Below are 56,833 nucleotides of genomic sequence, written 5' to 3' on the forward strand. Positions count from 1 at the left end.
GTGGAGCCGTTCACGGTCTTCACCTTCTTGCCGAAGGTCACCTCGCAATTGCGGATGGTGATGTCGACATTGCCGCTGCGGCAAACGATCCGGTCCGCGGTCACCACGATGGCCTTCTTGTAGGGAATGTCGGCATTGGCGGCGAACAGCATCGCCACCGCCTTCTTCTCGGCTCCGGTCAGGTCCGGCGACAGCGGCGCGATTACACCTGCGAGCGCCAGCGCGGTCGCGCCTGAGACCTTTGCGGGCGTGGCTGCGGCGGCGCCGGACGATGCTCCGGCAAGGACGAAGGCGCAGGCGAGGATCGCTGGACCGGGTCTCATCCCTTTCTCCCGGAGCCTCAAGCCGCTTTCTTCCGCTTGACGGTCCTCTTCACGGTCTTCTTGACGGTTTTTTTGGCCTTCTTCGCAGCCTTCTGGGCCGCAAGATAGGCCTCGACCTTCCTGGAGGAATGTCCGGCCGCCCCGACCACGAGCCTCAGCTTGGCCGGGGTGATCTTGAATTTCTTCGACCAGTAGCGGACCTCGTAGGGCTCGCCGAGCGCGATCCGGCTCTTGTCGGACGCGCGGTGCTTCTGGAGCTTGATGTACGCCTCGACCTTCCTGGCGGAGTGGCCGACCTTCTTGACGGCGTATCTCAGCTTGGCCGGGGTCACCTTGAACTTCTTCGACCAGTAGGCGAGTTCGTATTTCTCGGTGAGCGCGATCAGGGCGCGATCGGCGCCGCCCCGCTTTGCCTTGTTGTCGGCCATGCTTCCCTCCTGCCGTGGATGGCATCCAGTCTAGCATGCAACCGGATTCGGAAGGCAAGGCGCGAGCCTCGCGCCCGGCCGCGCGGAACGGCGGTTTTGCACCGGTGTGTCAAACGGTTGCGCTGCGCCATCCCGGCTCAAGCGGGAAAGCGGTTTCTACTGTGCATGGGGTTGTTTTCGCAGTTTTTGTTTTGGAAGGCTCGCCTACCGCCGCTTCATTGTCCGGAAGGTGATGGAGTAGCGCTGTGCCTCGACCGGCGGGATGCTGTGCTCCCATTGCGAGCGCGCCTCGCCGTCCATCAGATAGAGCGAGCGGGGCAGGGCTTCGAGCGTGTGGCGCTCCCACTTGTTGCCGCTACGGCGGCGGAAGCGAAATTTGCATGGCGAGCCGAGCGACAGGCCGAGCACCTTGTCGAAATGCGGCTTGTCGCGATGCCAGCCGATGCCGACGCCGATGTCGTATTCTGTGCACAGTACCTGCTGCACGCTGCCCGCGGAAAGGCCCGCCCATGCCTCGACCAGCCGCGCGGTGGGCGCGACCCAATCCGGGATCGGATCGGCTTCGGTGAGCCGTTGCAGCGCGTAGTCATAGCGGTAGCCGAAGGAGGCCACGCGCCGGTTGCCCTCGAACGCGCCGAACTGGAAGCGCTGCAGCGGCAATGCTGCGATGCGGCCGATCAGCTCCTGCTCGGCGGCGCCATCGATGAAATCGTCCGCATAGCGAAGGCCGGTCGGGCCTCCATCAGGATCGGCGAACAAGCCTAGCTGCTGTTGTGTCATTCCTCGCATTTCCGTGATGGAACCTAATCGCGGCTGGTGCGACTTATCTAATGACACGGGGAAACACGTGCGAGGCTGTCATGGCAGAGAAGCATACCGCCGATCCGGCAGAGATCATGCGGGCCACTGGTCATCCCGAGCTGGAATATGCCGCCGGCTGGACCATCGCGGGTCTCGTCACCATCGGCACCATCGTCGTCGCATGGGTGTTCGCGATCTAGGCGACAGGAAATTGAAGCTCGAAGGCGGCCCCTTGGTCGGTGGGCTTGAGTCGGATCGAGCCGCCATGGCTCGCCATCACCGCACGTGCGATTGCCAGCCCCATCCCGGTCCCGCCCTGGTCGCGGCGGGTGGTGAAGAACGCATCGAAGATCCTGTCGCGGTTGGGCGCCGAGATTGGCTCGCCGTCATTGCTCACCGTCACAAGCAGGGTCGTCCGCGCGTCGACCGCCTCCAGCCTGATTGTCCCGGCTTTGTGCCGCACCGCGTTATCGGCGAGGTGTGACAGCACGATCAGCGCCTTCTCCGATGACATGCCGATCGCCCGGTCCAGGCTGCCGCTGGCGTCGATGGAGCTTGCCGGAAAGCGGCTTTTGAGATCGGCGACCACGGGCGCGAGCTCGGTGCGCTCGTTCTGCGGCAGGCTCTCGGCGCGGGCGAGCTCGCGTAGCCGCTGTACCATCGCCTCTAGCCGCTGCGTGTCGGACAGGATGTTGGCGATGAAGGTGTTCTGCTCCGCCGGGGTCAGGCTGCCGGCTTTGCCCTGAACCGAATCCTGCAGCAGCTCGGCCGCGCCCTTGATCGAGGTCAGCGGCGATTTAAGCTCGTGGGTGAGATGGGCTGAGAACGTCGCGATATAGTCGGAGCGCCTTGCGAGCTGCTCGGCCATGCCGAGGAAGCTGTGCGACAGCTGGGCGAACTCCCGCGTGCCGTAATGCTTCAGCGGGTGGAACGCGTCGCGGTCGCCGCGGCCGATTCTGGCGGCGCGGTCGATCAATTCGCGCATCGGCAGCGTGATGGTGCGCGAGAACACCAGGCCGATCAGGATCGTGCCGAGGATCACGGCAAGCCCGGCCAGCACGAACTTGGCCCGCTCCTGGTAGAGATGGTCGAAGATGTTGCTCGGCGTCCGCGTCGTGTAGATCACTCCGGCAACGCGGTTGTTGACGATGACCGGCATCGCCGAGAACACGTGGACGCCGAGGCCGCGGCTGAAGGAATAGATCGGCGGCGGCGGCTTGTCCGGCACGCGGTTGCGCAAGGTGGCCCGGTACTGCCCGCGGAGCGCGTCCGCGACTTCCTCGACATGGGCGAGCGACTGCCCGACCTCCTGCCGCCCGGCGATCACCACGCCTTGCGGATCGAGGATGCGAAAGCCCGCCAGCGTCACCTTCTGGGTCTCGCGGATGATCGGCGTCAGCCTGGCGCCGATGTCGACATAGGCTGCTTGCGCCGGCCGGGACGCGGGCAGCGCATCAGGCCGCCGCCGCAGCAGGTCGTTGGCCGTGAGGTCGAGCGCGGGGCGGATCGGCGTGACCTGGTCGCCGGGGTCGGGCAGCACGCCCGGCGGCACCTCGGCGCCGAGTGTGAGGCCACCGTCGAGCCGTGCCGCGACCTCCTGTGCATAGATCGTCGCGAGCACGCGGCTCTGTGCGATCAGCTCGGCCTGTGTCTGGCGGATCAGCTGGTTGTCGTAGAGGCGGAAGAAGAACAGGCCGACCAGCGGCAGCACCGCGACGGTCGCCAGCACCGCGAAGATCACCAGCCCCAGCGACGGCCGCCATTTGTCGGGCGCCGCGCTCATGCCTCTTTCTCGCAGCGGCCGAGCTTGAAGCCGACGCCGTGGATGGTCTCGATCACGTTGTCACAGGCGAGCGCCGCCAGCTTGGCGCGGATATTGCGGATGTGGCTGTCGATGGTCCGGTCGGAGACCTGGATGTTGAGCTGATAGGCCGCCCGCATCAGCTGCTCGCGGTTGAACACCGAGGTCGGCCGGGTCAGGAACGCGCGCAGGATGCCGAACTCGATCGCGGTGAGCTTCAGCGGCGTGCCGGCGAAGATCGCGACATGCTGCTCGGGATCGATCAGCAGGCCGCCTTGCACCAGGGCGGCCGGCCCGGCCTTGGCCTCGCCATTGCGCGGGCTGAGGCGGCGCAGGATGACGTTGACCCGTGCCACCAGCTCGCGCGGGCTGAACGGCTTGGTCACGTAGTCGTCGCCGCCGATCTCGAGGCCGAGGATGCGGTCGATCTCCTCGTCGCGCGCCGACAGGAACAGGATCGGTACGTCCGAGCCTTTGCGGATCTCGCGGCAGACGTCGAGTCCGTCGAATTCGGGCATGCCGATGTCGAGCACGATCAGATCGGGCCTGTCGGCGGCAAAGCGGGCGAGCGCCTCCTTGCCGTCGCGCGCCTCGATCACGTCCATGCCGGCCTTCTTCAGGGCGACGCGGATGACCTCGCGGATGTGGCCCTCGTCGTCGACGATGAGGATGCGATGTGCCAAGAGATTCTCCGCTCACCCCGCCGGCTGATTGCCGGGCTGGCCCTTGGCCTGCGCGTCGAGCCGGCGCTGCAGCCTCCAGCTCCGAAAGCCCCAGGCACGCCACGCCAGGTCCTGCCGCTGACTTTCTACTAGCCGATCTCGACGGCCCGCAAGACAGTAATCACCCCCGCGAAGCGCGATGACCTTGTCGATCGCAGGCAGCGCCTGTGGGCCCAACGTGAGGAGGTAATTGGCATCGATCTTCACGCCGTTCCCTCCCATTTCACTGCTGTGCTTCAGATTGTAGTCGGCAATGAACGCATCGAAGTTCACCAGCGAGGCACTGTACAGCACGATCGTTAATGCGATCAGGTTGGCGCAGACGAGCCACCCGTTGGACCGGTCGAGCGCGATGCGGGCGACGATCAGGATCAGTCCCAGCGCCACCAGTCCCATCCAGATGAAGGCCGCAATGCGCCAATAGGTCAGCATGTAGATGCCGACATAGAGATCCAGGCGAAGGATGGAGGAAGCGACAAGCAGCACGTTCTGCCCGACCCAGAGATAGACCAGCGGCCGGATCACCCGGGATTTTTCGGCGGGGCCACCGGGGCGCATCGCGACCAGCACGAAAGCGGCCGCGAGCAGGGCGGTCGCGATCAGCGGATAGACGCCGCGATGGGCGTAGGCCGCATAAGTCATGTTGTCGGGCAGCGCGACCTGACCCCAGAGATAGAGGCCGTCGAGAATGGACTGCGCTGCGAACAGCAGGTTGAACAGGATCAGAGAGCGCAGGATGGTGGAGGGCCCCAGAAACTCCGGCGACACGAAGGGCGGAAGCGGGGGTGGCTCCACGGCATTGGCCTCGGTGGCGACGGCAATCTTCCTGCGCCGCCAGCGCACATGGATGAACGGCCACACCAGCGCCAGCATCATGATCCAGAACAGCACCCGCGGAACGCTGACATAGTCGAGGATGATCTTCGGGTTGAGCAGCGCGACCCATTGCTCGATCACGGGATTGGCGGCAGCGAACAGCGCGACGAACACGGTGCCCAGCACCACCGGCATCAGCCACAGCGCCATGCTGCGGGTGAACGCCGACATGTTGAAGACCTGAAGCGCTTCGGGGAAGAGTCGGAAGGGGCCGAACAGGACGAAGTTGCGCAGCGCGCGGGCTCGGTCGGCAAGGCCAGTCGTTTCGGGATTGGTTGCCAGCAGCAGGGCGATCACCATTGCTGCAATGAGGATCAGGAACGAAAGCGTGTTGAGCTCTTCGCTGACAGGCACGAGACCAAGGACGATGACGGCGCCCCCGATCGCGGCGCGGCGGATGTCCAGGGATGCGTGGTTGGAGGACCGAGGCGCTGACGATCGCGACCGCAAAGATCACCAGCGATAGCCCGGCCCGCTGTCCATAGAACAGCCAGTCGGCGAGCGCGGCGAGCACCAGCGCCATCGCGAGCTTGACCGATATGGTCGAGGGCCCGATCGGTTCGATGTCCGTCGTCGGCGTCGTAGCCAGGCTCGCCATGCGCAAATGACCTTTCGTGAATATCGACATCGTGCACTCTGCACGGCGCTTGCGCAGAGGCCGGGGCCTTCGTCTGCATGGTTTCAGGAGTTTTTTGCAGTTTTCGTGCAGGCGCGCTTTTGCCTCTCGTACATCGCAAATCGCTTTGATAGGTGCGAAGCATTCGGCACTCCCTCCGCGTGACGCATCATGCAATTCCTCAATCGCCTCGGTCTCATCCTGCTCTGGCTTGCGGCGCCACTTGCCGCATTCGCGGCCGCGAACAAGAACGATCCTTATCTGCTCCCGCTGCGTGGCGGCGGAAACATCGCACTTGTCGCCGCAAGCATCCTGATCGTCATCGTCCTGCTGCGCAGGGGGCGATGGCGCGGCATCGCGGGCAAGCTGCTCGTCATGCTCTGGTGCCTGCCGCCGCTTCTGATGTCCACGGCACATCTGAAGTTCGAGCTGCGCAAGCGCGACGTCCTCGCCGCCAGCGCCGCCGAGGCGCACCAGCTCGGGCCGCACTTCATGGTCGGCTATTCCTCCTTTCCCGAGGTCGCGCGCCTTGCCGGGCAGGGCCTGATCGGCGGCATCTATGTCACCCGGCACAACATCGGCGGCCGGACCATCGAGGCGCTGCGTGCCGAGATCGCGGCGCTCCAGGACAAGCGCCGCGCCGCCGGCCTGCCGCCGCTCGTCGTTGCCGCCGATCAGGAGGGCGGCATCGTCGGGCATCTCGCCCCGCCGCTGACGAAGGTGCCGGCGCTGGCGACGCTCACGGGACTTGCTCCCGACGAGCAGCAGGCCAAGGCCGAAGAGTTCGGCCGCATCCACGGCCGCGAGCTCGCGGGTCTCGGCGTCAACCTCAACCTTGCGCCGGTGCTCGACCTCAGGCCGCCGCAGCGGCGCAACCGGCTCGATTTCCATACGCTGATCGGCCAGCGCGCGATCGCGACCAATCCCGTCGTCGTCAGCACGATCGCGAGTGCCTATGTGCGCGGACTGGAAGAGACGGGTGTCGGCGCGACGCTGAAGCATTTCCCCGGCATCGGCCGCGTGCGCACCGACACGCATCATTTCAGTGCCAGGCTCGACACGCCGGTGAAGGAGCTGGAGACAACCGACTGGCTTCCGTTCCGCGAAGTGCTGTCGCATTCGCGCAGCGCCCTCATGGTCGGCCATGTCACCCTCACGGCCGTCGATCCCGATCGCGCCGCGTCGCATTCCAGGCAGGTCGTGCAAGGAATCGTCCGCGGCAAGTTGGGCTACCAGGGCATGGTGATGACCGACGACCTCGTGATGGGCGCGATCTACCAGAACGACGTCTGCAAGGCCGTGGTCGAGGCGATCAATGCCGGCGTCGATCTGCTGCTGGTCGCCTACGACGGCGCGCAGTTCTACCGGGTCTTTGCCTGCGCTCTGGAGGGATCACGGCAGGGCAGCCTCGATGCGGCGATGCTGCATGCGAGTGCGGCGCGGCTGGAGCGCGGTTTTCCGATCGCGCAGGCACCCGCCTCTTCGGCAATCAGCATCGCGCGTCGCAACTAGCCCTTGGCAAATTGACGATAGTCCGGTTCGCGGTGAAACCAGAATTCGTAACCGCTGACGTTCTTCTGCATGGCGACGTCGTGGATCGGCTGATTGAGCGGAATGACGGGAACGTCGCGCATGCAGAGTGCGATGAAATCCTTCACGCATCTGTCGTATTCCGCGGCATCCGTGGTGAAGCGCGCCTTGTCGATCAGCGCGTCCATCGCCTTGTTCTGGTAGGAGGAGATGTTGAAGATCGAGTTGTTGCCGTGGAAATTCCAGTAGAAATAGTATTCGGGATAGTCGAGCCAGCCGCTGAAGCGGTTGAGCGCGAGCGGCAGCTCCTTCTTGTTCAGCGTCGTCCGCCAGTTCGCGCCGGGGATTTTTTCGATTCCCGCCTTGATGCCGATCTTGGCGAGGCTCTCCTGGATCAGGATCGCGGTCGGCTCGCCGACGGTGGCCGTGCCCGTGTCCAGCGACAGCGTGGTCTCCAGGCCGGCTTCGAATCCTGCTTCCTTCAGCAAAGCCTTCGCCTTGTCGAGATCGGTGACATAGGGAAACGGCTGCGGCCAGACCGGATTTGAGACCTCCGCCGAGCCGCCGTACATCGGAACGGCGCGGCCGAAGAAGGCGCTGGTCTGGATCTGCTCATAGGGCATCGCCCAGGCGATGGCCTGGCGCAGCTTGGCATTGTCGAACGGCGGCTTTGCCGTGTTGAGCGCGACATACCAAAGCGCGTTCGGGATCGGCACGCCCGAGACCTTGACCTTGCCCTCTTTGATGATCTGCTCGAAATCACGCGGCGCAAAGCCGCTGGAGATATCCGCATCGCCCCGCTCCAGCATGGCGCGGCGGGTGCCGGCGGAGGGGACGTCGCGCGCGATCACGCGCTTGACCTTCGGCAGCGGTCCGCTCCTCCAGTCATCGAAGCGCGTCAGCACGGTCTCGCTGCCGGGCTTCCAGCTCTCGATCCTGTAGGCGCCGCCGCCGGCCTCGTTGTTCTTCAGCCATGCGAGCGCCCAGGGATCTTCCGCCGTCGCATTCTTCTTCGCCAGCTCGGAATTGATGATGAAGGGCACGACGACGGCGACGTTGAACAGCAGCATCTTGTCCTTGCGGACATAGTCGATGCGGAAGGTGTGATCGTCGACCACCGCGAACTGCTCGGGCTTTTCCAGGGAGCCGGCCGACATCTGGAAGGTCGGAAAGCCGCCGACCTTCACGGCGCGGTCGAACGACCATTTGACGTCCTTGGCGGTAACAGGCGTGCCGTCGTGGAATTTTGCGTCCTTGCGCAGCTTGAAGGTGCAGGACATGCCGTCGGCGGCGACCTCCCAGCTCTCGGCCAGCTCGGGCGCGAGCTTCTCGCGATCGTACGAGACCGTGCCGTCGGGCAGCGTCTTGGAGGCGTAGGTCAGCAGGCGGTCGTAGCAATTCCAGGACAGGCCGTTGACCGTCTGGTTGGAGCCCACGCCCTGCATGTCCAGAGAGTTCGGCCCGAGCTCCTGCACCACCAGCAGTGTCTCAGCTCGCCCCTGCGCCCAGGCGAGACGTGGAGCAAATGCTGCCATACCAGCGGCGAGGCCGCCTAGCACCGCGTCGCGCCGGGTCACATTGTGGGGTGCATCACTCATCGCCGCCTCCGTCAGAGAATTGTCCGACATCGAGAGGCAAGGCGTGTGCCATCGGCGCGCTTCGAGGTGTCACATGCCTTGCGCCCGAACGCGCTAGGGCGTCACCGCACCGCGTGCGACCGCGCGCGGGGCGGTCAGCTCCTTCCAGGTGGAATTGGCAACATGCACCGGCGAAAATGCCGGCCGCGCGACGTAATGGCCGTCCCCGGCTTCGGCTCGCAAATCGCCGTCCTTCCAGACGACGCGGCCGCGCGACAGTGTCACGGCCGGCCCGCCGGTGCAGGCAAAGCCTTCGAAAACATTGTAATCGATCTTGCTCATCTGCCGCCTGGCAGTGATGGTCTTCGTCGCCTTGGGGTCCCACACGACGACATCGGCATCCGAGCCGACGGTGACCGCGCCCTTGCGTGGATAGATGTTGAGGATGCGGGCGATGTTTGCGGAGGTCACCGCGACGAATTCTTCCTTGGTGAGCCGCCCCGTGACGACGCCCGTGGTCCAGAGCAACGCAAGGCGATCTTCGAGGCCGCCGGTGCCGTTGGGGATCTTCCTGAAATCGCCGAGCCCGAACCGCTTCTGTTCGGTGGTGAAGGCGCAGTGATCGGTCGCGACCACCTGCAGCGAGCCGGACTGCAGGCCGGCCCAGAGGCTGTCCTGATGCTGCTTGTCGCGGAACGGCGGCGACATCACGCGCTGCGCGGAATGATCCCAATCCTTGTTCTGATACTCGCGCTCGTCGAGCAGCAGATGCTGGATCAACGGCTCGCCGTAGACGCGCTTGCCGGCGGCGCGTGCCCGCGCGATCGCCTCATGCGCCTCGCGGCAGCTGGTGTGCACGATATAGACCGGCGTGCCCGTCATGTCGGCGATCATGATGGCGCGGTTGGTGGCTTCGCCCTCGACCTCGGGCGGCCGCGAATAGGCGTGTCCCTCCGGACCGGTGACGCCGCGCGCGATCAGCGCCTCCTGCATCAAGGCGACGACGTCGCCGTTCTCGGCATGGACGACGGGCATCGCGCCGAGATGGGCGCAGCGCGCGAACGAGTTGTAGAGCTCGTCGTCGTTCACCATCAGCGCGCCCTTGTAGGCCATGAAATGCTTGAAGGTGTTAATGCCGTAGGTTTTGACCACGGTCTCCATCTCGTCGTGGATCTGCCTCGACCACGACGTCACCGCCATGTGGAAGCCGTAGTCGCTGGCGGCCTTCTCGGATTTGTGCCGCCACTCCTGATAGGCCGCGAGCATCGACTGGCCCGGATCGGGCAGGCAGAAATCCACCACCATGGTGGTGCCGCCGCTCAGTGCCGCCTTGGTTCCCGATTCGAAATCGTCGGCGGTCACCGTGCCCATGAACGGCATTTCGAGATGGGTATGCGGATCGATCCCGCCCGGGATGACGTAGGCGCCGCCGGCATCGACGATCTCGGTGCCAGCGGGCGCCTCGATCGACGGGCCTACCGCGACAATGATCTCGCCGTCGATCAGCACGTCCGCGCGGCGCGAATGATCGTGATTGATGACGGTGCCGCCGCGGATGAGGAGGGGCATGAGAGGCTCCGGGAGAGGTGAGGGACGGCCGAAGGCTAAGCGCGCCACCTGCGATGCGACAGGCGAAATTTTAGTCAGCCGCCGCCATCCTTTTCACTCTGCGCGCGCGACCAGCCCGTCGATCATCGCGCGGACGAGGCCCGCGATCTCCTTGCGCAGCGCCGGCAGGGGAACGGCGACCAGCTTCTGCTCCAGCCCGAGCGCCACCATGCCATGCACGGCCGAGAACAGGCTGCGCGCGGTGACGCTCAGCTCATCCGGACTGCGCTTTGGAAGCAGCGCCCCCAGCGGCTGGTAGATGTGGCGGAACGGCTGCAACTGGTCGTCGATCGACCAGTCAGGAAGCACCTTGTCGGTCTCCATGCGGTGCTCGAACAGCGCGCGCCAGAGCTCGAGGTTTTCGGCGGCGAAGTCGCAATAGGCAAGGGCGATGCGGACCAGCGTCTCATGCGGCGACGGATCGTTCGTGCGTACCGCCGCGCTGAGCGCCTCGTCCAGCCGGCGCAGCGTGCGCGAGCCGACGCGCAGGACCAACTCGTCCACGTCGGTGACGAGATTGTAGACCGCGCCATTGGCGCAGCCGATCTCGCGGGCCAAATCGCGGGTTTTCAGGCCCGCCAATCCCCGCTTAGCGATCATCCGCTCGGCCGCCTGGATCAGGTCGACCCGCAACTTCTCTCGACGTTCCAGTGCTTTAGACATTATTAATCAAATTCCTGAGCGTCGCTCAAACATTCGTTGAACGATGTTCAAGTTTTCTGCTACAAATCCTCTGTGAGCAACGCTCATAAATAGGGAGCTGCAGATGTTCAAGACCGTCGTGACACTATTCCGCGGCAGCGTGGCCGCCGCGGGCGAGGAGCGGGAGGACCGAACGGCCCTGCTGATCCTGGATCAGCAGATGCGCGATGCCGCCGCCGCGGTGGAGCGCAGCAAACGGACGCTGGCGCTTGCGATTGCACAGGACCAGCAGGAGGGCCGCAAGCTCGAGGCGACCCTCGCGCGCATCGCTGACCTCGAGACCCGCGCAGTTGCCGCGCTCGATGGCGGCCGCGAGGATCTCGCCAAGGAAGCGGCAGAGGCCATCGCGGGTCTCGAAGCCGACCGCGATGCGGCGATGACAGCACGCGCGCTGTTCACGACCGAGATCGCGCGGTTGAAGCGGCACGTGACCAACGCGCAGGCCCGCATCACCGAGCTCGATCGCGGCCGGCCCGTGCCTCGGAAGCGGTGCGCTCGCTCCGTCGCAGCGGCATCGAGGTGGCGCGTCCCTACGAAGCCACGCTGCCGGAAGCCGAGAGCACCTTGAGGCGGCTGCGCGAGCGGCAGATGGAAGCCCAGGCCAGCGACGACGCACTGGTCGAGCTCGACGCGGCCACGGGTCCCCTCGCTACTGCCGAGCGTCTCGCGGAGCAGGGCTTCGGCCCCCGGCTCAAGACGACCGCAGACGACGTCCTTGCGCGGCTGAAGTCCAAGCGCACGCCTATGGCTTGAACTGACACCCCTTTTCATTCGAAACAACAGGAGACAGTCATGAACCAGAACGGCCAGCCCCATAGCAGCGCCTGGGTCACCTTCACCTACGTGTCCTTCGCGGCCTCCGCCTTCCTCGTCGCCGTCGGCGTCTTCTTCCTGCCGATCGACCTCTGGATGAAGGGCTATCTCGCCATGGGCATCGTGATGCTGATCCAGACCTGCATCACGCTGACCAAGACCGTGCGCGACAATCACGAGAGCAGCCGGCTGGTGAACCGCATCGAGGATGCCAGGGCCGAGCGGCTGCTGATGGAGGTTTCCAAGGCGGCTTGAGGCGAGGGCGCCTGGAACTGCGCCGCGGCTTGCAGCGAGACGCGGTGGGCGGCCGAGCATCCACCGCATGCCTGATCAGCATCGCGCCTGCGCAACCGAGCCATGACGGATCGCGCGGGCGTGCGGCCTTGCGCAGCGGCGGCGGCCGACGCACTCTGTCCGGGCGGCGCGAAGAGCGCCGCCAATAAAGACGGTGCGAGGAAACTCCGAGGAACCCTGCATGGCCGTGACGCGGATCGACTGCGACATCCATCCGGCGGTTGGTGGCACGCGCACGACGCTGCTTCCCTATCTCAGCGACCACTGGAAAGAGCAGGTGGTGAGCCGCGCCATCGACGGGCTCGATCTCACCTCCTATCCGCCGAGCATGCCGCTCTCGGGTCGCGCCGACTGGCGGCCGGTCAACGGTACCAAGCCCGGCTCCGATCTCGCCATGGTGCAGAAGGGCGCGTTTGACCAGCTGGGTTCCAGCCACGCGATCCTGAACGTGCTCTACGGCGCACAGGCGGTGTTCGACGCCTACATGGCGGCGGACTTCTGCAAGGCCATCAACGACTGGATCGCCGCCGAGTGGCTGTCGCGCGATCCGCGCCTGCGCGCCTCCATCGTGCTGCCGATGCAGGCGCCGGATCTGGCGATCGAGGAGATCGAGCGCCGCGCCGGCGATCACCGCTTCGTCTCCATTCTGGTGCTGGCGCAGGGCGAGACGCTGCTGGGACGGCGGCATTTCTGGCCGGTCTACCAGCTCGCGGAGAAGTACAAGCTGCCGCTCGCGATCCACGCCGGTACGCAATATCGGCAGGCGCCGAGCTCGGCCGGCTGGCCGTCGCACCGTTACGAATATTACTTCGTCGAGGCGCAGGCATTTCAGGCGCAGATCCTCAGCCTGATCTACGAGGGCGTGTTCGGCAAATTTCCTGATCTGAAGGTCGTGCTGATGGAGTCGGGCGTCAGCTGGCTGCCCGCCTTCATGTGGCGCGCCAACAAGACCTGGCGCGGCGTCCGCGTCGAGGTACCCTGGGTCGAGCGCGAGCCGGCGTCGATCGTCCGCGAAAATTTCCGTGTCACCATGCAGCCGTTCGACGCGCCGGGCGATGCAAGAAGCGTCGAGGAGATCATCGACCAGATCGGCTCGGAAAAGATGTTCCTGTTCGCGTCCGACTATCCGCACTGGCAGTTCGACGGAGACGATCCGATCCCGCCGAACCTGCCGAAGAGCTTGATCGCGAAGATGTGCGTCGACAATCCGCTGGAGACGTTTCCGCGTTTGAAACTGAACTAGCGCATGATCCGGAAACGTAGGCACCGGCTTTCCGATAAGATCATGCGCAAACAAAGAGTTTGGAGGTTCGCATGAGTGAGGTCATCGACCGGCCGCTGCGTGACGACGAGAAACCCGCCGCATCAAAGCTGCGCATCGTCGACTGCGACGTGCATCCGAGCCTGCACTCGGTCGACGACCTCAAAGAATTCCTGCCGCAACGGTGGCAGCAGCATCTGAAGGAATATGGCAGCCATCTGCGCACGCCGTACCTGTTCACCACACCCTATCCGCGCTCCTCGCCGCTGATCGCGCGGCGGGATGCCTGGCCGCCGACCGGCGGGCCGCCCGGCTCCGATCTCGCCTTCATGCAGAAGCAGCATCTCGATCCCCTCGACGTCGAGTTCGGCATTTTGCAGGTGCTCGATCTCTTCATCTTCTCGCAGCAGAACCTCGAATTCGGCGCTGCGATCCAGCGCGCCATCAACGACTGGCAGCTGGCGTTCTGGTCGCATCGCGATCCGCGCCTGAAGGCCTCGATCCTGGTCGGGCAGGACGGGGTGGATCTCGCGATTGCCGAGATCGAGCGCTGCGCGAAAACCGGCGAGTACATCCAGATCAATGTCTCGCCGCGCGCCAACGAGCCGCTCGGCCGCCGACGTTACTGGCCGATCTACGAGCGTGCCCAGGAGCTTGACCTGCCGCTCGGTATCCATGTCGGCGGCTATGGCGGACATGCGCCGACCGGTGGCGGCTGGCCGTCTTATTATGTCGAGGAGCATCAGTCGAACGCGCATACCATCGCGGCGCAGCTTGCGAGCCTCGTCATCGAAGGCGTGCCGGAGCGCTTCCCAAGACTGAAGATCGTCTTCATCGAAGGCGGGTTCGGCTGGATTCCCTCGGCGGTGTGGCGCATGGACCAGCATTTCGAGCGCTTCCGCAGCGAGGTGCCGCATCTCAAGCGCAAGCCGTCCGAATATGTCCGCGAGCATTTCTGGTTCACGACCCAGCCGATCGACGAGCCTGACGAGGCGCGGCACCTGCGCGCGCTGATCGAATGGGTCGGCGTCGACCGCTTGCTGTTCTCGTCGGACTATCCGCACTGGGATTTCGACGACCCACGCTTCGCCTTCAAGACGCCGCTGTCCGAGGCGGAGCGAAGGAAGATCTTCAGCACCAATGCGCGTGCGGTCTATAAATTCTGAGACAGTATGGCCCGTCACATCGTCGCTACCACCTCGGAGATCCCGCCCGGCGGCAACAAGGTCGTCGCTGTCGCCGGCCGCGACATCGTGGTGTTCCACGTCAACGGCGAGTTCTTCGCGCTTCTGAACCGCTGCCCGCATGAAGGAGCGCCGCTGGAGAAGGCGGCCTGCGTGGCGCGGCTGACCTCGCCCGAGCCGGGCGTTTACGAGCGCTCGCGCGTCGGCGAGATGCTGCGCTGTCCCTGGCACGGCTGGGAGTTCGACATGCGCAACGGCCAGTCCTGGTTCGATCCCAAGCGCGTCAGGATCCGGTCATATCCGGTCGCGGTGGAGCGCGGCGAGGAATTGCAGAAGGGCCCCTATGTTGCCGAGACGTTTCCGGTGCATGTCGAGGACAGTTATGTGATCGTTGAGGTCTGAGCGGGCTTTGCGCATTGTGATTTGAATACAGGTGCGATATGGCTCTCGCGCTTTCAGAGGCGGAGACGAGCTTTGTCGAAACAATCCCTGCGTGAGGAGGCCGAGCGCCTGATCCGCGAATCGATGGAAAAGAAGACCATCGTCGTCAAGCAGGGCGCGACCCGCATCGAGGCCGTCTGCGGCAGGTGCGGCGCGCCGAACCGGGTGCAGGCGGAAAAAGGCCAGACCCGCGTCAAGTTCGCCTGCAAGAATTGCGGGCACAAGCAAGAGACGCTGTAGGGCGCTTCACCTCTCCACGTAAGAACGGGGCGAGGGAGTGAGAGAACCGTGCAAGCCTACTCCCCCTTCACGAATCTCTCGAACGCATCCGCATAATCCGGGTGCCAGCGCGACAGCGGCGGGCGGTTCTCGACGGTATCGCCCGCCGCCCACAGCATGCGCTTTTCGTCCACGGCGCGCGGCACGTCATTGTCCGGGCACACGATGTTCGTTCCTCGCCGCCTTTACGCCCTTCCGGCACCGCTGTATTCTGCTCGACCTAACGATCCCAGCGAGATCGAACCCAATCAATGATCTGACAGGGAGTGCCGCCATGGCTGTGTCGCAGGCTATTCCGATCACGCGCCACCCGTTCGCAAACGGGTCCTACAAGCAGATGCTGATCGACGGCAAGTGGGTCGACGCGGCCTCCGGCAAGCGCTTCGAGACCCGCAATCCAGCCACCGGCGAACTGCTCGCGACGGTCGCCGAGGGCGACAAGGAAGACATCGACCGTGCGGTCGCCGCGGCCCGCCGCGCCTTCGAGGGGCCTTGGAGCAAGGTCAAGCCGTTCGAGCGGCAGAACCTGCTGCTTAGGCTCGCCGACCTCGTCGAAAAGAACTTCGACGAATTGTCGCAGCTCGACACGCTCGACATGGGCGCGCCGCTCAGCCGCACGCGCGCCTATCGCCTGCGTGCCATAGGCATGCTGCGCTACTACGCCGGCCAGACCACGGCGATCCATGGCGAGACCATCGAGAACTCGCTGCCGGGCGAAATCTTCTCCTACACGCTGAAGGAGCCGGTCGGCGTCGTCGGCGCCATCATTCCCTGGAACGGTCCGCTCTCCGCGACGATCTGGAAGATCGGGCCTGCGGTCGCGACCGGCTGCACCGTGGTGCTCAAGCCCGCCGAGGAGGCGCCGCTGACCTCGCTGCGCATCGCCGAGCTCGCGATGGAAGCCGGCATTCCGCCCGGCGTCGTCAATGTCGTGCCCGGCTATGGCGAGACCGCCGGCGCCGCGCTCGCCTCGCATCACGACGTCGACAAGGTCGCCTTCACCGGCTCGCATGTCACCGGCCAGTCGATCATCCGCGCTTCGGCCGGCAACCTCAAGCGCGTCTCGCTCGAGCTCGGCGGCAAGTCGCCGGACATCGTGTTTGCCGATGCCGATCTCGATGCCGCCGTGCCTGGCGCGGCGATGGCGGTGTTCGCCAATTCGGGGCAGATCTGCAGCGCCGGCACGCGCCTGTTCGTCGAGCAGGCGATCTACGACGAGTTCGTCGGCCGCGTCGCCGAGTTCGGCAAGAAGCTGCAGGTCGGCAACGGCCTCGATCCCAACGTGCAGATCGGCCCGCTGGTTTCCGAGCAGCAGCTCGAACGCGTCACCGGCTATCTCGACATCGGCCAGAAGGAAGGCGCGCAGGCGCTTGCCGGCGGCGGCCGCGTCACTGAAGGCGCATTGTCGAAGGGCTTCTTCGTCTCGCCGACGGTGTTCGCCGGTGTCCAGGACAACATGCGGATCGCGCAGGAGGAGATCTTCGGTCCCGTCATCTCCGCGATCGCGTTCAAGGACATGGACGAGCTGGTCAAGCGCGCCAACAACACCACATTCGGCCTCGGCTCCGGCCTGTGGACGCGCGACGTCACCAAGGCGCATGCGGTGGCGAAGCGCCTGCGCGCCGGCTCGGTGTGGGTGAATTGTTACCAGGCGATGGATCCGGCCGTGCCGTTCGGCGGTTACAAGATGAGCGGCTATGGCCGCGAGTCCGGCAAGCAGCATGTCGAGGAATATCTCAACGTGAAGGCGGTCTGGATCAAGACGGCGTAACATCTGTTCCCTTCCGCGTTCCGCGGCGGGGAATATCTGCTATTGCACGGGCGGCACCTTTTCGAGGGGCCGCCCGTCGCTATATGATCCGCATCCTTTCATAGCATCCGGAGTTCGCATGAAATTCGAGGCGTTGTTTCAACCGTTGCAGGTCGGTCCGTACAAGCTCGCCCATCGCGTCGCGATGGCGCCGTTGACGCGCATGCGGGCCGAGCGCGAGAGCTTTTCGCCGCGGCCGCTCAACGCCGAATATTACGGCCAGCGCGCGACCAAGGGCGGCCTGATCATCGCCGAGGCCTCGCCGGTGCTCTCCCACGGCCGCGGCAACCCGGCGACGCCGGGCATCTATACGGACGCGCAGATCGCCGGCTGGCGTAAGGTGACGGATGCCGTGCACGCCAAGGGCGGCATCATCTTCCTCCAGCTCTGGCATGTCGGCCGCGTCTCGCATTCCTCTTTCCATGGCGGTGAGCTGCCGGTCTCGGCCTCGGCGATTGCGATCAAGGCCGAAGGCATGAAGGCGATGACTGCCGACGGCAAGATCGCCGATTACGAGACGCCGCGCGCGCTGGAGACGGAGGAGGTCAAGGGCATCGTCGAGGCCTTCCGGCAGGGCGCGAAGAACGCGCTGGCCGCCGGCTTCGACGGTGTCGAGATCCACGGCGCCAATGGCTATCTGCTCGAGCAGTTCCTGCAATCGCGCAGCAACCAGCGCAGCGATCAATATGGCGGATCGATCGAGAACCGGGCGCGGCTTCTGCTCGAGGTCACGCAGGCTGCGATCGACGTGTGGGGGGCGAACCGCGTTGCCGTGCGGCTGTCACCGCACGGTATCGCCAACGATTCCGGCGAGCCCGATCCGATGCCGCTCTATACGTACGTCGTGAAGGCGCTGGGCAAGCTGGGTCTGGCCTATCTGCATTTGATCGAACCGCGCTCCAGCGGCGCCGGCCGCGCCGATGTCCACTGGGACAACGTGCCCTCCGCCATGGTGCTGTTCCGGCCGCTCTACAGCGGCGTGCTGATGACCGCCGGCGGCTTTACCGGCGAGAGCGCGAACGCGGCGATCGCCGAGGGACACGCCGACATCATCGCCTTCGGCCGCATCTTCATCTCCAACCCGGACCTGCCGCGGCGCCTGGAGCACGATTACCCGATCACGCCCTACAACCGCGCGACGTTCTATGGCGGCGAGGAGAAGGGGTATACGGATTACCCGGTGTACGACGAGCTGACGCCGGCGTGACTCTGCCGTAGCCCGGATGAGCGAAGCGATAACCGGGACTTTCGCCAGAGCAAGTCTTTTCCCGGATGTCGCTTCGCTCATCCGGGCTACGAGCCTATTGTTCAGGCTCCGACGGCACCACAAATTCCGTCATTGCGAGCGCAGCGAAGCAATCCAGAATCTTTTCGCGGAGGCAGCCTGGATTGCTTCGCTGCGCTCGCAATGACGACGGAGAAAGCAATCATGGCCAAAGCCGCAGGTGCCGCAGGAACCGCCACCGGCCAATGCCTCTGCGGCAAGGTCACCTTCGAGATCGACGTCCCCGCGCGCTGGGCCTGGCATGATCACTCTGCCAGTAGCCGGCGCGCCCATGGCGCGGCCTACGCCACCTATGTCGGAAGCTGGAAGAAGCGCTTTCGCATCACCTCGGGCAAGACTGCGCTGACCCGCTACGAGGACAAGGCCACCAAGACCGCGCGCAGCTTCTGCTCGCATTGCGGCACGCCGATCGCGTATGAGCGCCCGCGCGGGCCGCACATGGTCAACATTCCTCGCGCGCTGTTCACGGAACGCACCGGCCGCCGGCCGCTGTATCACATTGCGATCGAGGAGCTGCAGGAATGGGCCTATACCGGCGAGCCCCTGGTGCCGCTGAAGGGTTTTCCGGGCGTGGTGTGGCAGCGCGCGAAAAAGAAGAAGCGCGCTAGCGGCGAGGATCCTTTCGAGCTGGGGCGGGAGGAGATGTAGCTCCGCGACCACGCAACGCAGCCATGACCGCGCTTCCTTGCGCGCCTCCTGCGACTTCGGCCATCATGCTTTCCGTCCTTGCGGCAACGTCCGCTCCTGGAGGAAGCATGAAGAACAAGATCACCGGCCGCTCCGCCTTTCTCGCGCTGCTCAAGGACGAGGGCATCACGCACCTGTTCGGCAATCCCGGCACCACCGAATTGCCGATCATGCACGCGCTGAAGGACCATCCTGACTTGACCTATGTGATGGCGATGCAGGAGAGCCTGGTGGTCGCGATCGCCGACGGCTACAGCCGCGCTTCCGGCAAGCTCGTCGCCTGCAACGTCCATGTCGCACCCGGCCTCGGCAACGCGATGGGCTCGCTCTACAACGCCCAGTTCACGGGCACGCCGATGATCTTGACCGCGGGCCAGCAGGAGCAGGGCCATGGCCTGATGGAGCCGGTGCTCTACGGCCCGCTGGTGCGCATGGCCGAGCCGCTGGTGAAATGGGCGGTCGAGGTGACGCGGCTGGAGGATCTGCCGCGCATCGTGCGCCGTGCCGCCAAGGTTGCGATGACGCCGCCGACCGGGCCGGTGTTCATCTCGCTTCCCGGCGATATCCTGAACAGCGAGGCCGGGATCGATCTCGGCCGCTCCACCCGTATCGATGCGCGGACAAAGCCATCGGACGAAGCGCTGCAGGCGTTTGCCGCGCGGCTGCTCAAGGCCGAGCGCCCCGTGATCGTCACCATGGACGAGGTGGTCAAGAGCGATGCGCTGAAGGAGGCGGCCGAGCTCGCCGAGCTGCTCGGCGCTGCGGCATATCAGTCCTCGACGCCTTATGGTGCGCACTTCCTCTCGGAGAGCCCGAGCTTCCTCGGCACGCTGGCGCGCGTGCAGAAGGCGGCGCGCGATACGCTCGCGCCTTACGATCTCCTGATCGCGCTGGGCGGCGATCCCTTGCGGATGTCGGTTTATAGCGAGATCGACGCGCTGCCTGACGGTCTCGGCGTCGTGCAGATCGGCCTCGTCGATTGGGAGATCGCCAAGAACTATGGCGCGGAGATCGCGCTGAAGGCGGATCTGAAGGAAACGCTGCGCGCGTTGATCCCGGTGCTGAAGGAGATGGGCGGCGCAAGGCTGGCGAGCCGCGCGAAACAGCGCCTTGCCGAGCTCGGGCCGAAGAACTGGAGCGCGCGGCGCGCCGCGTTGGTCGAGCAGATCGGCAAGAGCGCCGGCCGCAACCCCATCGATCCGGACTTCCTGGTGCTGCAGATGGTCGAGGCCATGCCCGACCATGCGATCCTCGTCGATGAAGGGCTCACCTCCAGCCGTCATGTAACGGCGCTGCGGCCGCATCGCGACCGCTACGGCTATCACGGTCTTGCCTCCGGCGGCATCGGCTGGGGCCTGCCGGCCTCGGTCGGCGTCAGCATTGCCAATCCGGATCGTCCAGTCGTCTGCTTCTCAGGCGACGGCAGCGCGATGTATTCGATCCAGTCGCTGTGGACTGCGGCGCATCACAAGCTGCCGCTCAACGTCGTCATCGCCAACAATGGCGGCTACCGCATCATCAAGCAACGCCTGCTCGCCTTCCATGGCGACGACAATTACGTCGGCATGGATTTTGTCGATCCGCCCGTGGATTTTGCCGGCGTAGCCAAGGCGCTCGGCTGCGAGGCGATCAAGATTGGCGATCCCCGCGAGCTGAAGGCGACGCTGGCGTCCGCGTTTGGCCGGCCGGGGACGAAGCTGATCGAGGTTATGGTGGACGGGAAGGTGTAGGTAGGCGGCCTCCACCGTCATTGGGAGCGTAGCGAAGCAATCCAGAATCTCTCCGCGATGACGGCCTGGTTGCTTCGCTGCGCTCGCAATGACGAGGAGGAAGCACGCTCCCTCTCCAACGTCGTCCTGGCCTTGGCCAGCACGACACCGGGCTTCTAACCCTTCTTCCCCACCCGGTACCCCGCCGCCGGGTGTGGCGCACCCAACCGCGGGCGGCCGGTGCCGAACAGTTTTTCCCGCAACGTGCCCTTGGCATACTCGCTCTTGTACCGCCCGCGCCGGGTCAGTTCCGGCACCAGCATGTCGGCGATGTCCTCGAAATCGCCGGGCGAGACCGCGAAGGCCACATTGAGACCGTCGACGTCGGTCTTCTCGAACCAGTCCTCGATCTTGTCCGCGACCATCTCCGGCGTGCCGACCACGACGGGACCGGCGCCGCCGATGCCGACATGCTCGATGACGTCGCGCACGGTCCAGACCCGATCAGGATCGGCGCGGGTGACGTTGTCCATCGCGCTGCGGCCGGCATCGTTCTGGACGTGGCGCACCTGCTGGTCGAGGTCGTAGCCGGAGAAGTCGACGCCAGTCCAACCCGACATCAGCGCCAGCGCCCCTTCGGGACTGATATGGCGGCGATAGTCGGCGTGTTTCTCCTTCGCCTCGGCTTCCGTCCTTCCAAGGATGATCGTCATCATCGAGAACATCAGGATTTCGGCCGGGTTGCGGCCGAGCGCGGCGGCTTCTTGCCGGATCGCGGAGACCCGCGGCGCGATCACCTTGGCCGACGGTCCGGACATGAACACGCATTCGGCGTGCTTGGCGGCGAACTGCCGGCCGCGTGGCGAGGTGCCGGCCTGATACAGCACGGGCGTGCGCTGCGGCGACGGCTCGCTGAGGTGAATGGTGTTGTTGATGCGGTAGTTCGCACCCTCATGATTGACGCGATGGACTTTTGCGGGATCGGTGAAGATGCCTCGCGCCCGGTCGCGCAGCACGGCGTCGTCTTCCCAGCTGCCTTCCCAGAGCTTATAGACGACCTCCATATATTCGTCGGCGATGTCGTAGCGGTCATCGTGCCCGGTCTGCTTGTCCTTGCCGGCGCCGCGCGCGGCGCTGTCGAGATAGCCGGTGACGACGTTCCAGCCGATTCGCCCTTCGGTGAGATGATCCAGTGTCGACATCCGCCGCGCGAACGGGTAGGGCGGCTCGAATGACAGATTGCTGGTGACGCCGAACCCCAGGTCTTTCGTCACCGCCGCCATTGCCGACAGCAGCAGCAGCGGCTCGTTCGACGGCGTCTGCGCTGCATTGCGCAAGGCTGCGTCAGGGCTGTTGCCATAGACGTCGTAGACGCCGAGCACGTCCGCCAGGAACAATCCGTCGAAGCGGCCACGTTCCAGGGTCCTGGCCAGATCGATCCAGTAGGACAGGCGATGATAGTCGGTGGTGCGGTCGCGCGGATGGGTCCACAGGCCCGGTGACTGGTGTGCGACGCAATTCATCGCAAAGGCGTTGAGCCTGATCTCTTTGGCCATGCTGGTCCCTCGGCGCCCTGTACTGCGCGCTCTTCGAATGATAGATGTGCGCCCCAATTTGGCGAAGTTCTTGCATATCGCGTGCGCTTGGCAAGGCCGAAACCAGCGGCGCTCCCGCTCTTGGCAAGCCAATCTCGAGAGAGCAAGAAAGAAATCGCAAGAGAACTACAAGAACTATCCAACTCCCCGCCACTTTCGACGGCCTATGTAGCCCGCTACGTTCGCCCGCGTCGAAACCTTGAAAATGAAAGCAATGACCAGAGCCGACGCCATCGCCCGAGCCCGCGACGACTTCAAATCCGGTGCGTTCCTCACTGAGCTCGACCGTCGCGTCGCCTACAAGACCGAGAGCCAGAATCCGTCGCGCGGCGCGGAGCTGCGCGCCTATCTGGAACAGGAGATGCAGCCGGCTTTCGCTGCGCTCGACTTCACCAGCCGCATCGTCGAATCCCCTAGCGGAAAGGCGCCGTTCCTGTTCGCGGAGCATCACGAGAGCGCGTCCGCCCCGACCGTGCTGGTCTACGGCCATGGCGACGTCGTCGACGGCATGGAAGGCGAGTGGCGCGAGGGCCGCGATCCCTGGCGCACGACGCTTTCGGGCACGCGCCTCTATGGCCGCGGCACGGCCGACAACAAGGGCCAGCACAGCATCAACATGGCGGCGCTCCGTGCGGTGCGCGCCGCGCGCGGCGGCAAGCTCGGCTTCAACGCCAAATTCATCGTCGAGATGGGCGAGGAGATCGGCTCGCCCGATCTCGGCAAGGTCTGCGACCTCAATCGCGACGCGCTCGAGGCCGATTTGTTCATGGCCTCAGACGGGCCGCGCCTGTCCGCAGATCGCCCGACACTGTTTCTCGGCTGTCGCGGCGGCATCCGCATTCATCTCGACGTGAATTTGCGCGATGGCGGCCACCATTCCGGCAATTGGGGCGGTGTGCTCGCCAACCCCGCGACCATCCTGGTCAACGCGATCTCGACGCTGGTCGACGGCCATGGCCGCCTCCAGCTCGACGCGCTGAAGCCGCCGCGCCTCACGAACCAGATCCGCAGCTATCTTGCCGACGTCGAGGTGGTGCCGACCGCTGACGAGCCGGCGCTCGCCGAGAACTGGGGCGAGGAAGGGCTGTCGGCGGCCGAGCGGCTCTACGCCTGGAACACGCTCGAGGTGCTGGCGATGTCCTCGGGCAACATCGAGCAGCCGGCGAACGCCATTCCCGGCCATGCCAATGCCGTGCTGCAACTGCGTTTCGTGGTCGGCACCAAGATCGACGGCTTGATCGACACCATCCGTGCGCATCTCGTCGCCAAGGGCTTTCCGATGGTCGAGGTGCGGGCGGCCCAGAGCTTTGCTGCATCGCGCACCGATTTCGACAGTCCCTGGATCAAATGGGCCGCGGATTCGGTGCTGGCGACCACCGGCAAGCCGCCGGCGGTTTTGCCGAATTTCGGCGGCTCGCTGCCCAACGACGTCTTTTCCGAGATCCTGGGCCTGCCGACGATCTGGGTCCCGCATTCCTATCCCGGCTGCTCCCAGCATGCGCCCAATGAGCACATCCTGCTGCCTTTGACCGAAGAGGCCTTGACGGTGATGGCCGGGCTGTTCTGGGATCTGGGGGAATTGCCAAAACCGCCAGCCTGAGCCGTTAACCTGAGCCGCCATCCAGCCAAAAGTCACATTCTAATCCGGGCCGATTTGTGCTTGCATCCGGCCGCATCATCCTGAAAGGGGAAGAAAAAAGTGAAAGATTTCCGTCACATCGGGCTCGCGCTCGCCGCGACCTTCGCCGTCAGCCAGGCCGGGGCCCAGGAGCTGACCGGCACGCTGAAGAACATCAAGGACACCGGCGCCATCACGCTGGGCTTCCGCGACTCCTCGATCCCGTTCTCCTATCTGGACGACAACCAGAAGCCGATCGGGTTCGCGATGGACATCTGTTACAAGATCGTCGACGCCGTGAAGAAGGAACTCAAGCTCGACAAGCTCGAGGTCAAGCTCAACCCGGTGACCTCCGCGACTCGTATCCCGCTGATGGCCAACGGCACCATCGACCTCGAATGCGGCTCGACCACCAACAATGCCGAGCGCCAGAAGCAGGTCGCCTTCACCAACACGCACTTCCTGACCGCGAGCCGCTACGTCTTCAAGAAGTCGAGTGGCATCAAGTCGATCGACGATCTCAAGGGCAAGACGGTGGTCTCGACCGCCGGTACCACCAACATCAAGCAGCTCACCGAAGCCAACGTCGCGAAGGGCCTCGGCGCCAACATCATCCCGGCCAAGGACCACGCCGAAGCCTTCCTGATGGTCGAGACCGACCGTGCGGTCGCCTTCGTCATGGACGACATCCTGCTCGCCAGCCTCGTTGCCGGCTCGAAGTCGCCGGATGACTACGCGATCTCCAAGGACGCGTTCTCCAAGCCCGAGCCCTACGGCATCATGCTGCGCAAGGACGACGCACCGTTCAAGAAGGTGGTCGATGCTGCGACCGCTGCGCTCTACACCTCCGGCGAGGGCGAGAAGATCTACGCCAAGTGGTTCACCCAGAAGATCCCGCCGAAGGGTCTGAACCTGAACACGCCGATCTCGGCCGAGCTGAAGAACGAGTTCGCCAAGCCGACGGATTCGCCGAACCCGGACGATTACAAGTAAGATGTTACTTGCCTCTCCCCGCGCGCGGGGAGAGGCCGGAATTCCAGCGCAGCTTGAATTCCGGGTGAGGGGGACTCTCCACGAGTCCGACTATCACCTCCCTCGTGGAGAGCCCCCCTCACCCTGACCCATTCCCCGCACGCGGGGAGAGGGAAGAAATTCCAGCCACTCTTGAGGGAGAGTGGCCGGACATTTGCATAGGCGCCGGGACAATCTGTATGAGCGGCGCGTTCGCGCGGGGGACACGTGAACTACCACTGGAACTGGGGAATTTTCTTCGAGCCGAACCCGATGGGGACCGGCACCTATCTCGACATGCTGCTGTCGGGACTGGCGCTGACCATCAAGACGGCGCTGCTCGCCTGGATCATCGCGCTGATCTTCGGCTCGATCGTCGGCGTCATGCGCACGCTGCCGTCGCGGGGCGCCTACTGGTTCGGCTTCTGCTGGGTCGAGTTCTTCCGCAACATGCCGCTGCTGGTGCAGCTCTTCCTGTGGTTCTTCGTGCTGCCGGAATTGCTGCCGAGGGCCGCTGGCCTGTGGCTCAAGCAGTTGCCGAACGCCCCGTTCTGGACGGCGGCGATCGGCGTCGGCCTGTTCATGTCGGCGCGTGTCGCGGTGCAATTGCAGGCGGGCATCTCCTCGCTGCCGCGCGGGCAGAAGATGGCGGCGACCGCGCTCGGGCTCACCACCGTGCAGGGTTACCGCTACGTGCTGCTGCCGATGGCGTTCCGCATCATCCTGCCGCCGCTGACCTCCGAGTTCCTCAATACCATCAAGAACACGGCGGTGGCCATCACGATCGGCCTGATCGAGCTGACGGGACAAGCGCGCTCGATGCAGGAATTCTCTTTCCAGGTGTTCGAGGCCTTCACGGCCGCGACCATCCTCTATCTCCTCGTCAATGCCGTCGTCGTGACCGCGATGCGCTTCCTCGAGCGCTGGGTCGCGATCCCGGGCTACATCACGGGGAAATAGCGCCATGCTCGGGAATTTCGATTTCGACGTCATCCGCCGCGCGCTGCCCTATCTGTTCTACGAGGGCATGACCTTCACGCTGACGCTGACGGGGCTTGCAGCGCTTGGTGGCCTGGTCTTCGGCACGGCGCTCGCTCTGATGCGGCTGTCCGGTCTCAAGACCCTCGGGCGCATCGCCGGCCTCTATGTCGACTTCATGCGCTCGCTGCCGTTGGTGCTGGTGATCTTCTGGTTCTACTTCCTGGTGCCCTATATCGGGCAGTGGCTGACCGGCGCCTCGCGTCCGATCAGCGTCGGCGCGTTCGCCTCCTCGCTCGTCACCTTCATCATGTTCGAGGCGGCGTATTTCTCCGAGATCATGCGCGCCGGCATCCAGTCGATTTCGCGCGGCCAGCCGGCCGCGGCCAGCGCGCTGGGGCTGACCTACGCCCAGACCATGCGCTACGTCGTGCTGCCGCAGGCGTTCCGCAACATGCTGCCGGTCCTGATCACGCAGACCATCGTGCTGTTCCAGGACACCTCGCTGGTCTACGTCCTGTCGATCACGGACTTCCTCGGCGCGGCGAGCAAGGTCGCGCAGCGCGACGGACGTCTGGTCGAAATGTATCTGTTCGCAGCCCTCGTCTACTTCACCATTTCCTGTATCGCGTCCTTCGGCGTCCGCCGCCTGCAGGCGCGCATCGCCATCATTCGCTAGAGCATGTCGGTCATGATCGAAATCAGCCACGTCAACAAATGGTACAGCCCGACCTTCCAGGTGCTGACCGACTGTACCACCAGCGTCACCAAGGGCGAGGTCGTCGTCGTCTGCGGCCCCTCGGGCTCGGGCAAGTCGACGCTGATCAAATGCGTCAACGCGCTGGAGCCGTTCCAGAGCGGCGACATCCTGGTCGACGGCACCAAGGTCAACGATCCCAAGACCGATCTGCCGAAGCTGCGCTCGCGCGTCGGCATGGTGTTCCAGCACTTCGAGCTGTTCCCGCACCTCAAGATCATCGACAATCTCTGCCTCGCGCAGGAGAAGGTGCTGGGCCGTGGGCACGACAAATCGGTCACCAAGGGCATGCAGCTCCTGGAGCGCGTCGGCCTGAAGGAGCAGGCGCAGAAGTTTCCGGCGCAGCTCTCCGGCGGCCAGCAGCAGCGCGTTGCGATTGCGCGCGCGCTCGCGATGGATCCGATCGTCATGCTGTTCGACGAGCCGACCTCGGCGCTCGACCCCGAGATGGTCAGCGAGGTGCTGGACGTCATGGTCGACCTCGCCCGTGAAGGCATGACCATGATGGTCGTCACGCACGAGATGGGCTTCGCCCGCAAGGTCGCCAACCGTGTCATCTTCATGGACCGCGGCGAGATCGTCGAGGACGCCCCGAAGGACGATTTCTTCGGCAAGCCGCGCAGCGACCGCGCGCAGAAGTTCTTGTCGAAGATTTTGTCGCATTAACTGCTCTGTCATTCCGGGACGCGCCTCCTGGCGCGGGCCCGGAATCCATCGGGCGGCAGTATGCGAGTGAGATGGATTCCGGGTTCATTCGCTTTGCGAATGCCCCGGAATGACCGATCGAGGGTTTATCGGGCCCGCCAAATCTCCTATACCGGTCCCCAAATTCCCCTTCCCCTCCCAGGAGACCTGCCTTGGACCCGCTCGCCTATGTCAACGGCTCATTCGTCCCGCTCTCGGAAGCCAAGATCTCGGTCCTTGATCGCGGCTTCCTGTTCGCCGACGGCATCTACGAGGTCTCGGCGGTGCTGGACGGCAAGCTGGTCGACAATGCCTCGCACCTCGCCCGGCTGGAGCGCTCGGTCGGCGAGATCAAGCTGAAGCTCCCCGAGACGATCGAGCGCATCACCGAGCTGCAGAAGGAGCTGATCGCGCGCAACAAGGTCGAGAACGGCCTCGTCTACCTCCAGGTCACACGCGGCGCCGACAAGGGCCGCGACTTCCCGTTTCCCAAGGGTGACGTCAAGTCGAGCCTGGTGATGTTCACCTCGGAGAAGGACATCATCAACGTCCCCGTCGCAAAGACCGGCATCAACGTGATCACGGTGCCTGACATCCGCTGGGAGCGCCGCGACATCAAGAGCGTCGCGCTGCTGGCGCAGGTGCTGGCGAAGCAGGCCGCGGCCGAAGCCGGTGCCGGCGAAGCCTGGATGCTGCAGGATGGCTACATCACCGAAGGCGGCTCGTCCTCGGCGTTCATCCTCACCAAGGACGACGTCATCGTCACCCGCAAGAACTCCAACGCGATCCTGCCGGGCTGCACCCGCAAGGCTGTGATCGCACTGGCCGAAGAGCGCCAGCTCCGCGTCGAGGAGCGATCCTTCACGGTCGCCGAGGCGCTTGCCGCCAAGGAGGCGTTCATCACGTCGGCCTCGTCCTTCGTGCAGCCGGTGGTCGCCGTCGACGGCAAGAAGATCGGCGACGGCAAGCCGGGCCCGATGGCCACGCGCCTGCGCGAGATCTACGTGGAGTTCGCCAAGGCGACGGCGGTTTAGGCTGCTCTACCAGTCGGTCGGACTTGGGTTGCGGCTGCACCTTGCCTGGCCCCTCACCCGGATCGCGGCGTGAGGGGCTGCTGCCGAAGGGACTGGCGAATATGGCCAGCCTACGCCACCGAGGCCTTCACCTTCACCGGATGTACCGCGCGGAACGCGATCGCGACCCTGTTCCAGGCATTGATGGCGCCGATCAGCATGGTCAGGTTCACGGTGTCGGCGTCGGAGAATTGCGCGCGAACCTGTTCGTAGACGTCGTCCGGCGCGTGCGTCTCCGAGATCAGCGTCACGGCTTCCGTCCAGGCCAGGGCGGCGCGCTCGCGGTCGGAATAGAGCGGGGATTCGCGCCAGGCATTGAGCAGGTAGATGCGCTGCTCGGTCTCGCCGCGCTTGCGGGCGTCCTCGGTGTGCATGTTGATGCAGAAGGCGCAGCCGTTGATCTGCGAGGCCCGGATCTTGACCAGCTCGATCAGCGATTTCTCCAGGCCCGTCGACTGGATCTGCTCTTCCAACGCCAGCAGCGCCTTGATCGTATCGGGCGCGGCCTGGTAGTAGTTCATGCGGGGCTTCATGGTCGTTCTCCTTGCTTCTTCGGTTGGGATCAATGAGCTCCGCCAGCTGAAGTCTGGCCGGGCTTCTTCAGGAAGAATACGGCGATGAGGGCGACGATCAGCGCCATGCCGAGCAGATAGAAGGTATCGCTGAAGGCGAAGATATAGGCCTGCTTCTGCACGATATGGCCGATCGCAACATAGGCGCGATGCGAGGCGTCAGCACGGTCGAGGATGCCGTGATTGACGAAATATTGCGTCAGCTGTTCCAGCCGCGTCCGCGTCGCCTCCTCGAAAACCGAGACCGACTGCATCAGCACGTTGGAGTGATATTGCTCGCGCTTGGTCAGCACGGTCTGCAGCAGCGCGATGCCGACGGCGCCGCCGAGATTGCGCATCATGTTGAACAGGCCGGAGGCGGAACCTGCATTCTCCGCCTCGATGCCGGCAGTTGCCAGCGCCGACAACGGCGCCATCACCAGCGCCTGGCCGATGGCGCGAACGACGTTGGGCCACAGCAGCTGGTCGGCGGCGTAGTCGTTGGTCATGTAGATGTTCATGAAGTTCGAGGCCGCGAACAGCACGAAGCCGATGCCGATGATGATCCGCGCGTCGAACTTCTGCATCAGGCGCGGCACCAGCGGGATCAGCACCAGTTGTGGCAGTCCGGTCCAGGCCAGCACCATGCCGATCTGCTCGGCATTGTAGCCCTGGATGCGGGCGAGATATTGCGGCAAAATGAACACCGAGCCGTACAGCGCGATGCCGAGCAGGAAATTCGCCAGCATGCCGAAGCCGAAATTGCGACGGACCAGCAGCCGCAGATTGAGCAGCGGCTTCTTCACGGTGAGCTCGACGATCAGGAACGCGGTCAGCGCCACGGCCGCGATCACGCTGAGCTTGACGATGAAGGGCGAGCCGAGCCAGTCGTCCTTGTTGCCTTCCTCCAGCACGGTCTGCAGCGCGGAGAGCCCGATCGCCATGGTGATGATGCCGGCCCAGTCGCCCTCGCGCAGCAGGGAAAGCTTCATCGGCCTGGCCTCGAGCGCGTACCAGAGCATGCCGACCATGATCGCGCCGGGCACGAGATTGACGTAGAAGATGTACTGCCAGCCGAAATTCTCGGTGAGATAGCCGCCGATGGTCGGCCCGATCGCCGGCGCGAACGTCGCCGACAGCGCGAACAGCGCAAGGCCGACCGGCTGCTTGCCGCGCGGCAGCAGCGTGATGATCAGCGTGAAGGCCATCGGGATCAGCACGCCGCCGGTAAAACCCTGCACCGCGCGCAGCACGATCATCTGGGGCAGATCCTGCGCCAGCGCGCAGGCCGCCGACAGAAGCAGGAACAGGACCGCATTGGTGAGCAGATAGATGCGGATCGAGAACACCTGCGCCAGCCAGCCGGACAGCGGGATCACCACGATCTCGGCGATCAGATAGGAGGTCGAGATCCAGCCGCCGTCGTCGATGCCGGCGCCGATCGCGCCCTGAATGTCGGCGAGCGAGGCGTTGACGATCTGGATGTTCAGCACCGCCATGAAGGCGCCGAGCGTTGCACCGATCACCGCGATCCAGGTTTTTGCCGAAACGGCCGGTGCCGCGGGGGCGACGGGGGCGGCGATGTGGGCGGCGGATGCAGCATTGAGGGTGGGTTGGAGCGTGCTCATGGAAGCCTCGTCTCAATTGCGGAGACAGGATGTATTGGGCGGACGAAATCGATAATCGAGGAAGTCTTGGAAGGATCATCCGGCAGGATTTGACAATCCCGCCGGAGCCTTCCTGCCTTCAGCTGCCGTTCGGCCGCGTCGTGTTGTCGGCGAGGCGCTTGGCCGTCTCGCGCTCGGCCAGCACCGTCGCCTTGGTGTCGACGGTCGGCACCGCGGACATGCCGGGCCGCAGCAGGCCGGTGAGGCTGTGATCGTCGAGCACGATCTTCACCGGCACGCGCTGTACGATCTTGGTGAAATTGCCCGTGGCATTGTCGGGCGGCAGCAGTGCGAATTCAAGTCCGCTGGCCGGCGACAGACTGTCGACGTGGCCGTGCAGCGTGCGATCACGAAAACTGTCGACGTGCAGCTCGACCGGCTGGCCCGGCCGCACATGTGTCAGCTGCGTCTCCTTGAAGTTCGCGACGACATAGACCGCATCGAGCGGCACCACCGCCATCAATTGCGTGCCGGCCTGCACGTATTGGCCGACGCGCAAGCTGCGGGCGCCGACCGTCCCGTCCACCGGCGCGGTGATGTCGGTATAGGACAGGTTCAGCGCCGCCTGCTGCGCGACTGCGCGGGCGCGCTCGAGCTGGGCCGTGGCCTGGGCGCGCTGGGTGGTGAGCACGTCGACCTTGCGCTGCGCGGCCACGAGGCCCGATTTCGCGTGCTGCAATTGCGCGTTGCTGGCGCGCAGGGCCGCATCGGTCTGCTGTGCGCGCTGGATCGTGCCGGAGCCCGACTTCATGAGGTCGTCGTAGCGGGCGCGCTCCTCTTGCGCGAATTTGAGATTGGCGTCCGTGGCCGCGACGTCGGCGGTGCTCTGCTCGATCACCGGCTGCTGCAGCTCGAGCTGGGCATCGATGTTGCGCACCGAGGCTTCCCCGGCGGCGACGTCGGCTCTCGCCTGGTCGAGCGCCGCATTGAAGTCGCGGTCGTCGATCCTGGCGAGGAGCTGGCCAGCCTTGACCTTCTCGTTGTCGCCGACCAGCACCTTGGCGATGTAGCCGGAGACCTTTGGCGCGATGATCGTGGAGTCCGCCTTCACATAGGCGTCGTCCGTTGTCTCGAGGTAGCGGCCGTAGGTCCAGTAGTCGTGTCCGTAGTAGACCATGGTTGCCGTGCCCGCGAGGAGTACGAGCACCAGGGCCGCGCGCCGGACCTTGTTGCGGGCCGGGACAGTCGGCGGCGCCCTGGTATAATCGCGAGCAATTTCAGTTGCTTGCTGGAAGGTCTGGGTGCGGGGCATCTCGGACATCGCGGTCTCCTGTCGTCTCGCTGAGACTATCGGTCTTGCAGGCCCCGGTGATAATTGGCTAAATTCTGGAAGGATTATCCATTAGAGGTGGATAATCTGAGTCGTCGCCTGCTTCGTCATGTCTACCGGGCCAGGGCCGCGACTGCCCCAGCGCGATTGCCGCCCCTGTCGCGCGATTGCTGCTGAGGCGTACTCTTCATGCAGGGGAAGCCATGGATCGATTGACCGGCCTCGAGGTGTTCAGTCGGGTGGTCGAGACCGGTGGTTTCTCCGCAGCAGCCCGCAAGCTCAACATGTCGACCACCATGGTGAGCAATCACGTCCAGGCGCTGGAAGACCGGCTTGGGGTGAGGCTGCTTCACCGCACCACGCGCAAGGTCAACCTCACCGAGATTGGCAAGGCCTATTACGATCGCTGCGTCCAGATCCTCGCCGACATCGAACAGGCCGACGACATCGCGGGCGAATTGCAGTTGGTGCCCCGCGGCACGCTGCGCATTCACGTCGCGACCCATATGGTGCCGTTCGTGACGCCGGTGGTCGCAAAGCTCCTGTCGGCCTATCCGGAGCTCAAGATCGATCTGCGCATGGGCGAGGCCGACGTCGATCTCATCGAGGAAGGGTATGACGTTGCCCTGCGCATGACACCGCCGCCGGATTCGAGCCTGATCGTGCGGAGCCTCGCCACCTGGCGTCACGTGCTGTGCTGTTCCCACGATTACATCGAGAAGCACGGCCGGGTGCAGAAACTCGACGAACTCACCACGCATAATTGCGGTCGTCACCTGAACTACCCGTTTGGCGATGAATGGCGCTTCCTCGATCGCAAGGGTACGGCGGCGTCCGTGCGCGTTTCCGGCAGCTTCATCACCAACAGCGGAGAAGCACTGCGGAAGGTCGCGCTGGGGGGCGCTGCCGTCTGCCTGATGGCGGGGTTTCTCATCCAGGACGACCTCGAAGCCGGCCGCCTCGTGCGCCTGTTGCCGGAATATCGGACGGTCGAGCTGTCCATGAACGCGGTCTATCCGCACCGCCACCATCTGTCGGCGAAAGTCAGGACCTTCATCGACATGCTCGTGCATCACAGTGCCGAGCAGCAGAAGCTGATCAATCCCTATTCGTGAGCGACGCCGGCAACTCTACGTCATTGCGAGCGAAGCGAAGCAATCCGGAATCCCCTCCGCGGAAAGATTCTGGATTGCATCGTCGCAAGCGCTCCTCGCAATGACGAGAGGGCGTCCCGTTGGCCACCGTCCCGGCGGCGCGGCCTTAACCGCGAGCCCGCATCCTCGCCGGGGATGGCGTGTCGAGTTCGGTGAGCAGTCGCTCGATCTCGGCCTTCGCCTTCACGATCGCGGCGTCCTTCACCGGGCCATAGCCGCGGATCTCCATCGGGCCCTTGGCGATCGCGACGAGATCGGACAGATGCGCCGCGTCGAGCTTGCCGAGCATGCGTTCGATCAGGCTTTCATACCAGGCGATCAGCTCCCGCTCTGCGCGCCGTTCGGCGGTGTAGCCGAACGGATCGAACGGCGTCGCGCGCAAAACCTTCAACCGCGCCAGCATGGCGAGCGGTATCTGGATCCACTGGCCGAAGGCACGCTTGCGCGGCCGGCCGCGGGCGTCGGGTCCTGACGAGAGGAACGGCGGGGCAAGATGATATTTGACGCTGAACCCATCCTCGAACTCGCGCTTCAAGGCGTCGAGAAAGCCGCTTTGCATGTGCAGCCGCGCCACCTCGTACTCGTCCTTGTAGGCCATCAGCTTGAACAGCGCGCGGGCGACGGCCTCGGTCAGTGTCTCGCTGTTCAGGTCGGCTTCGACATTGCGGACCTTTGCGACGATCGTCCGATAGCGCGCGGCATAGGCTTCGTTCTGATAGGCCGCGAGGAACTCGGCACGCCCTGTGATCAGCTGGTCGAGTGTCTCGGCCTTTGGCGCTTCGTCCGACTGCGGCAAGAACTCCGGATCGGCAGCGGCGATCCGGCCCCAGGCAAAGGCCTGCTTGTTCCGATCGACCGCGACGCCGTTGAGTTCGATCGCGCGAAGCAGGGCCGGCAGCGAAACAGGGATGAGGCCGTGCTGCCAGGCAAAGCCCAACATGATGATGTTGGCGTAGACGGCATCGCCGAGCAGCCCTTCGGCCAGCGCGTTGGCGTTGATGGTGTCGAGATTGCCGTCGCCCACGACCTGCTGGATTGCGCGCAGGCGGGCTGGCGAGGCGAGATCGGCGTCGCGGAAACGGACGACGTCGCCGGTCGGCATCTCCGCGGTGTTGACGGCGGCGCGCGTGCCGCGGCGATAGGTGCCGGACGCTTTTGGCGAAGAGCTGACGACGAGGTCGCAGCCGATCAGCGCATCGGCCGCGCCCTGGTCGATGCGGACCTGATGCAGCGCTTCAGGACTCGCGGCCAGGCGGATATAGCTCAGCACCGGGCCGAATTTCTGCGCGAAGCCGGTAAAGTCGAGCACCGAGACGCCGCGACGTTCCAGATGCGCGGCCATGCCGATCAGCGCGCCGACCGTGATCACGCCGGTGCCGCCAACGCCCGTCACCAGCAGGTCGTAGGGTCGATCAAGTGTGGCGGGCGCGGGCAGGGCAAGCGTGGCGGCCCGGCCGGCCGCATCGATCTGGCTGGCGCTCTTCTTCCGCCGCGTCGCGCCTTCGACGGTGACAAAGCTGGGGCAGAAGCCGTTGAGGCAGGAAAAATCCTTGTTGCAGGCCGACAGGTTGATCTGCCGCTTGCGGCCGAACGGCGTCTCCTTCGGCTCGACGCTGAGGCAGTTGGATTCGACCGAGCAGTCGCCGCAGCCCTCGCAGACGAGGTCGTTGATATAGGCGAAGCGTTTTGGATCGGCCATCTGCCCGCGCTTTCGCCGGCGCCGCTTCTCGGTGGCGCAGGTCTGCTGGTAGATCAGCACGGACACGCCGCAGACGTCACGCAGCTCGCGTTGCACGGCATCCATGTCCTCGCGGGGGTGAATGGTCACGCCGCTGGGCAGGTCCGCCGGGCTGAAGTGCGCGGCATCGTCCGACACCAGCGCGATGCGCTCAACGCCTTCGGCGCGAACGCTGTGTGCGATGGCGAGGACGCTGACCGGACCGTCGACCGGCTGGCCGCCGGTCATCGCGACGGCGTCGTTGAACAGGATTTTGTAGGTGATGTTGGCTTTGGCGGCGATCGCCTGCCGGATCGCCATCGAGCCCGAATGATAATAGGTGCCTTCGCCAAGGTTCTGAAAGACGTGCTTCTTGCCGGTAAAACGCGATGAAGCAGCCCAGTTCACGCCCTCGCCGCCCATCTGGATCAGCGACGAGGTCTCCCGGTCCATCCAGCTCGCCATGAAATGGCAGCCGATGCCGGCCAGCGCCTTCGATCCCTCGGGCACCTTCGTCGACGTGTTGTGCGGGCATCCCGAGCAGAAATAGGGCGTGCGCGTCGCGCCCGGGACGTTGATCGTGCGCGCAGCCTCCGGCATCAAGGCGGCAGCGCGGGCGGCGAGATTGAGGCCCGGAAACATCGGATCGAGCCGCCGCGCCAGCACGCTCGCGAGCGCCCGCGGCGACAATTCGCCGATCCAGGAGATCAGCCGTGCCCCTCGCTCGTCGTGCTTGCCCACCATGCGCTCCGGCTTGCTGCCGGGATAGTCGTAAAAATATTCCTTGAACTGGCTTTCGATGATGCCGCGCTTCTCCTCGACGACGAGGATCTCGCGCTTGCCTTTCACGAAGTCCATGGCGTCGTGCAGCGCCAGCGGCCAGACCATGCCGACCTTGTAGACGTCGATGCCGATGCTGCGGCAGGCGGCTTCATCGAGACCCATCAGCCGCAGCGCTTCCATCAAGTCGAGATGCGCCTTGCCGGTCGTGACGATGCCGTAGGTGGCGCCGGGGATGTCGTAGATGTGACGGTCGATCGGGTTGGCTTTGGCGAAGGCGTAGACCGCGTGCTTCTTCGCCTCCAGGCGCTCCTCGATCTGCGCGCCCGGCAAATCGGGCCAGCGATAATGCAGGCCGCCCGGCGGTGGCGTGAAGTCGGGCGTACGGAAGGCGCGCGGCGGCCGCAGCGCGACGGATGCGCCAGATTCCACGATTTCCGAGATCGCCTTGAAGCCGACCCACATGCCGGAGAAGCGGCTCAGCGCGTAACCATATTCGCCAAACGCCAGATATTCGCCGACGTCAGCCGGGTGCAGCGTCGGCATGAACCAGCTCATGAAGGCGACGTCGGACTGGTGCGGCATCGATGACGACACGCAGCCGTGGTCGTCGCCGGCAACCACCAGCACGCCGCCGTGCGGCGAGGAGCCGTAGGCATTGCCGTGCTTGAGCGCATCGCCGGAGCGATCGACGCCCGGGCCCTTGCCGTACCAGAGACCGAACACGCCATCGACCTCGCGGTCGGCTTGCGTTTCGACCTGCTGCGAGCCGAGCACCGCCGTGGCAGCGAGGTCCTCGTTCACGGCGGGAAGGAATTCGATGCGGTCCCGCTTCAGCCGCTCCTGGATTCGCCACAGCTCGAGATCGACGCCGCCGAGGGGCGAGCCGCGATAGCCGGAGATGAAGCCGGCGGTGTTGAGCCCGTTCGCCCGGTCGCGCTTCGCCTGGTCGAGCGCGATGCGGACAATGGCCTGCGTGCCCGTGAGGAAGACGCGGCCCTCCTCGCGATCGTAGCGGTCGGAGAGATCGTAACTGTCGAGTGATGGAATGGCGTCCATGGCGGCCTCGCGCGGCATCCCCCTGTGATGGAAGGTTATGCCTGGGAGGCTGGTAGGTCTTACCTATTTATCCCGTCAGGATCACAAGATCGGTAGAATTTTGCGCAGTGCCGCCAAATTTGGTAGAGATATCCGGTTCGGGAGGCTTCAATGATCGAAGAGCAGGACACGCGAATACTCGCTCATCTTCAGAAGGATGGTCGCGCCACCAACCAGCAACTTGCCCACGAGGTCGGCATGTCCACCTCGGCCTGCTGGCGCCGGGTGCGGGCGCTGGAGGAGAGCGGCGTCATCCAGGGCTATGCGGCGCTGGTCGCGCGTGAGCAGGCGGGATTTACGATGTCGGCGATCCTCCACGTCTCGCTGGAGCGGCACGATGCGAAGTTCGTGGACGAGTTCGTTACGCGGGTGACCAAGCGCCGCGAGGTGCTGGAGTGCTTTGCGACCACGGGCGATGCCGATTACCATTTGCGCGTCGTCGTGCACGACATGGCAGCCTACAACCGCTTCCTCGACGAGTTCATGTTCCGCATTCCAGGAATCCGCTATGTCCGCAGCAACGTGGTGCTGAAGGAGATCAAAACGAGCGTGGCGCTGCCGTTTTGAGACACGGGAAGTGCCTTAGAGCGTTTCACATTTTGATTGAAGCATAACCGGCGCTGGCGAAGTAGTTGGCGCATTCGCGAGGCTGGATGTCTTGGACGAGGTGACCGATATGGCGCCAAGTCTCCTCGATTGAGCGCTTCTGAGCTTGCCGCATCCAGTGTTTGATCTTGGAGAAGGCCTGTTCGATTGGGTTGAGGTCGGGCGAGTATGGCGGCAGGTACCAGAGTCTGGCGCCAGCAGCCTTGATCATTTGCCTGACGGCTTTCGACTTATGGCTTCCGAGATTGTCGAGAATGACGATGTCGCCTTCACGCAGGGTTGGCAGGAGAATGTGCTTTACGTAACCACGGAAGCATTCACCGTTGATCGGGCCATCGAAGACGCAGGGTGCCGTGAGTTGGTCATGGCGGAGCGCGCCGAGGAATGTGAGGGTACGCCAGTGACCGTGCGGAGCGAAGCCGCGCAGGCGCACCCCTTTGGGTCCCCAGCCTCGCAAAGGGGCCATGTTGGTCTTGATCCAGGTCTCATCGATGAAGACGAGCCGGCCCGGATCGAGCCCGGCCTGCCAGGCTCGCCAACGCAAGCGCCTACGAGAGACGTCGGCGCGAGCCTGTTCGAGGGCGAACAGTGTTTTTTTTGAACCGCAGCCCTTCCCGGCGCAGGAACAGCCAGACCGCATTGTGTGAGACCTTGACCCCACGGGCTGCCAGTTCCGCCTTCAGACCATGCAGCGTCAGGTGCGGCGTCTGAGTGATCCGCTCGACGATGAAGGCGCGGTGCGGATCAAGCACAGGCTTGCGGTGACCACCCATCTTGCCAGGCGCTACCGAGCCGGTCGTTCGATAACGCTGTGACCACTTCACAACTGACGAGACAGCAACGCCAAACCGTTCCGCCACAGATCGGCAGCTCTCACCTTTGGCAACAGCGGATACCGCACGCTTACGCAAATCGTTGGAAATTGGTCGGACCATCGGATGCTGGCCTCCAGCCCAGCCAGCATCTTGAATCATGTTCGTCCCAGACCCGGAATCCCTTCCGATTCAATAAATCCGTGAACCGCTCTAGAGGCAAAGGCGCGCAGCGCCGTGCCTGCGATCTTTCCGCAACCGAGATAGAACTTGTGAATAGGGTGACGCTCCCCCGTCATTGCGAGCGCAGCGAAGCAATCCAGAGTCTTTCCGCAGAGGCAGTCTGGATTGCTTCGCTGCGCTCGCAATGACGTTGTGGGCGCACCGCATTCATACGGGGCGCATGTGGTGGTGGACACACTTTCCGCCTTCGCTCTTCGAGCTACGGCGGACAAATCGCTTTGCCCGCCCTACGGCACCTTCGTATCGCGGCGTGCGCAACTCCATCCCCTCATTCTGAGGAGCCGCGCTTGCGCGGCGTCCCGAAGGGCGAGGCCACCAGCCGGGCCTTCATCCTTCGAGACGCGCGAAAACGCGCTCCTCAGGAGGAGGATCACCGCGCCTCCCGCACAAACCTGTTGCGCAATGTGCCAACGCCCGTGATCTCGATCTCCACGATATCACCATGCTTGATGTCGGGCGAGGCGCCGTCGGTGCCCATCCAGATCACGTCGCCGGGCCATAGCGTGAAATACTTGGTCAGCTCAACCAGGAACGGCACCACGCCGAAGATCATGTCGTTGGTGTAGAAGCGGTTGGTCTCCTTGCCGTTGACCCGAACGACGGTCTCCATCCTGGCAAGATTGGCCTCGGTCTCGATCCACGGCCCCATCGGCTTGAAGGTGTCGGCGTTCTTCGAACGCCACAGGCTCCGGTCGGCCTTCTGCCAGCTGCGTTCGCTGACGTCGTTGCCGATGGTGTAGCCGAACACGCAATCCATCGCGTTGTCTTTGGTGAGATGCTTCACCTTCTTGCCGATGACGACGACGAGCTCGCCTTCGTAGTGGATCTTGTCCGTCGCAAAGGACGGGATCACGACGTCCTCGTCATGCGCGATCAGCGCGTTCTGCGCGCGATAGCCGATCTCTGGGCGGTCGGGCACGGCCGGCACCTCGCCGCGCTTGTCGGCGGCTTCCTTCAGGTGCTTCAGATAATTCAGGCCGACGCAATAGAAGGTGCGCGGGATCAGCGGCAGCTCGATCTTGACCTCGCCAAGCGGATGCGTGCGCGAGCTGCGCTGCCATTCACCGAGCGGATCGCCATCGACCGCGATGACCTGATCGCCCTCGATGATCCCCCAGGAGGTCTCACCCGCGGTGGTGAATTTCAGCCAGCGCATGTTGGATCCTCCCGTTATTCCGCGGCATCGCGCGGCTGCAGCTTCCAGGCGCCGGCTGCCGGTCGCTTGAGCCCGAGATTTTCCCGCAGCGTCTTGCCGCGATAGTCCTTCTGGAACAGTCCGCGCCGCTGCAATTCCGGCACGACGTGCTGGACGAAATCGGCGTAGGAGCCGGGCACGTAGGTCGCGGCGATGACGAAGCCGTCACAGCCGCGCTCGACGAACATTTCTTCGAGTTTGTCGGCGATCTCCCTGGGACCGCCGACCATGGCGTCATGCACCTGGCCGCGGCCGGAGAAGGTGACGAAGTCGCGCGCGCTCGGATTGCTTTTGCCCGAATTCTTCAGCACGCCGTCGCGGATGCCCAGGATACCCTGCATGCTCATCAATTCTTCCGTCGTCAGCGGCTCGTCCAGATCCTTGGATGCGAAGTCGTAATTGAGGGCCTCGGCGAGCAGCGACAGCGCGTCGATCTCGAGCGGCAGCTTGTCGATCAGCGCCATCTTGTCTTCGGCTTCAGCCCTGGTCGCGGCGCAGACCGGCGTCGTCAGGTTGCAGAGAAACATCTGGTCGGGATCGCGGCCGGCTTTCGCAGCCTCGTTGCGCACGGCCGCATAACCTTCCTTGGCCGCGGCGAGGTTGCGCGCGGCGGTGAAGATCACCTCGCCCCAGCGCCCGGCAAAGCGCTGGCCGCGGCCGGAGGCACCGGCCTGGATGATCACGGGATGGCCCTGTTGCGAGCGCGGCACGGTGAACGGCCCGCGGGACTTGAAGGCCGGCCCCGTGTGATCGAGCCGCTTCACCTTGGTGGGATCGGCAAAGCGGCCGCTTTTCTTGTCCATGATCAGCGCGCCGTCCTCCCAGGTGTCCCAATGGCCGAGCACGACCTCCATGAACTCATCGGCGCGGTCGTAGCGGGAATCATGTTCGGGATGAGAATCGCGCCCCATGTTGAGCGCCTCGCCGTCGTTCAGCGACGTCACGACGTTCCACCCCGCGCGCCCGCCCGACATCAAGTCGAGCGTCGCGAAACGGCGGGCGACGTCGAACGGCTCGTAATAGGTGGTCGAGCAGGTTGCGCCCAGGCCGAGCCTCTCGGTGACCATGCCCATCGTGGTCAGCACGATCAGCGGGTCCATCTTCACGCAGCGGATGCCGTATTCGACGGTATGGGCGTGGTCGTTGCCGTAGCGGTCCGGCATCGCCAGGCGATCGTCGAAGAACGCCATGTGGAATTTGCCGGCTTCGAGGATTTTTGCGATCTCCTGATAGTAATCCGCCGACATCGAGTCCGAGCGCGAATCCGGATGCCGCCACGAGCTCGGCAGGTTGGTGCAGTTTTGCGCCTGGAGGAAGCCGACCAGTACCATCTGCCGATTCATGCTGCTGTTCTCCTGATAGCGTCAGGCGAGGCCAAGGACCGTATCGAGCCGGTACTCGCGCGCCAGCGTGCGCAGCTTGTCCCAGGTCGCATCCTCGATCTCGATGCCGTTGCGCAGGCGCTGCTGCTCGCGCACGCCCTCGATCTCGCCGGGATAGTAGACGCCCGCGCTGCCCTCCGACGGTGGGGTCGATTTCAGATAGCGGGCGAAGTCGGCGACCTCGCGCTTGAACTCCTGCAGCGGACGGAACGCGGCGACGTTGAAGACGGCCATGAAGCAGCCGTCATTGTGCCGCCCCGTCGGTTCGACACCGAAGCCGAGGCCGGTGAGCAGGCCGCACAGCACCTCGACCATGGCGGCGAGGCCGCTGCCCTTGTAGCCCTCGGTGCCGCCGAGCGGCAGCAGCGCGCCGCCCTTGCGATATTGGGTGGGATCGGTGGTGTGCCGTCCCTCGGCATCGATGATCCAGCCGGTGGGAATTTCCTCGCCTCGCGCGACCGCGAGCTGGATCTTGCCGGCCGCGACCGCCGAGGTCGCCATGTCCAGGTAGAACGGGGCCTCGAGGTCGGACGGCACCGCGATCGAGACCGGGTTGGTGCCGAGCCGCGCCTCCTTGCCGCCGAACGGGGCCACGTGTTTCGGCGAGCGGCCGGAGTCGGCCGTCGCGATCCCGATCATGCCTTCGCGCATCGCCATCAGGGGATAGGCGGCCAGGCGGCCGACATGGCTCTGCCGGAACACGGTGCAGGCGGCGACGTTGGCGGTCCTCGCCTTCTCGATCGTCAGCGCCATCGCTTTGGCATTGACGTGGAAGCCAAAGCCCCAATGGCCGTCGATCACGGTCGTGGTCGGGGATTCCTGAACGATGGTCCATTTCGCGCCGGGCACGATGTGGCCGGCCTTGATGCGGTCGATATAGGTGGGAATCGCGATCACGCCGTGGGAGTCATGGCCGGCGAGATTGGCGTTGACGCAGCCGGTCGCGACGGCGTCGGCCTCTTCCTCGGAAGCTCCGGCCGCCTGGAGCAGGGCGGCGCTGATGCGCGTGAGGCGGTCGGCCTTGACGAGCGGCATGGCGTTTCCCCGGCTTGATGCCCTTAGCAGGCTGCTTGTTGGGCGCCATCGTCTCAAAGCGCGGGAGCGATATCAACGTCCCGTAAACCAACACAGGGCTGCAAATTCGTAAACGGAACACGCCTTGGTCGAAGATTCGCACCGCGCTGCGGTATTTTCGGGAGTTTGGCGCCGCTCGTTCGCAGCTCGTTCACTTTGATCGGCGGTTCGCGCGGCGGAATAACCACCGCTTAGGCGATCGCAGCTCATACAGGCACCGAGAGAAATGGGCAGGAATGCCCGGGAGCTGAGACGTGTCGACGACACTCGCGCGCACCTTTGCGGCGCTGAGCGCCATCAATGAAGCGATCCTCTATGCGAGATCGCCGGACGAGCTGTACCAGAAGGTCTGCGACGCCGGCTTTTCGAGCGGGGACTTTTTGGCCGTGGCCGTCTTCCTGGTGGGCCCCGATGGCCGGCGGCTGCACTTTGCGGCCGGCTGCGGCGACGATACCCAGCGGCTGCGCTCGCTCGTTATCACGACCGAGGCCGGCACGCCGGAAGGATCGGGGGTCGGCGGCGAGGCATTTCGCGATCGGAAGCTGTGCATCAGCAACGACTATCTGAACGATCCGCGCTCGCTGGCATGGCGCGAGGGGGCCACCAAGGCGCATATCGGTGCGGCGGCGGCGTTGCCGCTGCTTTGCAACGGCAACAGCGTCGGCGTGCTTTACGTGACGCGGAGCGAGCCCAACTCGCTGAACGAGCAGATGGTGTCGCTGTTCGAGCGCATGTCGGCCAACATCTCCTACGCGCTGGAGAATTTCGCGCGCGAGACCGCGCGTCAGGCCAGCGAACGGGCGACACGACGGCTCAACCGCATGTTCGGCGCCATCAGCGCCACCAATGAAGCGATCCTTCGGGCCAAGAACGAGCTGGAGCTCTACCAGCTCGTCTGCGACGCTTCCGTGCATAGCGGCAAGTCGCTGGCGACCATCGTGCTGCTGCGCGAGCCGGACTCGCACTGGATGAAGCCGGTCGCGGCCACCGGGCAGAACCTCGAGCTCGTCACCCAGGCGCGCTATTCGGTCGACCCGGACAATCCCTACGGCAAGGGCATCTCCGGCGAGGTGTTCCGGACGCAGAAAGCCATCGTCGAGGACGATCTCGCCAGCCGGACCAGGGGCTCGCCGTGGGAGCAGGCCAACGTCAACACCGGCGCGGCCGCCTGCGTGGTCGCGCCGCTGATCAAGCATGGCCAAAGCGTCGGCGTGCTCCTGTTCTTCATCAGCCGCTCCTGGGCCAAGGACGAGGAGATCGTCGCGCTGCTGCTGCGCATGGCCGAGAACGTCTCGTTCGCAATCGAGAATTTCGACCGCGAGGCCGAGAAGGCCAGGATCGCGGCGGAAGAAGAGCGCCTGGCGCGCATGTATGCGGCGCTCAGCGCCACCAACGAGGCGATCCTGCACGCGCGGTCGCGATCCGAGCTGTTCGACCTCGTCTGCGAGGCGACGGCCAAAGGCGCCAAGTTCACCTCGGCCAGCATCGCGCTGGTCGACCAGCGCGCCGAGCTGCTGCGCGTGATCGCCAGTTACGGACCGAATGCCGACCTGGTTCGTACCTTCAAGTTCTCGACCTCGGAGCAGGTGGCGGAAGGACGCGGGCTGACCGGCACCGCGTTCCGCACGCGCCAGCCCGCCGTCAGCAACGACCTGCTCGCCGACGACCGGATCGCGCCTTGGCAGGACAGCGCCCGCCGCAAGGGGATCGCGTCCTCCGCGGCGCTGCCGCTGTTCAACGGCGACCGGGTCGAGGGCGTATTCCTGTTCAACTCCCCTGAGCGTGCCGCCTTCACGCCCGAACTCGTCGAGCTGCTCCGCAAGCTCCAGGCCAACGTCTCTTTTGCGCTGCAGAATTTCGACCGTGCCGAGGCGAAGGCCAAGGCCGAAATGCAGCGTAATCGTCTCAGGGGCATGCTCGAGGCGCTGAGCGCGACCAACGAGGCGATCATGCGGGTGAAGACCCGCGCCGAATTGTTCGAGGTGGTCTGCGAGGCCGCGGTGCTCGGTGGCACCTTCTCCTCGGCGACCATCGCCATGGTGGATGCGACGGGGCACTATCTCGACATCGCCATGAGCAAGGGCGAGAGCTGCTACCAGATGAAGGAATGGCGCTACTCGACCTCGGCCGATGATCCGGAGGGACGGGGGCTCACCGGCACGTCCTTCCGTACGCGGGCGCCCTGCGTCGCCAACGAGTTTCTCAACGACATCCGCACCGCGCACTGGCACCAGATCGCGCGCATGCAGGGCACGAAATCAGGCGCCTGCTTCCCCTTGCTCAGCAACGGTGGCGAGGCTGTCGGCGTGTTGCTGTTCCTCTCGCCGGACGAGGGCGCGTTCACGCAGGATCTCATTCAACTGCTGGGGCGGCTTGCCGAGAACGTCTCGTTCGCGCTCGACAATTTCGACCGTGCCGAGGAGAAGACCCGCACCGAGGCGCAGAAGGAACGCCTGACGCGCATGTTCGCCGCGTTGAGCGCCACCAACGAGGCGATCATGCGGGCCAAGTCGCGCGCCGAGCTGTTCGACCTCGTCTGCCTCGCCGCCTCGAACGGCGCGAAATTCACCTCGACGACGATCGCCCTGGCGGTTGAAGGCAGCGACCAGCTCGACATCGTGGCGGCGGCCGGACCGTCCGCGAACACCACGCGCAACCTCCGTCTTTCCATCGACCCCGAGCGTCCCGAGGGGCGCGGCATGAGCGGCACGGCGTTCCGCACGCGCCAGCCCTGCATCAGCAACGACTACCTCAACGACGATCGCGTCCGTGTCTTCCATCCCATCGTGCGCGGTGACGGCGCGCGGTCGGGCGCGGCGTTCCCGCTCATCGTGCATGACCGTGCCGTCGGCGTCATGCTCTACATGTCGACCGAGCCCGGCGCCTTCACGGAAGAGTTCGTCGAGCTGTTGCAGCGCCTGGCCGACAACGTCTCCTTCGCGATGGAGAATTTCGATCGGGCCGACGAGAAGAACCAGGCGGACGAGCGGATCGAGTATCTCGCCTCGCACGACAGCCTGACCGACCTGCCGAACCGCGAGACCTTCAACGAGCTGCTGCGCGCGGCGATCGACACCGCGCAGCGTCACGATCACCGCTTTGCGGTGCTGTTCATCGATCTCGACCGCTTCAAGGTCATCAACGATTCACTCGGCCACGAGGCCGGCGACCTGCTGCTGCTCGAAGTGGCGAACCGCTTGCGCAGCGCGTTGCGGGCCAGCGACGTGGTGGCGCGGCTCGGCGGCGACGAATTCGTGGTCATCCTCGACCAGTGCGGCGAGATCGGCGACGTCCAGCGCATCGCAACCGGGCTGCTCACGGCTCTGGCCGAACCCATGGAGCTCGCCGGTCACGAGTGCCATACCACGGCGTCGATCGGCATCGCGATGTACCCGGCCAACGGCTCCGACGCGCAGACTCTGACCAAGAACGCCGACATGGCGATGTATCTCGCCAAGGAAGACGGCAAGAACGGCTACCGCTTCTTCTCCAAGGAAGTGACGACGCAGTCGATCGAGCGGCTGTCGCTGGAGAGCGCGCTGCGCCGGGCGCTGGAGCGGGAGCAGTTCTCGCTGAACTACCAGCCCAAGGTGGACATGGAGACCGGCCAGATCACCGGCGTGGAAGCGCTGCTGCGCTGGACACATCCTGATCTCGGCAGCATCTCCCCGGCTCAGTTCATCCCGCTCGCCGAGGAAACCGGCCTGATCGTGCCGATCGGCCGCTGGGTCCTGAGGGAGGCCTGCGCGCAGGCGATGGCCTGGCAGCGCCGTGGCCTGTTGCCGCTGTCGATGGCGGTCAACCTGTCGCCCCGGCAGTTCGCCGACGAGCATTTGCTGCAGGACGTCGACGAGGCCCTGGCGGCCTCCGGCATGTCGCCGGTTCTGCTCCAGCTCGAGGTCACCGAAAGCATGATGATGCGCAATGTCGGACGCGCGCTCAAGGTGCTCGACGCGATCCAGAGCCGCGGCATCCGCCTTGCCATCGACGATTTCGGCACCGGCTATTCGTCGATGTCGCTGATGAAGCACTTCCCGATCGACACCATCAAGATCGATCGTTCCTTCGTGCGCGACCTGCCGCAGGATTCGGAGGACCAGGCGATCGCGCAGGCGATCATCAGCATGGGCAAGGCGCTCGGCATGACGGTCGTCGCCGAAGGCGTCGAGAACGCCGAGCAGGAGGCGTTCCTGCGCAGCCACGGCTGCGACGAGATGCAGGGCTTTCTGATCTCCAAGCCGCTGCCGGCGAAGCAGATGGCCGAGCTGCTGCGGCCGATGGCCCTGCCTGTTGCGCCGCCGCTCCAGCCCGAGCCGGATCCGGTCGCCACCGCGGCTGCGGCGCTACGGCTGAAAGGCGCTGTCGTCTGACGGCTGCGGGTGCAGCTCACGGACGTCGTGATCCGCGCCCTCGGCGATGCTCGGGAAATCCTGGGGTCCTGTCAGCGACGTCTGCTCGACGAACAGCGCCAGAATCGTGCGCGCGCCGTCGGCGAAGCTCGTGCCCTCGTTCAGTCCGAGCTCGGCACACCATGCGCTGCTCATCGGCTCCTGATCGTCGACCACCGCCATGGCGGGCCCCCACCACCAGGCAGGCGCGGGCGAGCGCTCGTCCTCGGGCACGACGTGCCAGCGAACGAACTCATCCATCACCCGCTCGAACTCCAGGCGTGCAGCCTGATGCATTGAATCGAAACTCCTTCGAATCCGCGCCTGATGGCGGGCCGTGACGCAGATTCAACTGTGGTCCTGACATCAGGAAAAATCGGCTCGCGCAACCGGCGGGAGCCATGCATCCCGACCTCGTCGTCGGTGATGCCCAAAAATGCGGCCGTCGCGATACGCCAACGGCGGCGACGAATGTGCATTTTAGCCGCTTGGAGGCACGGCAGGCAAGGTACGGATGTCACGGTTGCTTAACGAGCCCTGAGCGGATGGGCCTTCTGGTGCCACGCCCAGGCGGTGCGGATCACCGTCGGCAGATCGGAGTGACGCGGCACGAAGTTCAGAACCTTTCGCGCAGCGGAGGGATCGGCGACCAGGTAGGTGGGGTCGCCGGCCCGGCGCGGCTTGACCGTGTGCGGCACCTCGCTCCCGGTCTCCTGCCTGATGGCCTCGAGGATCTGGCGCACCGAGAAGCCCGCGCCGGTGCCGAGGTTGAAGCTGCCGCCGGCATGTCCCGTTTCCAGCAGCTTCAGCGCGGCGACATGCGCGGCGGCAAGGTCCGTGACATGGATGTAGTCGCGGATCGCGGTGCCGTCGGGCGTGTCGTAATCGTCGCCGAACACGGCGAACTCGGCATGGCCCTGCAGCGCCATCATGGCGCGCGGAATGAGATGGGTCTCGTTGTCGCGCAACTCGCCGATGCCGCCGGCGGGATCGGCGCCGCTGGCATTGAAATAGCGCAGGCAGAAGGCACCGAAGTCGTAGGCTGCGCGATAATCGGCGAGCATGCGCTCGATCATCCACTTCGATGCGCCGTAGGGGTTGATCGGCGCGCAGGGGAAATCTTCCGGCAGCTCCTTGGAATCGGCATTGCCGTAGACGGCGCCGGTCGAGGAGAACACGATGCGATGGCAGCCGGCGTTGCGCATCGCCTGCAACAGCGACAAGGTGCCCTGCACGTTGTTGACGTAATATTTCTGCGGGTCGGTCATGGATTCGCCGACGAGGCTGGCGGCCGCGAAGTGCATCACGGCGGTGACCTTGTGTTCGGCGAAGGCGCGCGCCAGCGCCGCGCCATCGAGCAGATCGCCGGTCACGAGCGGGCCGGCGACGAAGTTGCGGTGACCTGTCGAGAGATTGTCATAAACGACGGGCTGATAGCCGGCGGCGATCAGTGCGCGGCAGGCATGCGAGCCAATATAGCCTGCGCCTCCTGTGACGAGGACAGTCGGTCGATCGGTCATGTCGTATGCTACTCTTCTCTCAGCGATTGAAGGGCCGTTTGCGGCTGAAGAGAAGATAGAGCGCGCGGGGGTTGGTGGTCAAATAGCGCCAGAACAGGCGGCGTGGCTCGAGCCATGTGCGCCAGGCCCATTCGAGTCCGAATTTCTGCATCCATTGCGGCGCGCGGGACCGGCTTCCCGACAAAAAGTTGAATAGCCCGCCGGATGTCTTGATAACGCCAACATTGGTGAGCAGCGGCGTGAACTCCTCGACGAATGCCTGCTCGCTGGGCACGCCTAGCGCGACCCAGAGATAATCGGGTGCGAGTGCGTTGATCTCCTCGACCTTCGCGCGCAGAGCTTCCCCGCGCAAATAGCCGTGGCTGCGCCCGATGATCTTCAAGTTGGGATACAGATTGCGGACGTTCGCGACCGCGGCGGCGTTCTCCGCCTCGCTGGCGCCGAACATGTAGAAGGTGCGGCCGACCGCTTCGGCCTTGTGCGCGACGACATGGAAGAGGTCGGTGGTCGCGACACGCTCGGGCAGCGGGAACCAGGATTGCAGTTTCGAGGCCGCCACCAGCGGCTGGCCATCGGCGTTGATCAGATCGGCGATGCGGAACAGGCGTTCGGTCTGCGGCTCGGTCGAGCAGCGCGCCAGGACCTCGCCGTTGGCCGAGGTCAGGTACAGCGGACGCCCGATACGACGCTGCGGATCGGTCGCCTCGATCATGAAATCGGCGGTGGCTTCCAGGTCGAGCGCGGCCATGCGAAGGCCGCCGACGGTGATCCGCGGCACGTCGGCGGTTGCGGCCCGTCCCTCCAGATTGACGCGGCGCTCAAGCATATTGTCTGCCTCGCTGGCGCGCTTGGGTTGCGGGGGTGAGCTCGTCGAGCACGACGCCGACGAGCTTGCTCTCGGCGCGGCCGAGCGTGCTCAGGATCTCTTCCAGGCCATCGTTGATGTCCATGCTGGTCGGCAGCACCGCCACCAGCCCATCGACCCCGTCCAGCAGCTTGCGGCCGCCGGCCGCGAGCGGCGTCACGGGACCGTCGAGCACCACGAGGTCGTAGCCGCCGGCGGAGCGCGCCTGCGCGATCGCCTTGCGGATGGCTTCGGCTGCCTTGCCGGCATCGGCTTCGGCGGCGGGCAGCACCGAGATGCCGTTCACCGTCTTGATCTCGCGCGCGGTCTTGCTGCCGTTCGAGAGCCAGCCGAGCCTGCTCGGCTCGCTTTTGCCGTTACGGTTGACCTTGTTCGAGAGCGAATGCGCCAGATGGTCGGCGTCGATCATCAGCACGCGGGTGCCGTCGCGCGCGGCTGCGAGCGCGAAATTCAGCGCGGTCACGCTGCGTCCGGTGGTCTCGCCGGGACCGAGCAACGCGATCACCGGCAGCGCCTTGCCGCCGGAGCGCCGGGCCACCGCCGCGCGCATGTCGCGCCAGGCGTTGAGCAGGCTCGTCAGGGGGAAGCCGGGACGCAGCGTCGGCCAGCCCAGCCGCGTCAGGTCGACGCCGCCGCCGGTGGCGAGAATGGCACCGAGCGTATGGATGACGTCGGCTTCCTGGAGGCGCGCGATCAGCGGCTTTTCGATCAGGGGTCTTTCGATCATTGAAGGTTGCAGCGGTGGTGCGGCAACTTCCGGCGGAGCCTGCGCGACCTCCGGAGCTCGCGCAGCCTGCTGCGGCTGCGCAATCTCGCTGGCCCGCGGCGGCTCTGGAGCTTGCGGCGCCGGTGTACGCTCACGGCGAGCGGGTGCAGGTGCTGGCGCGCCGGCGAACTGCAGCTCGGCCGCGGCGAACCAGCCCGATGCAGCGATGGCGCCGAAGACGAAGCCGATGATGGCGAACAGGCTCATGGCCGGCGGGAACGAACGCCGCTGCGGCACCGTGGCCTCACCGATGACGCGGGCGGCCGAGGTGTTCAGGCTCTCCTGCTCCTCGGTTTCGCGCGAGCGCTTGAGGAAGGATTGATAGACATCGCGACTGGCATCGGCCTCGCGCTCGAGCTCGCGCAGGCGCACGGCGGCCTGGCTGAGCTGCACACTCTGCCGCTTCTGCGCTTCCAGCGCCCGGTTCAGCGAGGCCTCGTAATCCCGCGCCCGCGTCAAATCATTCTTGGCCGACTGGGCGAAGCGGTCGATCTCCTCGCCGATGGTGCGCTTGAGATCCTCGACCTGCTTCTCGGTCTGGCGCAGCGCCGGATGGCGCGGGCCGAGCTCGCCGGCCTGCTCCGCATATTTCTTGCGGGCCTCGGCATATTGGGCGCGCAGGTTGGCGATGGTCGGCGATTGCAGCGCTTCGGGAATTGCGCCGGCATCCGCCGCCGTGCGCCGGCTCGTCTCGATCTGGTCGAGCCGGGCCTGCGCATCCATCGTCGCGGCGCGCGCGGCGGACAGCCGCTGGTTGCTCGCGGAGAGCTGCTGGTCGCTGATCAATGCGTCCTGGGTGCCGACGAAATTGTTCTGCGCCTTGTAGGTCGCAAGCGCGGTCTCGGCATTGCGCAGCCGCTCGCGCAGCTCCTTTAGCCGGCTGGAGAGGTCGCTGGTCGCGCGGCGTGCGGCCGAGGCCTGCGAGTTGCGGGACTCCGCGAGGTAGGCGTTGGTCAGCGTGTTGGCGAGCATCGCCGCCTTTGCCGGATCGGTCGACCAGACCTCGATGTCGACGATGAAGCTCTTCTCGGTCTTGCGGATGGTGATGTGCCGATTCAGCGCGTCGAGCGCCGCGAGCTGAACTTCCTTCGTCTCGGCGGCGGAGGGCGCGCGGGGCTGAAGGCCGATCAGGCCGAGCAGCGACGACGTCAGGCTCCTGCCGTCGCCGCCGCCGAATTCGGGATCCTTGTCGAGACCCGCCTGCTGGATCACCTGGAGCAGCACGCTGTTGGAGGTGATCAGGCGCGCCTGGCTCTCCACCACCATGGACATGCCGGTGACGTCCTGCGCGCGAGGCGTGAGCTCGCGATCGACGAGCTGGAGTTCGCGCGGGTCGACATAGAGCTGGGCGGTGGCGGTGTAGCGCGGCGTCAGGCTTTTGCCGACCGTGACCGCGAGCATCGCGCCGAGCAGGGCAGCGGCCGCAATTGCGATCTTCCGCCGCCAAAGCAGGTCGACCAGCTCCAGCGCACTGTAGCCGGCCTGAGGCTTCTGTTGCGGAGCCTCCGGTCGGGCCCGATCGATCGGCTGGTTATAGTCCAGCATGGTCCCCAGCTTTCATTCCAACGGCCGCGGGCTGAGGGGCTACTCTTCGCTTTACGCCACGCACCCGGGATATAGGTGCCCAATCAACGCAACAGGGAAAATTAACCATACTCATTGAGGGACTATTCACCGAAATGGCAAACAAAGCGTTTAAGCGCATGCCGCCACCTGGCGAGTCGCAGTGACGCCGAGGTCCCTCAGAGATTAACGGTTCGTTACCGCGCGCAACGAGGCCGCGAGGCTCCGCTCTTGCCGCAACGGACTGCGCGCGCATGGTCGTCAGGTTTTCCGCAGGATGACGTGATAATCACCGCGGCGGACGTCGGTCCCGCGCGGGAGCACGGCGTTGAGCACGGCGGCGCTGGCATCGACGAGCGCCGCGAACAGCGGCTTGCGCCGGCGCATCTCGGGATAACGCGGACTCTCGACCTCTCGGCGGTAGATCATCTCGAGCCCATTGGCGGCTGCGAACGCTTCCAGTCGCGGCAGCGTCACCAGCGGATGGAAGAAGGTGGGGAACGGCGGCTCGCCGGGCAGGCCGGCGTCCTTGATGCCGCGGATGTGCCGGTAGAACCAGACGTGGAACCAGTGCGGCGAATATTTGGTGACGACGCCGGACAGCGAGCGCGGATTGGGCGCGCCGACCAGGATCATCCCGCCGCGCTTGAGCGAATCGCGGAAGTTCAGGAGTGCGGCGTCGACATGGGGCAGATGCTCTATCACGTTGTAGCAGATCACGAGATCGAAGGTTTGGCTTGCAAAGCTGTAGGTCTGCACGTCGCCGAGGATGGCCTCGTCCGCGTATGTGTTGTTGCGGACCTGGTCCTCGTCGATGTCGACGACGGTGACCTTGCTGCGGCTCAGCAATTCCGGCGGCAGAACGCTGCACGAGCCGCCGCCGGCTTCATAGACGGCGAGCCGGCCCTGTGGCAGCTCGCGACGCAGCACGTCGTGAACGGCGAACAGGCTGTCGCGGGCTTCGCCGGGGACCAGATCATGCAGCGCCTGGGCGTGTGCGGTGGTCGCGGGCGCGTCGATCGCCGTGGCTGTCGCGAAATCGATCGTGGCAGGCTTGTTCATATTTCTGACCGCGCTTGTTTCTATTCAAATTTACAGGAAAACGCTCGCATGCCCGAAGAGCAAATCCGATGCCGCCCCGGTTCACCGGTCGCGGTGCTTACGGACGGGTTAATGCGCATCGTCGTTAACTACAGCATCCTCCAAGTTGGCCCGCTCGCGGCGTAGTGGACTGCGAATTGCACTATCATGCTCGCGAGGATTTGCGGAAGAAACGCCCGAAAGCGGTTAAGTGCATGTATGCGAGCTGATCTGCAACTGCTGCCGTCCTAATGCTTCCAGGCCGGCCGCTCATTTGGGACGCATCTGTCCCGCGGTGATGTGCCGTCACAGAACAACGCGGACCGCGGTTGACGCAGGGCTTTTTCAATAAATCTCGGACATCTAGAACGTCATGACGCTGATCCCGACAGACCTGTCTGCCAGCCGGATATCGGATGCCGTGCGCGATCCCAACCGGGAAATCGTCGCGAGCTCCCGCGTCATCGACCTGTCGGTCGGCATCGTCGTCTGCATCCCCTGCTTCCGCCGCCCGCAGCATCTGCGGCTGACGCTGGACTCGCTCGTGAGCCAGCGTACCCCGCGTTCCTTTGCCGTCGTCATGGTCGAGAACGACGCTGCAAAGCGCGAGAGCGCGCCGGTCGCTGCGGAGTATCTTGCCGACGGCAGGCTCCAGGGCATCTGCCTCGTCGAGCAGCGGCAGGGCAATTGCCAGGCGATCAACGCCGCGTTCGAAACGGCGCAGGCGCTGTTTCCCGCCGCGACCCGCTTCCTGATGATCGACGACGACGAGATCGCGTCGAGCGACTGGCTCGAGCTGATGGTCCGCACCGCGGAGGCGACCGGCGCCGACATCGTCGGCGGCCCGGTGCTGCCGGTCTTCGCCGACGACAGCAAGCCGTGGCTCGCGCGTCATCCCGCCTTCTGCCCGGCCTATGATTACAGCGGCGCGGTGCCGCTGATCTATGGCTGCGGCAATTGCCTGATCACCCGCGCCGCGTTCGAGCGATTCGAGAAGCCCGCGTTCGATCTGCGCTTCAACTTCCTCGGCGGCGGCGATTGCGATTTCTTCGTGCGGTGCCGCGACGCCGGCATGCTGTTTCATTGGACGGCGGAGGCGGTGATCACCGAGAGCGTGCCGCAGAACCGCACCAGACTCAGTTGGATCGCCAAACGGGCCTTGCGAATCGGCGCGATCAATTATCGGGTGCAGTACAAGGCCGCGCAGGGCGTGGCGGCGCGGGCGCGGGTGTTCGCGCAGATGCTCGGTCGGCTGCCGCTGTCGCTGCTGCGTGCGGCGCGTCTGCTGGCGACGTCGAAGGCGGTGGTCGCCATGCATCCTGCGCTGGTCGCGTTCGGCTCCATGCTGGCGGCATTCGGCATCGAGCCGAAGCCCTATGAAGCCTCGAAGATCGTATCCTGACGCTGCAGAGAAGGGCTAGATGCCGAAGCGGGCGAGAGCTGTCCTGGCCGCGGCGCCCGGCAGCGCCTTGAGTGAGCGCCGGCCCACCATCGCGAGATAGCCGAGGGCGTCACGATACCGGCCGAAGCGGACCGCTTGCATCGCCGAATAGGTGACGAGGTGAATCTCCGCGGCAAGGCGCAGCCCGGCTGCCGTGCCTGCGGGCAGTCTCGCCAGGATCAGGCCGTCGTCGAAGACACGCGCGATCGCGGGAAAGAAATCCGTCGGCGTCCGCACCGCCGCGTTCATGGTGTTGGCGGTGTGCAGGCGGTAGTCGAGCAGCAGCTTCGGTGCGAACTCGAACTCGCCGATTGCGGCAAGGCGGCACCAGCAATGCCAGTCCTCGCAATATCTCAGCGAGGTATCGAAGCCGCCGACGGCGCGGAAGGCCTCGGCGCGTGCGAGCGCGATGCCGCCATTCACGATGAAATTGCCGGCTGCGAGTCGCGCCAGCACGTCGCCCGAGGGCTTGCGGCGTCCTTTCAGCAGGTCGCGCCGGCCGATCTGCCGTCCCTCGTTGTCGATCGTGTTGTAGTCGCCATAGACGAGGACCGCGCGCGGCGCGCCGCGGGCTGCCGCGAGCAGGGCCGCCACCGCGCCGGGGCGCAGGCGGTCGTCGGCGTCGAGGAAAAGCAGCCACTCGCCGCTCGCATGCCGCGCCCCGAGATTGCGCGCGGCCGACACCCCGGCGGCGTCGTTGCGCATCAGGTGCAGCCGCGGGTCACGGATGGCGCGAACGATCGCGACGGTCTCGTCGGTCGAGCCGTCGTCCACGACGATCACCTCGCCCACCTCGTCCTGTGCGAGCGCGCTGGCGAGCGTTTCGCCGATATAGGCCGCAACGTTCTTGGCGGGAATGACCACGGACACCGCCGTTGTCGAGCCGACCTGCAGCGGCAGACGCGCCGGCGTCGCGGCGCGAGAGGAGGTCGGCAATTCGAGAATGTCTTCGGCGGTGATCAAGCGGCGGCTCGTCTTTAATGAACTGTTAACCGGGTCGCATTCTGGCGAGCTGGTGGAACCAGCGATCGAAACCTCGCGGCGGATGATACTCGCATTGCCGGGAAATCGTTGCGGACAAGGCCTGCACGGCGCCGGTTTCCTCGAGTAACGTTAAGCCGGCGGCATCGAGCCTGCAGAAATGTCGACGGGGCGCGACAGAGCTGCTCGGCCGCAGAGCTGCGTGCTGGTTGACGGTTGGTTAATGGGGATGAGGTACGACGTGAGGCTTCCGCCGGCTTCACCCCCTGCCTTGAGCCATGGATCGCAGCGCCGCTGACACCACTGACGTCGAGGCTCCATCGCTCGCCAGCCTCCTGCGCGACGGCCTTGCCGGGCTGAATGCCGCGCGGGCGGCGCGCTGTCTCGTCGCGATTGCGGCCCTGCTTCTCATCCTGGTGACGCTCGATCCGTTTCCCGACCTGCGCAGCGAGGACGCGGCCACCGCCGTCGGCGGACGCATGGCACTCACCTACGTTGCCTGGGGGCTTCTGGCTGCGGTTGCGGTGCTGCTCGTCGCGGTCACGGATGCGCCCGCGCTGAGGAGCCTGGTGAGGCCGCTGCATGTGTGTCTCGTCGCCTGGCTGATGATCAACATCGTCTTCTCCGAGAGCCGCGGCGTCTCGATGCAGCGTTTCGTGCTCGCGGCCAGCGTGACGGCGCTCGCCGTTCTGCTGCCGCTCTTGCCGCCGACGCAGCGCAGCTTCAATGTGTGCCTCGGCACCGTCGCACTCGCGCTGCTTGCACTGTGCTACCTCGGCGTCGTTCTCGCCCCGCAATATTCGATCCACACCGCGCTCGACGTCACCGAGCCGCAGCTCGCCGGCGACTGGCGCGGCAGCTTCGGCCACAAGAACGTCGCTTCGCCGGTGATGACCGTGCTGGTTTATGTCGGCATCTACCTGTCCGCCGTCGGGTCGTTCGTGATGGGGCCGGCGATCGCCGCGCTCGCCGGCATCTTCCTGATCTTCACCGGCGGCAAGACCTCCTCGGTGTTGTGCCTTGCGATCTACGCGCTGGCCGCGCTGGTCTATGTCACGCGCAGCCTGTGGCTCAAGCGGCTCATCTGCTTCGTGCCGCTGATCGCGATGAACCTGCTGACGGTGGGCAGCGTGCTCAGCCCGTCGCTCGGGGCGATGACGCGGCTGCTTCCGCTCGATCCCACCTTCACCGGCCGTTCCGCCATCTGGGAGTTCGCGCTCGCGGCGGCCGCCGAAAAGCCGGTCATTGGCCACGGCTACGCGGCCTTCTGGGACGACGTCACCGCGCGGCAGACCGCCCAGGGCGCCGAGTGGGCGACGTCAGCGGCACACAGCCACAACTCCTATCTCGACCTCGCGGTCACGATCGGCCTGCCGGGGCTGGCGCTGGTGATCCTGGTCTTCGTGCTCGCGCCGCTCCACAATTTCCAGACGGCCCAGGCTCACAATCGCAGCGGTGCACTGGCAAGGCTGTTCCTGACTGTCTGGCTGTTCGGCCTTTACTACGGCGCCACCGAGACCTTCCTGCTCGAACGGCAGAATCCGATCTGGTTCATGTTCGCCTTGGCGGTGGCGGGCCTGCACTTTCTCGCCAGGTTCCAGTGCGTCGACCAGACGGAACCCCAACACTGACAGCTTGTCGCAGTCGCGGAACTGTGGTGGCACCGGCTTAACGATAAGCCGCAACGTCGCTTGTAGCCTGCGACAAAACATAATCTATCTCGAAACACTCAGTAATCATATGTCCCGGGGATGACGTTTCTCAGCGTCGAGCAGCCAGATGGTCTCGTGTCCAGCACGTCGGGAATCGCGGTCGATTTCCTGCGTGAGTGGCGGCAGGCTGCATCGCGCCTGAATGCCGGCCATCGCACGGCTTTCCAGCATGATTACTGGCTCGGCGCCTGGTACGAAGCGTTTGCCAAGGCCGAGCCGCTGATCGCCGTGATCTCCGATGCCGCGACGGGGAAGGACATCGCGCTCGTGCCGATGATCAGTCATGTCAGGCGCGGTATCCGCATCGTCGAGTTCGCCGACCTTGGCGTCTCCGACAACAACGCGCCCATCCTGGCGCTTGATGCGGCGCTGGATCCGGCAGCGATGGATGCAATCGGCAAGGCCCTGGTCGAATCGTTGCGCGCCTTGCCCGACCGCTTCGACCTGCTGCGCCTGAAGAAGATGCCGGCGCAGGTCGGCGGCAAGCCGAACCCGCTGGTGTCGC

47 protein-coding genes and 2 pseudogenes (2 of these 49 running past the window's edge) are annotated in these 56,833 nt (G+C 65.0%); 24 read left to right on the forward strand and 25 right to left on the reverse strand.

Going from position 1 to position 56,833, the window contains the following annotated elements:
* The 3 genes from ACRQ5Q_RS04735 to ACRQ5Q_RS04745 all read right to left on the reverse strand — a co-directional run.
* Positions 1-323, reverse strand: partial view of a hypothetical protein gene (locus tag ACRQ5Q_RS04735; RefSeq protein WP_439371289.1) — the 5' portion only. Its footprint begins 166 nt before the window's first position; 323 of the gene's 489 nt are visible here — the first part of the coding sequence; it begins with the start codon at positions 321-323; its stop codon lies off the left edge, out of view.
* A 17-nt stretch (positions 324-340) separates the two neighbouring features.
* Positions 341-751, reverse strand: a complete 411-nt coding sequence (locus ACRQ5Q_RS04740) for a DUF3606 domain-containing protein (RefSeq protein ID WP_439371288.1) — start codon at positions 749-751, stop codon at positions 341-343.
* Positions 752-955: 204 nt separating this feature from the next.
* Positions 956-1,540: an alpha-ketoglutarate-dependent dioxygenase AlkB gene (locus tag ACRQ5Q_RS04745; RefSeq protein ID WP_439396253.1), complete on the reverse strand. Its 585-nt coding sequence runs from the start codon at positions 1,538-1,540 to the stop codon at positions 956-958.
* Positions 1,541-1,611: 71 nt separating this feature from the next.
* Here ACRQ5Q_RS04745 and ACRQ5Q_RS04750 point away from each other — a divergent pair, with 71 nt between their 5' ends.
* Positions 1,612-1,752, forward strand: coding sequence for a hypothetical protein (locus tag ACRQ5Q_RS04750; protein ID WP_439371286.1), 141 nt, complete (start codon positions 1,612-1,614; stop codon positions 1,750-1,752).
* Here the strand turns inward: ACRQ5Q_RS04750 and ACRQ5Q_RS04755 are convergent.
* From ACRQ5Q_RS04755 to ACRQ5Q_RS04765, 3 genes are read right to left on the reverse strand one after another with little or no spacing between them, the layout of a single operon-like run.
* Positions 1,749-3,335, reverse strand: coding sequence for an ATP-binding protein (locus tag ACRQ5Q_RS04755; RefSeq protein WP_439396255.1), 1,587 nt, complete (start codon positions 3,333-3,335; stop codon positions 1,749-1,751). The two genes, ACRQ5Q_RS04750 and ACRQ5Q_RS04755, sit on opposite strands and share 4 nt — an antisense overlap.
* Positions 3,332-4,036 carry a response regulator transcription factor gene (locus tag ACRQ5Q_RS04760; protein WP_439371284.1) on the reverse strand — a complete coding sequence of 235 codons (705 nt, stop codon included), beginning with the start codon at positions 4,034-4,036 and terminating at the stop codon, positions 3,332-3,334. The genes ACRQ5Q_RS04755 and ACRQ5Q_RS04760 overlap by 4 nt, the downstream gene beginning before the upstream one ends.
* Positions 4,037-4,048: 12 nt before the next feature.
* Positions 4,049-5,401 (reverse strand): DUF4153 domain-containing protein, encoded by a 1,353-nt coding sequence (locus ACRQ5Q_RS04765; protein ID WP_439396257.1) that lies wholly within the window; start codon positions 5,399-5,401, stop codon positions 4,049-4,051.
* A 337-nt stretch (positions 5,402-5,738) separates the two neighbouring features.
* On the opposite strand from ACRQ5Q_RS04765, the gene ACRQ5Q_RS04770 reads away from it, so the two are divergent.
* Positions 5,739-7,079 carry a glycoside hydrolase family 3 N-terminal domain-containing protein gene (locus ACRQ5Q_RS04770; RefSeq protein ID WP_439396259.1) on the forward strand — a complete coding sequence of 447 codons (1,341 nt, stop codon included), beginning with the start codon at positions 5,739-5,741 and terminating at the stop codon, positions 7,077-7,079.
* Here the strand turns inward: ACRQ5Q_RS04770 and ACRQ5Q_RS04775 are convergent.
* The 3 genes from ACRQ5Q_RS04775 to ACRQ5Q_RS04785 all read right to left on the reverse strand — a co-directional run bounded on the left by ACRQ5Q_RS04775 (position 7,076) and on the right by ACRQ5Q_RS04785 (position 10,945).
* The gene (locus ACRQ5Q_RS04775; protein WP_439396261.1) at positions 7,076-8,695 is read right to left on the reverse strand and encodes an ABC transporter substrate-binding protein; all 1,620 of its coding nucleotides are present in this window, start codon (positions 8,693-8,695) and stop codon (positions 7,076-7,078) included. The genes ACRQ5Q_RS04770 and ACRQ5Q_RS04775 overlap by 4 nt on opposite strands.
* Before the next feature lie 93 nt (positions 8,696-8,788).
* Entirely contained in the window at positions 8,789-10,243 is a 1,455-nt protein-coding gene (gene hydA / locus ACRQ5Q_RS04780; RefSeq protein ID WP_439371281.1) for a dihydropyrimidinase, read from the reverse strand.
* A gap of 93 nt (positions 10,244-10,336) precedes the next feature.
* Complete coding sequence (locus tag ACRQ5Q_RS04785; protein WP_439396262.1) at positions 10,337-10,945, reverse strand: TetR/AcrR family transcriptional regulator; 609 nt, start codon at positions 10,943-10,945, stop codon at positions 10,337-10,339.
* A gap of 103 nt (positions 10,946-11,048) precedes the next feature.
* Between ACRQ5Q_RS04785 and ACRQ5Q_RS04790 the strand changes: the two are divergent.
* The 6 genes and pseudogenes from ACRQ5Q_RS04790 (at position 11,049) to ACRQ5Q_RS04815 (ending at position 15,217) form a co-directional block, all read left to right on the forward strand.
* A pseudogene (locus ACRQ5Q_RS04790) lies at positions 11,049-11,737 on the forward strand (PspA/IM30 family protein).
* Between the two features lie 39 nt (positions 11,738-11,776).
* Positions 11,777-12,052, forward strand: a complete 276-nt coding sequence (locus ACRQ5Q_RS04795; protein ID WP_439371278.1) for a YiaA/YiaB family inner membrane protein — start codon at positions 11,777-11,779, stop codon at positions 12,050-12,052.
* A gap of 220 nt (positions 12,053-12,272) precedes the next feature.
* Complete coding sequence (locus tag ACRQ5Q_RS04800) at positions 12,273-13,334, forward strand: amidohydrolase family protein (RefSeq protein ID WP_439371277.1); 1,062 nt, start codon at positions 12,273-12,275, stop codon at positions 13,332-13,334.
* A 71-nt stretch (positions 13,335-13,405) separates the two neighbouring features.
* On the forward strand, positions 13,406-14,518 hold the full coding sequence (locus tag ACRQ5Q_RS04805; protein WP_439396264.1) for an amidohydrolase family protein: 1,113 nt from the start codon (positions 13,406-13,408) through the stop codon (positions 14,516-14,518).
* A gap of 6 nt (positions 14,519-14,524) precedes the next feature.
* Entirely contained in the window at positions 14,525-14,938 is a 414-nt protein-coding gene (locus ACRQ5Q_RS04810) for a Rieske (2Fe-2S) protein (protein WP_439371275.1), read from the forward strand.
* A gap of 72 nt (positions 14,939-15,010) precedes the next feature.
* Positions 15,011-15,217 (forward strand): hypothetical protein, encoded by a 207-nt coding sequence (locus tag ACRQ5Q_RS04815; protein ID WP_439396265.1) that lies wholly within the window; start codon positions 15,011-15,013, stop codon positions 15,215-15,217.
* Between the two features lie 56 nt (positions 15,218-15,273).
* On the opposite strand, the pseudogene ACRQ5Q_RS04820 reads toward ACRQ5Q_RS04815, so the two are convergent.
* Positions 15,274-15,423, reverse strand: a pseudogene (locus ACRQ5Q_RS04820) (short-chain dehydrogenase); the annotation flags it as partial.
* Between the two features lie 107 nt (positions 15,424-15,530).
* Between ACRQ5Q_RS04820 and ACRQ5Q_RS04825 the strand changes: the two are divergent.
* The 4 genes from ACRQ5Q_RS04825 to ACRQ5Q_RS04840 all read left to right on the forward strand — a co-directional run bounded on the left by ACRQ5Q_RS04825 (position 15,531) and on the right by ACRQ5Q_RS04840 (position 20,768).
* Positions 15,531-17,027, forward strand: coding sequence for an aldehyde dehydrogenase family protein (locus ACRQ5Q_RS04825; RefSeq protein WP_439371273.1), 1,497 nt, complete (start codon positions 15,531-15,533; stop codon positions 17,025-17,027).
* 118 nt (positions 17,028-17,145) lie between these two features.
* Complete coding sequence (locus ACRQ5Q_RS04830; protein WP_439396267.1) at positions 17,146-18,273, forward strand: alkene reductase; 1,128 nt, start codon at positions 17,146-17,148, stop codon at positions 18,271-18,273.
* Positions 18,274-18,495: 222 nt separating this feature from the next.
* Positions 18,496-18,999, forward strand: coding sequence for a GFA family protein (locus ACRQ5Q_RS04835; RefSeq protein ID WP_439371271.1), 504 nt, complete (start codon positions 18,496-18,498; stop codon positions 18,997-18,999).
* Positions 19,000-19,106: 107 nt separating this feature from the next.
* Complete coding sequence (locus tag ACRQ5Q_RS04840) at positions 19,107-20,768, forward strand: thiamine pyrophosphate-binding protein (RefSeq protein ID WP_439371270.1); 1,662 nt, start codon at positions 19,107-19,109, stop codon at positions 20,766-20,768.
* Positions 20,769-20,923: 155 nt separating this feature from the next.
* On the opposite strand, the gene ACRQ5Q_RS04845 is transcribed toward ACRQ5Q_RS04840, so the two are convergent.
* Positions 20,924-22,303 (reverse strand): LLM class flavin-dependent oxidoreductase, encoded by a 1,380-nt coding sequence (locus ACRQ5Q_RS04845; protein WP_439396269.1) that lies wholly within the window; start codon positions 22,301-22,303, stop codon positions 20,924-20,926.
* A 253-nt stretch (positions 22,304-22,556) separates the two neighbouring features.
* Here ACRQ5Q_RS04845 and ACRQ5Q_RS04850 point away from each other — a divergent pair, with 253 nt between their 5' ends.
* The 6 genes from ACRQ5Q_RS04850 to ACRQ5Q_RS04875 all read left to right on the forward strand — a co-directional run bounded on the left by ACRQ5Q_RS04850 (position 22,557) and on the right by ACRQ5Q_RS04875 (position 28,424).
* On the forward strand, positions 22,557-23,942 hold the full coding sequence (locus tag ACRQ5Q_RS04850) for a M20 family metallopeptidase (RefSeq protein ID WP_439396271.1): 1,386 nt from the start codon (positions 22,557-22,559) through the stop codon (positions 23,940-23,942).
* A gap of 99 nt (positions 23,943-24,041) precedes the next feature.
* The gene (locus tag ACRQ5Q_RS04855) at positions 24,042-24,953 is read left to right on the forward strand and encodes an amino acid ABC transporter substrate-binding protein (RefSeq protein ID WP_439396273.1); all 912 of its coding nucleotides are present in this window, start codon (positions 24,042-24,044) and stop codon (positions 24,951-24,953) included.
* 246 nt (positions 24,954-25,199) lie between these two features.
* A complete protein-coding gene (locus ACRQ5Q_RS04860) occupies positions 25,200-25,931 on the forward strand; it encodes an amino acid ABC transporter permease (protein WP_439371266.1) in 732 nt (243 codons plus the stop codon).
* 4 nt (positions 25,932-25,935) lie between these two features.
* Positions 25,936-26,628: an amino acid ABC transporter permease gene (locus ACRQ5Q_RS04865; RefSeq protein WP_439371264.1), complete on the forward strand. Its 693-nt coding sequence runs from the start codon at positions 25,936-25,938 to the stop codon at positions 26,626-26,628.
* Positions 26,629-26,640: 12 nt separating this feature from the next.
* Positions 26,641-27,372 carry an amino acid ABC transporter ATP-binding protein gene (locus tag ACRQ5Q_RS04870; protein ID WP_439371262.1) on the forward strand — a complete coding sequence of 244 codons (732 nt, stop codon included), beginning with the start codon at positions 26,641-26,643 and terminating at the stop codon, positions 27,370-27,372.
* 191 nt (positions 27,373-27,563) lie between these two features.
* Complete coding sequence (locus tag ACRQ5Q_RS04875) at positions 27,564-28,424, forward strand: D-amino-acid transaminase (protein WP_439396275.1); 861 nt, start codon at positions 27,564-27,566, stop codon at positions 28,422-28,424.
* A gap of 110 nt (positions 28,425-28,534) precedes the next feature.
* On the opposite strand, the gene ACRQ5Q_RS04880 is transcribed toward ACRQ5Q_RS04875, so the two are convergent.
* The 3 genes from ACRQ5Q_RS04880 to ACRQ5Q_RS04890 all read right to left on the reverse strand — a co-directional run bounded on the left by ACRQ5Q_RS04880 (position 28,535) and on the right by ACRQ5Q_RS04890 (position 31,942).
* Entirely contained in the window at positions 28,535-28,996 is a 462-nt protein-coding gene (locus ACRQ5Q_RS04880; RefSeq protein WP_439396277.1) for a carboxymuconolactone decarboxylase family protein, read from the reverse strand.
* Positions 28,997-29,025: 29 nt separating this feature from the next.
* Positions 29,026-30,642, reverse strand: coding sequence for an MDR family MFS transporter (locus ACRQ5Q_RS04885; RefSeq protein ID WP_439371259.1), 1,617 nt, complete (start codon positions 30,640-30,642; stop codon positions 29,026-29,028).
* Positions 30,643-30,760: 118 nt separating this feature from the next.
* Positions 30,761-31,942 (reverse strand): HlyD family secretion protein, encoded by a 1,182-nt coding sequence (locus tag ACRQ5Q_RS04890; protein ID WP_439396278.1) that lies wholly within the window; start codon positions 31,940-31,942, stop codon positions 30,761-30,763.
* A 212-nt stretch (positions 31,943-32,154) separates the two neighbouring features.
* Between ACRQ5Q_RS04890 and ACRQ5Q_RS04895 the strand changes: the two genes are divergently transcribed.
* Positions 32,155-33,066, forward strand: a complete 912-nt coding sequence (locus tag ACRQ5Q_RS04895) for a LysR family transcriptional regulator (protein ID WP_439396280.1) — start codon at positions 32,155-32,157, stop codon at positions 33,064-33,066.
* A 145-nt stretch (positions 33,067-33,211) separates the two neighbouring features.
* On the opposite strand, the gene ACRQ5Q_RS04900 is transcribed toward ACRQ5Q_RS04895, so the two are convergent.
* The gene (locus tag ACRQ5Q_RS04900) at positions 33,212-36,661 is read right to left on the reverse strand and encodes an indolepyruvate ferredoxin oxidoreductase family protein (protein ID WP_439396282.1); all 3,450 of its coding nucleotides are present in this window, start codon (positions 36,659-36,661) and stop codon (positions 33,212-33,214) included.
* Between the two features lie 150 nt (positions 36,662-36,811).
* Here ACRQ5Q_RS04900 and ACRQ5Q_RS04905 point away from each other — a divergent pair, with 150 nt between their 5' ends.
* On the forward strand, positions 36,812-37,267 hold the full coding sequence (locus ACRQ5Q_RS04905; protein ID WP_439396283.1) for an Lrp/AsnC family transcriptional regulator: 456 nt from the start codon (positions 36,812-36,814) through the stop codon (positions 37,265-37,267).
* 25 nt (positions 37,268-37,292) lie between these two features.
* Here ACRQ5Q_RS04905 and ACRQ5Q_RS04910 read toward each other — a convergent pair.
* The 4 genes from ACRQ5Q_RS04910 to ACRQ5Q_RS04925 all read right to left on the reverse strand — a co-directional run bounded on the left by ACRQ5Q_RS04910 (position 37,293) and on the right by ACRQ5Q_RS04925 (position 41,973).
* Positions 37,293-38,241, reverse strand: a protein-coding gene (locus ACRQ5Q_RS04910; protein ID WP_439396285.1) for an IS630 family transposase whose coding sequence is annotated in 2 segments (ribosomal slippage) — positions 37,293-37,904 and positions 37,906-38,241 — 948 coding nt in all. Because the reading frame shifts where the segments join, the coding sequence is not laid out codon by codon here.
* A gap of 490 nt (positions 38,242-38,731) precedes the next feature.
* Entirely contained in the window at positions 38,732-39,517 is a 786-nt protein-coding gene (locus ACRQ5Q_RS04915) for a fumarylacetoacetate hydrolase family protein (RefSeq protein WP_439371251.1), read from the reverse strand.
* A gap of 14 nt (positions 39,518-39,531) precedes the next feature.
* On the reverse strand, positions 39,532-40,899 hold the full coding sequence (locus ACRQ5Q_RS04920; RefSeq protein WP_439396287.1) for an LLM class flavin-dependent oxidoreductase: 1,368 nt from the start codon (positions 40,897-40,899) through the stop codon (positions 39,532-39,534).
* A 21-nt stretch (positions 40,900-40,920) separates the two neighbouring features.
* The gene (locus ACRQ5Q_RS04925) at positions 40,921-41,973 is read right to left on the reverse strand and encodes an Ldh family oxidoreductase (protein ID WP_439371248.1); all 1,053 of its coding nucleotides are present in this window, start codon (positions 41,971-41,973) and stop codon (positions 40,921-40,923) included.
* A 293-nt stretch (positions 41,974-42,266) separates the two neighbouring features.
* Here ACRQ5Q_RS04925 and ACRQ5Q_RS04930 point away from each other — a divergent pair, with 293 nt between their 5' ends.
* Positions 42,267-46,382: a bifunctional diguanylate cyclase/phosphodiesterase gene (locus tag ACRQ5Q_RS04930; RefSeq protein ID WP_439396289.1), complete on the forward strand. Its 4,116-nt coding sequence runs from the start codon at positions 42,267-42,269 to the stop codon at positions 46,380-46,382.
* On the opposite strand, the gene ACRQ5Q_RS04935 is transcribed toward ACRQ5Q_RS04930, so the two are convergent.
* The 5 genes from ACRQ5Q_RS04935 to ACRQ5Q_RS04955 form a co-directional block, all read right to left on the reverse strand.
* Positions 46,356-46,697 (reverse strand): hypothetical protein, encoded by a 342-nt coding sequence (locus ACRQ5Q_RS04935; RefSeq protein WP_439371245.1) that lies wholly within the window; start codon positions 46,695-46,697, stop codon positions 46,356-46,358. The two genes, ACRQ5Q_RS04930 and ACRQ5Q_RS04935, sit on opposite strands and share 27 nt — an antisense overlap.
* Positions 46,698-46,927: 230 nt before the next feature.
* Positions 46,928-47,920 (reverse strand): UDP-glucose 4-epimerase GalE, encoded by a 993-nt coding sequence (gene galE, locus ACRQ5Q_RS04940; RefSeq protein WP_439371244.1) that lies wholly within the window; start codon positions 47,918-47,920, stop codon positions 46,928-46,930.
* Between the two features lie 19 nt (positions 47,921-47,939).
* Positions 47,940-48,746, reverse strand: coding sequence for a WecB/TagA/CpsF family glycosyltransferase (locus ACRQ5Q_RS04945; RefSeq protein WP_439396291.1), 807 nt, complete (start codon positions 48,744-48,746; stop codon positions 47,940-47,942).
* Positions 48,739-51,096, reverse strand: a complete 2,358-nt coding sequence (locus tag ACRQ5Q_RS04950) for an exopolysaccharide transport family protein (RefSeq protein ID WP_439396293.1) — start codon at positions 51,094-51,096, stop codon at positions 48,739-48,741. The genes ACRQ5Q_RS04945 and ACRQ5Q_RS04950 overlap by 8 nt, the downstream gene beginning before the upstream one ends.
* 279 nt (positions 51,097-51,375) lie before the next feature.
* The gene (locus tag ACRQ5Q_RS04955) at positions 51,376-52,176 is read right to left on the reverse strand and encodes a class I SAM-dependent methyltransferase (RefSeq protein WP_439396295.1); all 801 of its coding nucleotides are present in this window, start codon (positions 52,174-52,176) and stop codon (positions 51,376-51,378) included.
* A 391-nt stretch (positions 52,177-52,567) separates the two neighbouring features.
* On the opposite strand from ACRQ5Q_RS04955, the gene ACRQ5Q_RS04960 reads away from it, so the two are divergent.
* On the forward strand, positions 52,568-53,596 hold the full coding sequence (locus ACRQ5Q_RS04960) for a glycosyltransferase family 2 protein (RefSeq protein ID WP_439371240.1): 1,029 nt from the start codon (positions 52,568-52,570) through the stop codon (positions 53,594-53,596).
* A gap of 15 nt (positions 53,597-53,611) precedes the next feature.
* On the opposite strand, the gene ACRQ5Q_RS04965 is transcribed toward ACRQ5Q_RS04960, so the two are convergent.
* Entirely contained in the window at positions 53,612-54,598 is a 987-nt protein-coding gene (locus ACRQ5Q_RS04965) for a glycosyltransferase (RefSeq protein ID WP_439371238.1), read from the reverse strand.
* A 296-nt stretch (positions 54,599-54,894) separates the two neighbouring features.
* Between ACRQ5Q_RS04965 and ACRQ5Q_RS04970 the strand changes: the two genes are divergently transcribed.
* Together ACRQ5Q_RS04970 and ACRQ5Q_RS04975 are read left to right on the forward strand one after the other, a co-directional pair.
* Positions 54,895-56,247, forward strand: a complete 1,353-nt coding sequence (locus ACRQ5Q_RS04970; RefSeq protein WP_439396297.1) for an O-antigen ligase family protein — start codon at positions 54,895-54,897, stop codon at positions 56,245-56,247.
* Positions 56,248-56,367: 120 nt separating this feature from the next.
* Positions 56,368-56,833: the 5' portion of a GNAT family N-acetyltransferase gene (locus ACRQ5Q_RS04975; protein WP_439396299.1), read on the forward strand. 680 nt of this gene lie beyond the right edge of the window; the window shows 466 of its 1,146 coding nt (coding positions 1-466); its start codon is at positions 56,368-56,370; its stop codon lies beyond the right edge, outside the window.

This window comes from Bradyrhizobium sp. PMVTL-01 (assembly GCF_051861855.1).
Lineage (GTDB): Bacteria > Pseudomonadota > Alphaproteobacteria > Rhizobiales > Xanthobacteraceae > Bradyrhizobium.

Coding starts and splice junctions, on each gene's coding strand:
- ACRQ5Q_RS04740 (WP_439371288.1), bottom strand. CDS start 751: ATGGCCGACAACAAGGCAAAGCGGGGCGGCGCCGATCGCGCCCTGATC.
- ACRQ5Q_RS04745 (WP_439396253.1), bottom strand. CDS start 1,540: ATGCGAGGAATGACACAACAGCAGCTAGGCTTGTTCGCCGATCCTGAT.
- ACRQ5Q_RS04750 (WP_439371286.1), top strand. CDS start 1,612: ATGGCAGAGAAGCATACCGCCGATCCGGCAGAGATCATGCGGGCCACT.
- ACRQ5Q_RS04755 (WP_439396255.1), bottom strand. CDS start 3,335: ATGAGCGCGGCGCCCGACAAATGGCGGCCGTCGCTGGGGCTGGTGATC.
- ACRQ5Q_RS04770 (WP_439396259.1), top strand. CDS start 5,739: ATGCAATTCCTCAATCGCCTCGGTCTCATCCTGCTCTGGCTTGCGGCG.
- ACRQ5Q_RS04775 (WP_439396261.1), bottom strand. CDS start 8,695: ATGAGTGATGCACCCCACAATGTGACCCGGCGCGACGCGGTGCTAGGC.
- hydA (WP_439371281.1), bottom strand. CDS start 10,243: ATGCCCCTCCTCATCCGCGGCGGCACCGTCATCAATCACGATCATTCG.
- ACRQ5Q_RS04785 (WP_439396262.1), bottom strand. CDS start 10,945: ATGTCTAAAGCACTGGAACGTCGAGAGAAGTTGCGGGTCGACCTGATC.
- ACRQ5Q_RS04795 (WP_439371278.1), top strand. CDS start 11,777: ATGAACCAGAACGGCCAGCCCCATAGCAGCGCCTGGGTCACCTTCACC.
- ACRQ5Q_RS04800 (WP_439371277.1), top strand. CDS start 12,273: ATGGCCGTGACGCGGATCGACTGCGACATCCATCCGGCGGTTGGTGGC.
- ACRQ5Q_RS04805 (WP_439396264.1), top strand. CDS start 13,406: ATGAGTGAGGTCATCGACCGGCCGCTGCGTGACGACGAGAAACCCGCC.
- ACRQ5Q_RS04810 (WP_439371275.1), top strand. CDS start 14,525: ATGGCCCGTCACATCGTCGCTACCACCTCGGAGATCCCGCCCGGCGGC.
- ACRQ5Q_RS04825 (WP_439371273.1), top strand. CDS start 15,531: ATGGCTGTGTCGCAGGCTATTCCGATCACGCGCCACCCGTTCGCAAAC.
- ACRQ5Q_RS04830 (WP_439396267.1), top strand. CDS start 17,146: ATGAAATTCGAGGCGTTGTTTCAACCGTTGCAGGTCGGTCCGTACAAG.
- ACRQ5Q_RS04835 (WP_439371271.1), top strand. CDS start 18,496: ATGGCCAAAGCCGCAGGTGCCGCAGGAACCGCCACCGGCCAATGCCTC.
- ACRQ5Q_RS04840 (WP_439371270.1), top strand. CDS start 19,107: ATGAAGAACAAGATCACCGGCCGCTCCGCCTTTCTCGCGCTGCTCAAG.
- ACRQ5Q_RS04845 (WP_439396269.1), bottom strand. CDS start 22,303: ATGGCCAAAGAGATCAGGCTCAACGCCTTTGCGATGAATTGCGTCGCA.
- ACRQ5Q_RS04850 (WP_439396271.1), top strand. CDS start 22,557: ATGACCAGAGCCGACGCCATCGCCCGAGCCCGCGACGACTTCAAATCC.
- ACRQ5Q_RS04865 (WP_439371264.1), top strand. CDS start 25,936: ATGCTCGGGAATTTCGATTTCGACGTCATCCGCCGCGCGCTGCCCTAT.
- ACRQ5Q_RS04870 (WP_439371262.1), top strand. CDS start 26,641: ATGATCGAAATCAGCCACGTCAACAAATGGTACAGCCCGACCTTCCAG.
- ACRQ5Q_RS04880 (WP_439396277.1), bottom strand. CDS start 28,996: ATGAAGCCCCGCATGAACTACTACCAGGCCGCGCCCGATACGATCAAG.
- ACRQ5Q_RS04885 (WP_439371259.1), bottom strand. CDS start 30,642: ATGAGCACGCTCCAACCCACCCTCAATGCTGCATCCGCCGCCCACATC.
- ACRQ5Q_RS04890 (WP_439396278.1), bottom strand. CDS start 31,942: ATGTCCGAGATGCCCCGCACCCAGACCTTCCAGCAAGCAACTGAAATT.
- ACRQ5Q_RS04895 (WP_439396280.1), top strand. CDS start 32,155: ATGGATCGATTGACCGGCCTCGAGGTGTTCAGTCGGGTGGTCGAGACC.
- ACRQ5Q_RS04900 (WP_439396282.1), bottom strand. CDS start 36,661: ATGGACGCCATTCCATCACTCGACAGTTACGATCTCTCCGACCGCTAC.
- ACRQ5Q_RS04905 (WP_439396283.1), top strand. CDS start 36,812: ATGATCGAAGAGCAGGACACGCGAATACTCGCTCATCTTCAGAAGGAT.
- ACRQ5Q_RS04915 (WP_439371251.1), bottom strand. CDS start 39,517: ATGCGCTGGCTGAAATTCACCACCGCGGGTGAGACCTCCTGGGGGATC.
- ACRQ5Q_RS04920 (WP_439396287.1), bottom strand. CDS start 40,899: ATGAATCGGCAGATGGTACTGGTCGGCTTCCTCCAGGCGCAAAACTGC.
- ACRQ5Q_RS04925 (WP_439371248.1), bottom strand. CDS start 41,973: ATGCCGCTCGTCAAGGCCGACCGCCTCACGCGCATCAGCGCCGCCCTG.
- ACRQ5Q_RS04935 (WP_439371245.1), bottom strand. CDS start 46,697: ATGCATCAGGCTGCACGCCTGGAGTTCGAGCGGGTGATGGATGAGTTC.
- galE (WP_439371244.1), bottom strand. CDS start 47,920: ATGACCGATCGACCGACTGTCCTCGTCACAGGAGGCGCAGGCTATATT.
- ACRQ5Q_RS04945 (WP_439396291.1), bottom strand. CDS start 48,746: ATGCTTGAGCGCCGCGTCAATCTGGAGGGACGGGCCGCAACCGCCGAC.
- ACRQ5Q_RS04950 (WP_439396293.1), bottom strand. CDS start 51,096: ATGCTGGACTATAACCAGCCGATCGATCGGGCCCGACCGGAGGCTCCG.
- ACRQ5Q_RS04955 (WP_439396295.1), bottom strand. CDS start 52,176: ATGAACAAGCCTGCCACGATCGATTTCGCGACAGCCACGGCGATCGAC.
- ACRQ5Q_RS04960 (WP_439371240.1), top strand. CDS start 52,568: ATGACGCTGATCCCGACAGACCTGTCTGCCAGCCGGATATCGGATGCC.
- ACRQ5Q_RS04970 (WP_439396297.1), top strand. CDS start 54,895: ATGGATCGCAGCGCCGCTGACACCACTGACGTCGAGGCTCCATCGCTC.